The sequence below is a fragment of the Nocardiopsis sp. CNS-639 genome (genome assembly GCF_000381685.1).
Taxonomy (GTDB): domain Bacteria; phylum Actinomycetota; class Actinomycetes; order Streptosporangiales; family Streptosporangiaceae; genus Nocardiopsis; species Nocardiopsis dassonvillei.
Genome location: NZ_KB906881.1, coordinates 1 through 57,671, shown reverse-complemented (window position 1 = coordinate 57,671; position 57,671 = coordinate 1). Strand labels below are relative to the sequence as shown.

Genomic DNA, 57,671 nt, shown 5'->3' with positions numbered 1-57,671 from the left:
GCCCGCGCCCACGCCGGTGGCCGCGACGACGATGCCCGGACCGATCTGTTTCCACGTCGTCCTGCGTTGTTCGATGGCTACCATCGTGTCCTTCCCCCCTGGTGGGACCGGTCTGGTCCGTGGTGGGCACGACTGTAGGGCTTCGGACACAAGGTGCATACGGGCAGATAAGCGGCGGAGGTGATCCGTGGCGGAATCGATATGTTCCAGGTCACGTCCGGCGCGGTCAGCGGCGCAGGCCCACGACCGAGACGACGTAGAACAGGATCAGCCCGAGCCAGACCAGCGGCAGCGCGGCCGGGCTGCCCACGGTCGCGGTGATCGCGGAGACCGGGATGCTCACGCCCAGGCACACCAGGGAGAGTACGAAGCGCACGGTGTTGGAGGGCAGGCCCGCCTTGGCCGGTTCCGTGCGCGCCTGCGCGGCCATGTGGTGGCGCACGCGCGCCTCGACGGTGCCGTCGATGCGTTCGACCAGGGAGGCCGCCACGGCCTCGTCGTACTCGGGGCCGAGTTCACGGCTGGCGCGGAGCGCGGCGGCGATCTCGTCGCTGTGGCGCTGGGGGTGATCGGTCATGGCCACCATCGTCGCACCGGGGCGTCCGCGGCGTGCCGGGACGAGCGCGATACCGGGGACGAACCAGGGTTCGCCCTGAGGGTTTCGGACACGGCTCGGGGCCGCCCCCGTTTGGGGAGCGGCCCCGTGTCGCCTTTCGGTCCGGCCCCGCAGACTAGCTGGCGAAGTCCAGCAGCTGCTGGGCGCGGCTGGGGTGGCGCAGCTTGGACAGCGACTGCTTCTCCAGCTGGCGGATGCGCTCGCGGGTCAGCCCCAGGTGCTTGCCGATCTCGTCCAGGGTGCGCGGACGGCCGTCCATGAGACCGAAGCGCAGGGACATGATGGTGGCCTCGCGCGGCTCCAGGTCCGACAGCGCGTTGCGCAGCTGGTCGGCCATGAGCTGGCGGTCCACCACCTCGGAGGCCTCCGAGGCGTCCACGTCCTCGATCAGGTCGCCGATGCGGGTCTCGCCGTCCTCGCCGATCGTGGAGTCCAGGCTGATGGGCTGGCGGGTGACCCGCAGCAGCTCCTCGATCTGGGCCGGGGTCTTGTCCAGCTCCAGGCCCAGCTCCTCCGGCGTGGGCTCGCGGCCCAGCGCCTGGTGCATGTCGCGCTCCAGGCGGCTGACCTTGCTCAGCAGCTCCAGGACGTGCACGGGCAGGCGGATGGTGCGCGCGGAGTCGGCGAAACCGCGCTGGATGGCCTGGCGGATCCACCACATGGCGTAGGTGGAGAACTTGAAGCCCTTGGTGTAGTCGAACTTCTCCACGGCGCGGATCAGGCCGAGGTTGCCCTCCTGGACCACGTCGAGCAGCGACATGCCCCGGTCGCTGTACTTCTTGGCCACCGACACCACCAGGCGCAGGTTGGCCTCCAGCATGTGGGACTTGGCCTTGCGGCCGTCCTCGGCCACCCACTCCAGCTCCTCGACCTCGACCTCGGCCAGCGGGGCGGAGCCGTCCACCTCGCCGTGCAGGCCGAGCCGGTACTCGGCGTAGAGCCCGGCCTCGACCCGCTTGGCCAGGTCGACCTCCTGCTCCGCGGTGAGGAGCTGGCGTCGGCCGATGGCCTTGAGGTAGGTGTGGACCGAGTCGCCCATGGCGGGGGACTGGTCGTCGAGGTCGGCCTCGCCGGTCTCCGCGTCGGTGGTGGTCTGGGCGGGCTCGGCCTTCTTGACGCGCCGTGTGGAGCGGGTCTTCCTCCGAGGGGAGGGGCCCTTGCGCGGCGCGGTCTTGCCTTCGGCCCTGGGTGCCTCGTCGGTGTCGGGCACCGTGGCGATGAGAGTGTCTTCCAGCACGTCGTCCTCGGCGTCGGGATCGGCCACCGGTGCGGAGTCGTCGCCCCCGTTGGCGAGCCTGACCCCGTTCTCGGTGAGTTCACGCAGGATGGAACGGCCGTCGCCGGTGGAGACGGCGGCCGCGGTGAAAGCGGCACGCAGTTCGGAGAGGGACAGGTGCCCCTGGGCGCGTCCGCGGTCGAGCAGGTCGGTCAGGACCGCGTCGGCGGACGCGTCGTCGCTGCGAGCGGTGTCAGCGGGGACTCCGGCGGTGGGTGCCGGAGCGGCTGGGGCAGTGCTCGTCATCGGGGCACCTCCCTCCCTTCCAAGACGTGTGGCACGCGGCGGACGGTTCCCGCCGGCTGGACGCGCCAATATGTCCAACGTGTTGGGGAGTCAAATGTTCCCTGTCTCGATTGGATATCAGCCGAAGTGGCGTAGATCACTGCGACGGAAGTGGCCAAACGCTGTAGGGAGCGGGTAAAGGAGTGTGCCCGGAACCGCTGCGGGCGGGGAAGGGGGGCCGGTTGGGGGGAGAGCGCAGGGGCACGAACGTGTGGGCCGAGGGCTGTCACCAACTGCGGACCTCCTTGGGAGAGGGGCCGAGGGGCCGGATTACTCAGGTAGACGTCGGAAGGTCCGGGGAAGTTCCCCGCCTTTTGTCCGACACGTCCGTGACCGGCCGCTCCGCGCGGAGCGGCCGGACCGCCCGACCCCGGGCCGTCACTGCTGTTCGACGGGCACCGACGTGGTGGGGCGCGGCACCCGACGCGCCCCAGGGTCCCACGGGTGGAAGGCGCGCCGGTACACGCGACCGGACCACGGGGCGCTGGTGGCGGCGCCGGAGAGGGCGCGGGGGTCCGCGCCGGTGCGGCTCCCGCGGCCGGTGCCGCGGACCGCGCCGGGACGCCCGCCTCCGCGCGGACGGGCGTCGGCCGCGAACGCGAGGGTCCTCAGCGGCGGTGCCTTGCGTGGGCGCTCCCGCGCCTCAGCCGCGCGGGCCGCGCAGGGCCACCAGGTCGGGTTTGCCCGAGGCCAGCATCGGTAGGGAGGCGCGCACCTCCAGCTCGCGGGGAGCGGCGTAGGCGGGCAGGCGCTCACGCACCCACGAGCGCAGCTGCTCCAGGGAGGGCGGCGCGTCGGGGTCGGCGGGCACCACGACGGCGCTCACCCGCTCGCCCCACTCGGGGTCGGGTCGGCCCACCACCACCGAGTCGGCCACCGCGGGGTGCTCCAGCAGCCGGGCGTTGACCTGCCCCGGCACCACCTTGTGGCCGCCGGTGTTGACCACCTCGTCCACGCGTCCGAGCACGCTCAGGCGCCCGTCCCCGTCCAGACGGCCCAGGTCGTTGGTGCGCAGCCACCGCGTCCCGTCGGCGTCGGTGACCAGGGCGCCCGGATCGGCGCGGACCCCGGGCGCCAGGCGGTAGCCGCTCAGCAGCACCGGCCCCGACAGCAGGATCCGCCCGGCCCCGTCGGCCGAGGGGGACTCCACCCGCACCCGTACCCCGTCCAGCGCGACGCCGTCGTAGACGCACCCGCCGCAGGTTTCGCTCATGCCGTACGTGGTGACCACCCGGCCCCCGGCCCCGCGGGCCTCCCGCAGCAGGGCGGGGTCGGCGGCGGCGCCGCCGAGCAGGATGGTCCCGAACACCGACAGGTCGGTCCCGGCGGCCAGCAGGCGCCGCAGCTGGGTGGGCACCAGGGACACGTGCGGTCGCGATCCGCGCGCGAGCCCGACCACCGTCCGCACCGAGAAGGCCGCGTGTTCGATCCGGCCGCCCGTGGCCAGGGCGCGCATGATCACCTGGATGCCGGAGATGTGCCCGGCGGGCAGCACGCACAGCCACGCGTCTCCGGGGGCGGCCCCGATCCGCGCCACCGAGGCCCGCGCGGAGGAGCGCAGCGCGGCGGCGGACAGCTCCACGCCCTTGGGCGCGCCGGTGGAGCCCGAGGTGGTGATGACCAGGGCGGTGTCCCCGCCGGTCGGGCGGGCGCCGTCCAGCGAGGCGACCCCGCCCGGGGTGCGCAGGGAGGCCGGACGCATGGCGGCCAGGAGTTCGTCCACGCGCGCGTCGGGGGTCCCGTCGGGGATCGGCAGCAGGGCGGGGCCGTGCCCGTCCAGGGCCCGGGCCAACAGATCGCCCAGGCGCTCCGGCGCCAGTCCGCGCACCGCCTGGAGGGGGCGCCCCTCCAGGTCACGGGGGTGCGTTCCGCCTGCCTCGACCTGTCTCTCGCGTGCCACGACGGCAAGGGTACGCCCGTGTCCGGAGCACCCGCCCCGGGGGTCGGATCCGGTGCCGGGCGGCGGACACGGGCGCAAGGAGCACCGCCCTGCCCGCGCGTCCCGCTCGCCTGGCACAATGCGTAGGGTTGTCGCGTGGACGTGGTGACACGTCCGCGCCGTCCACAGTGTCCCCGTTGAGGAGAAGCAGTAGCCGTGAGCAGCGTGATCGACTGGCAGCGGTCGGGCGAGTATTCCGACATCATCTACGAGACCGCGGAGGGCATCGCCAAGATCACGATCAACCGCCCCGAGCGCCACAACGCCTTCCGGCCCCAGACGCTGTTCGAGCTCCAGGACGCCTTCAACCTCGCCCGCGACGACTCCTCGGTCGGCGTGATCATCTTCACCGGCGCCGGTGACCAGGCGTTCTGCTCCGGCGGCGACCAGAAGATCCGCGGCGAGGACGGCTACATGGGCGACGACGCCGTGGCCCGCCAGGGCATCGGCCGCCTCAACGTGCTCGACCTCCAGGTGCAGATCCGCCGCCTGCCCAAGCCCGTCATCGCCATGGTCGCCGGCTGGTCCATCGGCGGCGGCAACGTGCTCCAGGTCTGCTGCGACCTGACCATCGCCGCGGACAACGCCAAGTTCGGCCAGACCGGCCCCAAGGTCGGCTCCTTCGACGGCGGCTACGGCTCCTGGCTGCTCGCCGAGACCGTCGGTCTGAAGAAGGCCCGCGAGATCTGGTACCTGTGCCGCCAGTACAGCGCGCAGGAGGCCCTGGACATGGGCATGGTCAACACGGTCGTGCCGCTGGAGGACCTGGAGAAGGAGACCGTGGCCTGGGCCCGGGAGATGCTGGAGAAGTCCCCGCTGGCGCTGCGCATGCTCAAGGGCGCCATCAACGCCGTCAGCGACGGCGCGGCCGGGATGCAGCAGTTCGCCGGTGACGCCACGATGCTCTACTACATGAGCGAGGAGGCCCAGGAGGGCCGCGACGCCTTCAAGGAGAAGCGCAGCCCGGAGTTCGACAAGTTCCCGCGTCGTCCGTGACCGCTGCCGAACCCGACCCGGCGGGCACGCCCGCCGGGGGACGCGCCTTCGCGGTCGGCCTGCGCAACCGCTTCCGCGGCATCACCGTCCGCGAGGGCATGCTCGTGCGCGGGCCCGCCGGATGGGGGGAGTTCTCCCCCTTCGCCGAGTACGGCCCGCGCGAGTGCGCCCGCTGGTGGGCCGCATGTGAGGAGGCCGCCCACCACGGCTGGCCCGCGCCCGTCCGCGACCGCGTGCCGGTCAACGTGACCGTGCCCGCCGTGGACCCCGAGCGGGCCCACGCGATCGTCGCCGCGGGCGGCTGCGCCACCGCCAAGGTCAAGGTGGCCGAACGCGGTCAGGACCCCGCCGAGGACCTGGCCCGCGTCGAGGCGGTCCGCGACGCCCTGGGCCCCTCGGGGCTGGTGCGGGTGGACGCCAACGGCGCCTGGGACGTCGACACCGCCGTGCGGATGGTGCGCGAACTGGACCGCTTCGGCCTGGAGTACGTCGAGCAGCCGTGCGCCACCCTGGACGAGCTGGCCGCCGTGCGCCGCCGGGTGTCGGTCCCCGTGGCCGCCGACGAGTCCGTCCGCAGGGCCGAGGACCCGCTGCGGGTGCGCGCCGCCGGTGCCGCCGACATCGTGGTCCTCAAGGTGCAGCCGCTGGGCGGGGTGCGCGCCGCGCTGCGCGTGGCCGAGGCGTGCGGGCTGCCGGTGGTGGTCTCCAGCGCCGTGGAGACCTCGGTGGGCCTGGCGGCGGGGGTGGCCCTGGCCGCCGCGCTGCCGGAGCTGCCCCACGCGTGCGGCCTGGCCACCATGCAGATGCTGACCGCCGACGTCACCGCCGACCCCCTGCTGCCCGAGAACGGGTTCCTGCCCGTGCGCCCGGTGGCGGTGGACGAGGCGAGCCTGCGCGCGGTGGAGGTCGACCCCGCCGCCTGGCGGGCCCGCGCCGAGGCCGCGCGGTCGGCCGCCGACGAGGTCCCCGGCGCCGGATGACCGCGCCGTGACCGGCGTTGATGTTACGCCTGGGGCGCACGGTGACGGGGGGACCGGATGTCCGGTTGGCGTGTGTGGGGGGTAACAGCCGTGTTCGTCCTCCGCGGGCCCCGGGTGGGGGTTGACTGTAGGGGCCGGGTCCACATGGTGATACTGGGTACACCTTGAGACGATCGAGAGAGTTGATGAATCCGTCCACCGCCCTGGCGCGTGTCCTGGTCGACGAGCTGGCCCGCTGCGGCCTGGCCGAGGCCGTCGTCGCGCCGGGGTCGCGCTCGACGCCGCTCGCCCTGGCCCTGGTCGCCCACCCCGGAATCCGGGTGCACGTGCGCATCGACGAGCGCTCGGCCTCCTTCCTCGCCCTCGGCCTGGCCCGCGTCTCGCGCCGCCCGGTCGCGGTGGTGTGCACCTCCGGCACGGCCGCGGCCAACTTCCACCCGGCGGTGATGGAGGCGGACGAGAGCGGGGTGCCGCTGCTGGTGCTCACCGCCGACCGGCCCCCGGAACTGCGCGGGACCGGCGCCAACCAGACGGTGGACCAGATCGGCCTGTACGGCGGCGCGGTCCGCCTGTTCGCCGAGGTCGGCACCCCCGACCCGGTGCCCGGCATGGTCGCCTACTGGCGGTCGCTGGCCTGCCGCGCGTGGGGCTCGGCGCTGGGCGGACGCCCCGGCCCGGTCCACCTCAACGTGGCCTTCCGCGACCCGCTGACCCCCGACGCCGACACGGGCGCGTGGCCCGAGCCCCTGGAGGGGCGCGACGGCGGCCGGGCGTGGATCGGCCGCCCGGGGCCGCTGACCGAACCCGCGCCGTTCACCCTGCCCGACGTCGAGCGCGGTGTGATCGTGTGCGGCGACGGGGACTACGACCCGGTGCCGTTCCTGGCGCTGGCCGAGGCGACCGGGTGGCCCCTGCTGGCCGAACCGACCTCCAACGCCCGCCGGGCGGGCGCGCTGTCCACCTACCGGCACTTGCTGGCCTCGCCGCGCGTGGCCGCGCGGCCGGCTCCGGAGCTGGTGGTGAGCGCGGGCCGCCCCAACCTGTCCCGGCAGATCCTGGCCTACCTGCGCCGGGCCGAACGGCACGTGGTGGTCGGCGCGGGCGCGCTCGACGCCTTCTCCGACCCGGTGCGCACCGCCACCGACGTGGTGGCCGCGGTCGCGCCGCCCGCCGGTCTGGACCCCGGCTCCCCGCCGAGCACCGAGTGGTCGCGGACCTGGTCGGAGGCGGAGGCGGTGGCCCGCGCCGCCCTGGACGCGGTGCTGGACGAGGAGGAGGTGCTCAGCGAGCCGCGGCTGGCCCGCGACCTGGTCGCGCACATGTCCACCGGTTCGCTGCTGTTCGCCGGTTCGAGCATGCCCATCCGCGACCTGGACGCCACCATGCGGGCGCGCTGCGGCGTGCGCCTGGTGGGCAACCGGGGCGTCAGCGGGATCGACGGGTCGGTCTCCACGGCCATCGGCGCGGCACTGGCCCACCAGGCCGAAGGCGGGGGACACGCCTACGCGCTGCTGGGCGACCTGGCGATGCTGCACGACCAGAACGGGCTGCTGATCGGCCCGGGGGAGCCGCGCCCGGACCTGGCGATCGTCGTGGTCAACAACGACGGCGGCGGGATCTTCTCCGGTCTGGAGCAGGCCGGGCACCCCGACTTCGAGCGGGTGTTCGGCACCCCGCACGGGGCGTCGATGGAACGGGTGGCCGCGGTGGCCGACGTGCCCTACACCCGCCTGGAGTGGGCGACCGACCTGCCCAAGGCGCTGCTGGGCGAGGGGCCGCGCCTGATCGAGGTGTGCACGCACCGCGCGGGCAGCGCCGCGCTGCGCCGCCGGATCCAGGCCGCGGTCGACGCCGCGGTGGACGGGGCCCTCTGAGCGCACGCCCCTGACGGAAGCGGGCGGGGACCACCGCGCGGGCCGGGGCCGTCCACCGGGGCGCCGGGCGTCGCACCCGTCCCCTTTTCGACCCCTCGCCCGCCCCGGTGTCGGCATGCCCTAAAACCCCTTCGGCCGGCAACCGTTTGCCCGCCTCCGCCCCGCCCCGGTCCCGCGCCGCACCGCTGCGCCCGGCGCCGAATCACGGGAGGGCCGACAACTCCGGGGGCGGTTACGGGCGTGTCATGTGGATTCGGCGGGTACGGTGCGCCATGATCACGACCGGAACCCGACGATGCGTGGCCCTCCGGATTCCCAGCGTGACCTACCAGGGCATGCGCCGGAGTTGTAGGCGCGTTCATCTTGGTTTCACCTGCGCGTTTGGAATTTCGGCCAAGGTCGAGAGCGTCCGGGGGAGCACCCCGCCGGACCAGGAGAGAATCCGCGCGCCCCGGTCAGACCCCGCACCGACGGAGCGCGTGGGAGCAGCACGATCCCCAAGGAGAAGGTGTGCCCGAATCCGCGCCCCGCCGCCGCCAGCTGCCGTTGATCGGCCAGGTCGGTGGCGGTCGTTCCCGTGCGACATGCAGACTGCGCTGCGGCGACGCCTGTTTCCACCCGGCTCCCAACACCAGCGACAACCCCTACTTCGGGGACATCTTCGCCAAGGCGCTCTCCCGCCGCTCCGTCATCCAGGCCGGTGCCGTGAGCGCCGGAGCGGGCGCGCTCGGACTCGCCGCGCTCAGCCCGGCCTCGGCCGACCGCCGCGGCCCCGACCGCCCCCACCCCTCGCCGCGGCCCACCTTCACCAGCGTCCAGCCCAACAACGACGACAAGATCACCATCCCCCGGGGCTACGACCAGCACGTCATCATCCGCTGGGGCGAGCCGGTCCTGCCCGGCGCGCCCGAGTTCGACGTGTACGACCAGACCGCCGAGGCGCAGGCCCAGCAGTTCGGCTACAACTGCGACTACGTCGGCTTCCACCAGCTCGACGACGACCACGCCCTGCTGTGGGTCAACCACGAGTACACCAACGAGGAACTCATGTTCCCGGGGTACGCCGGCGGCAACGCGGCCACCGAGGAGCAGGTCCGCATCGCCATGGCCGCCCACGGCGGTTCCATCGTCGAGCTCCAGCGCGAGGGCCGCACCGGCAAGTGGGTGCTCTCCACGGGCGAGCGCTCCTTCAACCGCCGCATCACCGCCGACACCCCCATGCGCCTCACCGGCCCCGCCGCCGGGCACGACCTGCTCAAGACGGCGGAGGACCCCACCGGCACCCTGGTCAGGGGCATGCTCAACAACTGCGCGGGCGGCATGACCCCGTGGGGCACCTTCCTCACCGCCGAGGAGAACTTCAACCAGTACTTCGCCAACGGCTCCGGGTCCGCCGAGACCAGGCGCTACGGCGTCGGCACCGGTGCCACGGAGCGCCGCTGGGAGCGCTTCGAGGAGCGCTTCGACCTCTCCAAGCACCCCAACGAGATCAACCGCTTCGGCTACATCGTCGAGGTCGACCCGCTCGACCCCGGGTCCGAGCCGCTCAAGCGCACCATGCTCGGCCGCTTCAAGCACGAGGGCGCCACCACCCGCCTGGCCGACGACGGCCGCGTCGTGGCCTACATGGGCGACGACGAGCGCTTCGACTACATGTACAAGTTCGTCAGCGCCAAGAAGTACGTCGAGGGCTCCCGGCGCCACAACCTCTCCCTGCTGGACACCGGCACGCTGTACGTGGCACGCCTGTCCGGCAACAGCCCCGCCGAGGAGTTCGACGGCTCCGGCGCGCTGCCCGCGGACGGCGAGTTCGACGGTTCCGGCGAGTGGGTCGCGCTGTGCACCGACACCGAGAGCTTCGTCCCCGGCTTCAGCGTCGCCGAAGTGCTCATCCACACCCGTCTGGCCGCCGACGTCGTGGGCCCCACCAAGATGGACCGCCCCGAGGACTTCGAGCCCAGCCCGGTCACCGGCAAGGTCTACTGCGCGCTGACCAACAACTCCGCCCGCGAGCCCGGCCAGGCCGACGAGCCCAACCCGCGCGGCCCCAACCGGCACGGCCACGTCCTGGAGATCGTCGAGTCCGGCGACGACGCGGCCGCCACCTCCTTCGCCTGGAACGTGCCGCTGGTGTGCGGCGACCCCGAGGACGACGACACCTACTACGCGGGCTTCGACAAGTCCAAGGTCATGCCGATCTCCGCGCCGGACAACCTGACCTTCGACAAGGACGGCAACCTGTGGATCTCCACGGACGGCCAGCCCGGCGCCCTGGGGATCAACGACGGCCTGCACGTCATGCCGGTCGAGGGCCGCTTCCGCGGTGAGCTGAAGACCTTCGCCACCGTCCCGGTCGGCGCGGAGGCCTGCGGCCCCTTCGTCACCAAGGACAGCAAGACGGTGTTCCTGGCCCCCCAGCACCCCGGTGACGGCGGCAGCTTCGAGGCTCCCACCAGCACCTGGCCCGACGGCGAGTTCCCGCGCCCGTCCGTGGTGTGCATCTGGCACACCGCGGGCCGCGAGGTCGGCAGGTAGCCCGGCCGCCCTCCCGCCGGTAGGGACGACGACCACCGGCCCCGGCTTCCATCGTGGGGGCTGCCGGGGCCGGTTCCTCGTGTCCGGCCCCCGACCGGGCGCGCGGGCCTCAGAGAGTCTTCTCGAAGCAGAGCGAGGAGGGCTCGTCGGCGTAGGCGCCGAAACCGGGGATGGGCGTGTACCCCGAACGGGTGTAGAACCGCACCGCGTCGGGCTGGCGGTCGCCCGTCTCCAGGCACAGGCGCTTCCAGCCCCGCTCGCGGGCCCACTCCTCCAGGGCCGCCAGGACCAGCGCCGCCGCTCCCGAGCCGCGCCGGTCGGGCCGGACGTACATCCGCTTGACCTCGCCCGCCGCGTCGCCGAGCTCGCGCAGGCCGCCGCAGCCCACGGCCGCGCCCGAGGCGTCGCGGGCCACCACGAACACCGCGATGTCCCCGGCGGAGGGGGCCACCCCCGGCTCGGAGTCGGTGGTGCCGTACCGTTCGGCGATCTCCGCCCGCTGGCCGGCCCGCAGGGCGGCGGCGTCGGGATCGTCCCAGGAAACCTCGTGGACACGCATGGGCGCCACGCTAGCGGCGCCGTGTTTCGCGGCCGTGAAATCCCGCCCGGGCAGCGGCCTCCGTGCGCGGCGTCACCCGTACGGGCGCCGCCCGCGCGCGTACCGCGGAGCCCGGCCCGGAGCCCGCTCCCGCCCCGGCTCAGACGGGGTCGGTGAGGGCCTCGCGCATCACCCGGAACTTGGACTCGGTCTCGGCGAGCTCCGACTCCGGTTCGGACTGGGCGACGATGCCCCCTCCGGCGAAGAGCCGGGCGCGCGCGCCCTCCACGCGGGCGCAGCGCAGGGCGATGCCCCACTCGGAGTTGCCCGCGCCGTCCAGCCACCCGACCGGACCGGCGTAGCCGCCCCGGTCCATGCCCTCGGCCTTCGCGATCAGCCGCATGGCCGCCGCGGTGGGGGTGCCGCCCACGGCCGCCGTGGGGTGCAGGGCCGCGACCGCCTCCAGCGCCGAGACCCCGGGGGACAGGCGGGCGCGCACCGGCGTGGCCAGGTGCTGCACGTTGGCGAGCGCGAGCAGGCGGGGCCGGGCGGGCACGTCCAGTTCCTCGGTGAGCGGTTCCAGCGCGGTGCGCAGGGACTCCACGGCCATGCGGTGCTCGTCCACGTCCTTGGCCGAGGTCAGCAGCTCCTCGGCCAGGAGCCGGTCCGCGCCGGTGTCCTCGCCCCGGGGGCGGGTCCCGGCCAGCACCAGCGAGGAGAGCTGGTCTCCCTCGCGGCGCAGCAGCAGCTCGGGGGTGGCTCCGACCATGCCGTCCACCGAGAAGGTGAAACAACCGGGGAAGCGCAGCCGCAGCCGCTCCAGCAGGGTGCGCACGTCGATGGGGGCGTCGGCCTCGGCCAGGGCGTCGCGCGCCAGCACGGCCTTGTCGAGCTCTCCCGCGCGGATGCGCTCGACGGTACCGGCCACGGCGCCCATCCACTGCTCGCCGGTCAGCGACCCCGCGCTCCAGGAGAGCGGACCGACGGGCCGCGGCTCCGGCGTCGGGCCGAGCGGCTCGGCCGGGTGCGCCCCGGACGCTTCGGTGACGGTGGTCAACCAGGAGCGGCCGCCGCGCCGCCCGACCAGCACGCGCGGCACCACCAGGGCCGATCCCGCGGAGGAGGGGGAGAAGGCGAACGTGCCGAACGCGACCGGGCCGGTGCCGGGCACCCCCACCTCGTCGTGGACCTCGGCGCGCTCGGTGAGGGCGTCGACCCAGCGGGCCGCCTCGGTGAAGCGGGTGGTGTCGGTGGGCTCGGCCGATTCGGGCTCACCGTCCAGGTCCAGCCGCGCGGCCTGTCCCCAGCCCACGATGCCCTCGTCGCCGGTCAGCCAGGCCAGGGGGGAGTCCACGGGCAGGCGGTGCACCAGGCTGGCGGTGTCGTCGCGCAGGGCGACGGTGCGGACGGACAGGCGGGGCGGGCTCAGGAGGGCGTTCACGGTCCCCGAGTCTAGAACCTCGTCTGGGGCGGTGTGTCCGGTATCGGCCGTGGTGGCCGGGGTGCGCACGTGCTCCCTCCCGGGACAGGGCCGTCGTCGCGAACCGGCCCTCGCCGCCGTCCGGCGGGGATCACGCTCCGCCGCCGCACGCGCGGGCGCTCCGTCGCCCTGCCGGAACGGCCCTCCGGCACCGGGGATGCGAGGTTGTCCACAGATTGGCGCAATCGTGTCCGAAAATTGACTGTCTGGCCTACTCTGGTTCGCGGTGCGACGTCACGGTGACGGCGGTGCGCGACCCATCCCCTCAGAGGAGACCTGTTCCATGGATTCAGTGGCCCGTGCCGTGACCCCGACGCGCGCCGCGCTGCGGTGGGCCGCGACGGCCGCCGCGGCCACCGTCCTGCTGGCGGGGTGCACCGGCCGGGGCGCCGACGAGGAGCCACCGGCCGACGGCGCGTCCGGGGCGGCCGCCGCCCTCCGGTGCGGGGACGGCGGGGCGCAGCGGCAGATGCGCGGGGCCTGGCTGACCACGGTCCGCAACATCGACTGGCCCTCCGAGCCGGGCCTGTCCGCCGAGGAGCAGAAGGCCGAACTCGACGCCTACCTCGACGACGCCTCCGCCATGGGGCTCAACGCGGTCTTCCTGCACGTGCGGCCCACCGCCGACGCCGTCTACGAGTCGGACCTGGAGCCGTGGGCGCGCTACCTCACCGGCGAGCAGGGCGGCGATCCCGGCTACGACCCGCTGGAGTACGCGGTGGCCGGGGCGCACGAGCGCGGCCTGGAGCTGCACGCCTGGTTCAACCCCTACCGCGTGGGCTTCCAGGACCCCGACGTCGAGAACCTGGCCGAGGACCACCCGGCGAGGGAGAACCCCGAGTGGCTCGTCGACTACGGCGTCGAGGCCTACCTCGACCCCGGCAACCCCGAGGTCCGCGAGTGGGTGACCCGCGTGATCCTCGACGTGGTGGAGCGCTACGACGTCGACGGCGTGCACTTCGACGACTTCTTCTACCCCTACCCCAAGGAGGGCGAGGAGTTCGACGACGACGCCTCCTGGGAGGAACACGGCGACGGCTTCGAGGACCGCGAGGACTGGCGCCGTGACAACGTCAACCAGCTCATCGCCGGGGTCCACGAGGGCATCGAGGCCACCAAGCCCTGGGTGAGCTTCGGGATCTCCCCGTTCGGCATCTGGCGCAACGACTCCACCGACCCCAGCGGCTCGTCCAGCTCGGGCCTGCAGTCCTACGACGCCCAGCACGCCGACACCCGCGCCTGGATCCAGGAGGGCACGGTCGACTACGTCGCGCCTCAGCTGTACTGGGAGCGGGGCTTCGAGACCGCCGACTACGAGGTCCTGGCCGACTGGTGGGCCCAGGAGGTCGAGGGCACCGGCGTGGACCTGTACATCGGCCAGGCCGCCTACCGGGTGGGCGAGGACGGCTGGACCGGCGAGGACGCCCTCAGCACCCAGCTGGACTACTCCGGCGAGCTGCCCCAGGTGGACGGCGACGTCTACTTCTCCATCAAGAACCTGCGCGAGCAGGCCGCCGACGCCTACGCCGCGCTGGCCGACGAGCACTACGGCGCCCCCGCCCTGCCGCCGCTCTCCGACACGCCCGAGGGCCAGGAGCCGCTGGTCGGCACGGTCGGCGGCGTCACGGCCCGGGCCGCCGACGAGGGGGTCGACGTGGCGTGGGAGGCCGTGGACGGCGCCCGCTTCTACGCCGTCTACCGGCTGCCCGCCGACGCGGCCGCCGGATCCGAGGAGGAGCGCTGTGCCGCGGTCACCGCGGACAACCTCGTGGGCCTCACCGGGCGGACCGCGCTGAGCGACACCGCGCCGGTGGAGGACGGCGCCGGGTACGTGGTCACCGCGCTGGACGACTACCGCGCCCAGGGGCCGGTCAGCGAGGTCGCCGACGTGCGCGGCTGACCGGACACCGGGCGCGCGGGCTCCGGCCGGGGGAGGCGTCCCCGGGCCGGAGCCCGTTCCGTTCGCCGGGGCGTGGATCCCCGGTCCCTCTCCGGGGCGCCCGGTCCGGCTTCTTCCCGAGCGCGGTCCGGTGCCGCCCGCACGTCTGTCGCAAAATCCCAAGAGGAGGGCGAAAAAGTAAGCATCTGCTAGCGGAAAGCCCCTTTTGCCCCAGCAGATGCCGGATATAGGTTGGCCCCATGCCGACCTTCCACATCAGCGAGGCCGCCGACCTCCTCGGCGTCAGCGCCGACACCGTCCGGCGCTGGGTCGACTCCGGCCGCCTGTCCGCCACCCGCGACGCCTCCGGAAGGCGTCTGATCGAGGGCGCGGACCTGGCCGGGTTCATGAGCACGGGTGCCGGCGAGGACCCGGCCCGGCGCCTGTCCTCCGCCCGCAACCGCTTCCGCGGCCTGGTCACCGACGTCGTCCGCGACCGGGTGATGGCCAGCGTGGAGATCCAGGCCGGACCCCACCGGGTGGTCTCGCTGATGAGCCGCGAGGCCGCCGACGAGCTCGGCCTGGAGGTGGGCAGCGTCGCCACCGCGGTGGTCAAGTCCACCAACGTGGTCGTGGAGACCACCGGGGAACGCCATGCGTGAGCCCGCCACCCGCAGCCCCCGCTCCGGCGCTCCCCGGCTGGTCCGCGTCCTGGCCGCGGCAGCGCTCGTCCTGTGCGCCTGCTCGCCGGGGGAGGGGTCCGCCGACCGGCTCAACGTCTTCGCCGCGGCTTCCCTCACCGACGTCTTCACCGACCTCGCCGAGCAGTTCGAGGCCGAGCACCCCGGCACGGAGGTGGTCCTCAACCTCGCGGGCAGCGGCGACCTGGCCCTCCAGATCAACTCCGGCGCCCCCGCCGACGTCTTCGCCTCCGCCGACACCGTCACCATGGACCGGGTCGTCGAGGGCGAGGGGCTGCACCCCGACTGGGCCGCGGAGCACGGCGCACAGGGCGTCGTCTTCGCCGCCAACACCCTGCGCATCGCCGTGCCCCCGGACAACCCGGCCGGTGTCGGGGGACTGGCCGACCTCGCGGAGGAGGACACCGCCGTCGCCTTCTGCGCCGAGGAGGTCCCCTGCGGCGCGGCCACCGCCGCGGTCCTGGACGAGGCCGGGCTGGAGATCACCCCCGACACCTACGAGGAGGACGTGCGCGCGGTCCTGACCAAGGTCGAACTCGGTGAGGTCGACGCCGGACTCGTCTACGCCACCGACGTCGTCTCCGCGGGCGATCGGGTCGAGGGCATCGCGTTCGACGAGTCCGACGAGGTGGTCAACGACTATCCCATCGGGGTCGTCTCCACCACCTCCGACGCCGAGCTCGCCGCCGCCTGGGTGGAACTGGTGCGCTCCCCCGGGGGCCAGGAGGTCCTGCGGGCCGCCGGGTTCGAGGTGCCATGACGCCCGACCGCGCCCCCGCTGCCCCCGCCGAGCCCTCCGCCGCGGCGCCGCGCCGCCGTCCGCCGCGGGGACGGCGCTTCGGCCGACCGCCCTGGATCCTGGTGCTGCCCGCGCTCCTGGGCGTGGCCTTCCTCGTGCTGCCCATGGCGGGCCTGCTGGTCAGCGCGCCCTGGTCCACCATGGGCGGCCGCCTGACCGAGCCCGAGGTGCTGGCGGCCCTGTGGCTGTCCCTGTCCACCGCCACCGCCGCCACGGCCGTGTCCCTGCTCCTCGGGGTGCCGCTGGCCTGGCTGCTGGCCCGCACCGACTTCCCCGGACGCCGCCTGGTGCGCGCCCTGGTCACCGTCCCGCTGGTGATGCCGCCCGTGGTCGGCGGCGTGGCGCTGCTGCTGGTCCTGGGGCGCAACGGGATCGTGGGCCGCCACCTGGACGCCTGGTTCGGGATCACCCTGCCCTTCACCCCCGCCGCCGTGGTCCTGGCCCAGGTGTTCGTCGCCATGCCGTTCCTGGTGATCAGCGTGGAGGGCGCGCTGCGCGGCGCGGACCGCCGCTACGAGGAGGCCGCCGCCACCCTGGGCGCCGGTCGGGCGGCCGTCTTCGCCCGCGTCACCCTGCCCATGGTGCTGCCGGGCATCGCCGCGGGAGCGGTCCTGTGCTGGTCGCGGGCCCTGGGCGAGTTCGGCGCCACCATCACCTTCGCCGGGAACTTCCCGGGCACCACGCAGACCATGCCGCTGGCCGTGTACGTGGCCATGCAGCGCGACCCCGAGGCCGCCATCGTGCTCAGCCTGATCCTGCTGGCGGTCTGCCTGGCCGTCCTGGCCACCCTGCGCGAGAGGTGGACGAACGCCTGATGGCCCCGAACCACCACCCTGACGAGACCACACCCGACCCCGAATCCGGCCCCGCACCAGCGCCCGAACGCACGGCCCCGACTCCGGCCGCACCCGCCTCCGGGCCCGAACGCACGTCCGCACCAGCGTCCGCGTCCGCGTCCTCGGCCGCGTCCACGCCCGTACCCGCGCTGGAGGCGGACCTGCGCCTGAGCCGGGGCGCCTTCACCCTGGAGGCCTCACTGACGGTGCGCCCGGGGGAGATCCTCGCCCTGCTGGGGCCCAACGGCGCGGGCAAGTCCTCGGCGCTGCGCGCCCTGGCCGGACTGGTGCCCCTCACCGGCGGGCGCGTCCTCGTGGACGGGCGCGACCAGACCAGGACACCCGTGGAGCACCGCCCCATCGGCATGGTCTTCCAGGACTACCTGCTCTTCCCGCACATGAGCGCCCTGGACAACGTGGCCTTCGGCCCCCGCCACCAGGGCCTGTCGCGGGCGGCGGCCCGCGAGCGCGCCGCCGAACTGCTCGCCCACATGGACCTGTCCGCGTACGCGCGCGTGCGGCCGCGCCGCCTCTCCGGCGGCCAGGCCCAGCGCGTGGCGCTGGCCCGCGCCCTGGCCGTGCGCCCGCGCCTGCTGCTGCTCGACGAGCCCATGGCCGCCCTGGACGCCAGCACCCGCATCGACGTGCGCGCCCGGCTGCGCCACCTGCTGGAGGAGTTCGACGGGGCCACGGTGCTGGTCACCCACGACCCGCTCGACGCCATGGTGCTCGCCGACCGGGTGGCGGTGATCGAGGAGGGCCGGGTCGTCCAGCAGGGCGAGCCCGCCGAGGTGGCGCGGCGCCCCCGCACCGCCTACGTCGCGCGGCTGGTGGGACTCAACCTCTTCCGGGGCACGGCCGAGGGCACCACCGTCACCCTGGACGGCGACGGTCCCGGCGGGCCCGTCCGGGTGGAGGCGCACGAGGCGCACCGGGGACCGGCCCTGGTGGCCTTCCCGCCGCGCGCCGTGGCCCTGTACCCGCACCGTCCGCACGGCAGTCCGCGCAACGTGTGGCGGCTGACGGTGGAGGGGATCGAGCGGTTCGGCGACCAGGTGAGGGTGCACCTGGCGGGGAACCCCTCCCTGGCCGCCGACATCAGCCCGGCGGCCCTGGCAGAGCTGGGACTGGCCCGGGGGGACGCGGTGTGGGCGGGGGTCAAGGCCGCCGAGGTCGAGTGCTATCCGGGTTGACCCCCGGGGGGTCCGGCCCGCGGGACCGCGTCGGCGCGGAGCGCGCTCGGGCCCGCGGCGGCGGGTCGCACCCCGCGGAGGAAACCGATTTTTCTACCCAGAATCGGGCATAGAAACCCACATCGGAAAACCTGTGCACACCTGGATATCTCAGGTATACCCGGGGGAGACTGTAAGTCTGGCGACGACTGTCCTTCCCCCCGTGGCCGAGGAGGGTTCCATGTCCCTGAGAGAGCACGAGAGAAGAATCCTCGCGGAGATCGAGCGGCAGCTCAGCGAGGAGGAACCGGACCTGGCCGGACGGCTGGAGTCCTTCGGGTCGGGGGATCCCGACGCCCCGGCCGACCCCGGCCTGGGCGGCTGGAAACCGTGGGTGGCGTGCGGCCTGATCGCCGCGGTCACCGCGGGCCTGCTCGTGATGCTGTTCGTGCTCACCCCGAGCACGCCGCAGCCCTCCGCGCCCGCGGTGCCCACCGAGACCTCGCAGACCACCGGGGACCCGGTGCCCGATCCGGATCCGGAGCCCGCGCCGGAGGGACCCGAGACCGTCGGAACCTCCTGACCGGAGCCCCGCTCCGCGGCCGCGCGGCCTCTCCCGGGACACGTGACGGGCGGTGTGCACCCGCCGCACACCGCCCGTCACGTGCCCTGGACCGCGCGCGTGCGGCTCAGGCTCCGTGGCCGAGGACGACGGTCCAGTAGGGGCCGCCGTCGCCCTTCACCACGCCCACGCCGATGTGCTCGGCCTCGCAGTCGGCGAGCACCTGGTTGTGGCCGTGGCGCGTCCAGGCCTCCACCGCCTCCTCGGCCGTTTCGAAGCCGTTGGCCACGATCTCGCCCGAAGGGTGCGCGTAGCCCAGGCCGCGGGCCCGGTCCCTGGCCGACGAGCTGCCGCCGAAGAAGCCGCCGCCGGGGAACCCGCTGTCGCCCGCCTGGTCCTGGCTGTGCTCCCGCGCGGCCTGGGTGAGCAGTTCGTGGGTGTTCAGCTTCCCGCACCCGTACCCGGGCCTCTTGTCGTTGACCAGCCGCACGACCTCGGCCTCGGCCTCGGTCCAGGGGTCGGCCGGTTCCTCCTGGGACCAGGGCGGGGGCCAGCCGCCGCCGGATCCCGTCCCCTGGACCGCGGACGGGGTCCCGCCGCCGGCGAACACGTCGCCGGGGTCGGCCGCGCCGGTCACGCCCGCGCAGCACACGGCCGCCGCGGCCATCCCCGCGAGGGCACGGCCTCGAAGCAGGTTTCGCATGTCTTTCCACCTCCCGTGCGCGGGGGAGCGTGTACCGCGCCGTGCCCGCGCACACCAGGGGCGGACAGCCGTGAAGGCCGTCCGCCCGCAACCTCGCGGGAACTCAGTTCGCCTTGCTGGTGGTCCTGTCCACCGTGGCTCCGTACATGGAGGCGGTGTAGGTCACGTACTCGTAGTAGACCTTGCCGTCGTCGCCGACGCGGCTGTGGACCACAGTCATGGTGGCGCCCTCGGCGCTGGCGCTGCCGAAGTCCTTCTCGAAGACCGCGTCGGCCATCGCGACCGAGGGCGCACCCAGCGCCAGGCCGAAGGCCACACCGGTCAGGGACAGCACTCGTCGTAGTCGGACCATCGTCCTTCCCCTCCTCGGGTTGGGTCGGGTCACGCCCGCCGGGCGCGGCGGCCGACACGGCCGCCGCGCCCGACGGAAACGGGATGCCTAGTTCGCACCGCTCACGATGCTGTGGGAGGCGGCGCCGTCGTGGCCCGCCCAGGTGGCGCTCTTCTTGTAGAAGGAGCCGCCGTTGTCCCAGTGGTCGTGGCCCCTGTCGCCCTTGCCGCCCTTGTGGCCGTGGCCGTGGCCGTTGCTGTCACCGTCGAAGGCGACAGCGGTCACGCTGTGGCTCGCAGCGCCATCGATACCGGCGGCGCTGGACTCACCCGAGAAGAAGCTGTCCGCCATGGCGGTGGCCGGAGCGCCGAAGGCCAGGGCCGGAACGGCGACGGAGGCGAAGGCGATCCGAGTGAGAGTCTTGCGGTTCATCCTGTGTCCTTTCGAGGCGGACCGACGATCTGTCGGTCCGGTGGCACCGATCCCCCCAGCTCGACCCTCGGGAGAACCGTTCTCCTGGCGCCATCCGTAGATCTGCCCCGGGTCCCCGATCGCTAACTCTTAGTAGTTACTAAATAACTTAAAGTAATACTTGGTTGTTTTGGGTCGGATTTTTCCTGCTTGAGGCGGGCCCATGCCCGCGGCCGGGGAGAAGATGCCGACCGACCCCGGAAGAGACCGGGACGGGGCCGCGGCACGCTGCGGAACCAGGGGCATCGTAGACGCCGGGAACCGGCGCCGACAGCGGCCACGCCGTCGCGGGCGCGCGCGGCGGGGACCGCTTCCGGGCAGGTCAGCGCGGTCCGTACCCGCTCGCGGGCCGCGACCCCGTACCTTCCCGGGGGAGCACCGCGTGGCGCACGGGCGCCCCTCACGCCGACGGCGCGCACCGGCGGTGCCGGTGCGCGCCGTCGCGGCGGATCCTGCCTCAGAGGCCGTTGGTGAAGCTGGCGGCCAGGGGACCGGCCACGGACGAGCCGCCGCCACCGCCCTCGACCACCACGGCGAAGGCCACGTCGCCCTTGAAGCCGACCATCCAGGCGTGGCTGGGCAGCTCCCCGTCCTCGTCGGCGTCCTCGGCGGTGCCGAACTCGGCCGTACCCGACTTGGCGTACACCTCGCCCTGGAAGGGCACGTCCTCGGCGGTGCCCTCGGTGACGACCGCGCGCATCATCGTCCGCAGCGCCTCGGCCTGGGCGATCGCGCGGGGCTCGGGCAGGCCCTCCGGGGCGGGCTCGGTCACCAGGACCGGGTGGCGCCAGGAACCGTCGGCGACCGCGGCGGGCACCGTGGACATGTGCAGCGGCGAGGTGAGGATCTGGCCCTGGCCGATGCTCTGGGCGCCCAGCATGGTGGCGCTGTCCACCGGCGGGAAGGACGGTTCGAGCGTGGGCACGCCGATGTCCAGCGGTGCGTTCATGCCGAACTGCTCGGCGCTGGCCTGGAGCGTGTCCGAGCTGAGCCGGTCGCCGACCTGCTCCACCAGAGCGGTGTTGCAGGAGGTCGCGAACGCCTCGGTCACCGTCTGGGCGCCGTACTCGGCGTCGCCCGCGTTGACGAACGGCCACCCGCCCAGGTCGTACTCCTTGGGGCAGTTCATCGCGGCGTCCATGCCCATCCCGTTGTCCAGCAGCGAGCTGTAGGTGATGATCTTGAACGACGACCCGGGCGGGTACTGGCCCTCGAAGGCCCGGTTGAAACCGCCGGGCACGTTCGCCGCGGCCAGGATCTCGCCGGTGGAGGGGCGCACCGCCACCAGACCCGCCGGGTCGGCCGAGTCGATGACGGCGTTGGAGGCCGCGTTCTGGACGGCCATGTCGATGCTGGTGACCACGTCCTCGCCGTCGGCGCCGTCCAGGGTGGCCACCGTGTTCTCCTCGGTGGCCTCCAGGGAGTCGGGGTCCTCGGCGGCGGCCGCGTCGACCATGAGGATGGTCGTGGCGGCCTCACCGGCCAGACGCTCCTCGTAGGTGCGCTGGAGGCCGCTGACGCCCACGGTGTCGCCGACGCTGTAGGCCGGGCCCAGACGCTCGACGTCCTCCGCGGTGGCCTCGCCCAGGGAGCCCGCGATCATCTGGAGCGAACCGGAGACGGTGCCGTCCAGGGCGGTGCCGTCGGCGGCCAGGACGCTGCCGCGCTCGCCCCACACGGCGGTGCGGGCCAGGACCTGGCCCTCTCCCAGGCCGGGGTAGGCGACCTCGGGGGAGAACTCCACCCACCACTCGCCGTCCTCGCGGACCAGCGGCAGCTCGCCCTCCCAGCCCCAGTCGTCGGCGTTGGTCAGCGACACGGTGACCTCGTAGGGCGCGCTGCCGGTGCCGCCGTCGGCGGTCACCGTGCCGACCTCCACCGCGATGGAGTCGACGCCCAGCCCGGAGTCGATGCCGCCGAGCACCGCGGCGGCGTCGCCGCCCCGGGTGACCGCGGCCAGGCGCTCGTAGTCCTGCGCCTCCCAGGCGGCCTCGTACTCGGCGGCGGCCTCCTCGGGTTCGGGCATCGTCAGGACGTACCAGGACGCGCCGCCGCCGACGAGCAGCAGCACCACGACGGCGGAGAGCACGCCGATGAGCAGTCCGCGCCGCGACTTGCGCGGCGGGGGACCGGGGTCGTAGCCGTCGTCCCCGTGGCGGTCGGGGGCGTCCGGCCCGCCCGGGCCGCCGCCGCTGTAGAGGTACTCGAAGCCGTCCTGGGAGCCCTGGCCGGGGCCGGTCTCCCCGCGGCCGCCGTGGTCCGGCGCGGGATAGGGCGCGTCGCCCGGGTAGGGGGTGTCGCCGTGGTGGACGGGCTGACCCGGGTAGGGGTCGTCGTCCCAGGTGTCGGTGCGGCCGTGCGGGTGACCGTGTCCGGCGGCGGGCTCGCGCACGCCGTGCCGGGAGGCCGGGGCCTCCTGCCAGGAGTCGTGGGCCTCGTCCTGCCAGGCGTCGTGCTCCTCGTCGCCTCGGGGCCGGGACCCGTCCCAGTCGCCGGAGGGGCCCTGCGCGGAGGGATAGGGGGTGTTCCAGTCCTGGGCGCCGCCCCGGTCGGGGCCGCGCGGGGGCTCGTCCCACGAGGAGGGCTCCTGCGGGCGCCCCGCGTTGCCGTGGGCGCCGGAGCCCTCGTGCCGGGAGGGCTCCCAGGCCTGCGCGGACGGGGCGCCCCATCCGTCGTCGGTGGTTCCTCCACGCGGGGGCTCGTCCCACGAGGCGGGGGAGTCCCAGGACCCGGCGGACCGCTGCGGGAGGTCGGGCTGCGGGGGAGGAACCGGCGCGGACGGGGCCGCGGGTTCCTCGGGCGGAGGCCCCTGGGTGCGCTGGGGGATGCGGTAGGGGTTGGCGGGGCGCGGGGGGTGCGCCGGGGGCTCGTGCGATGCTTCGGGCGGCCCGGAGGAATCCGGCTGCCGGGGGGACCGTTCGTCCACGCCTGACCGTCCTTCACTGGGTTGGCTGGAGAGACCACGATGCCCCGCTCCCACCTCGGTGGGAGCGGGGCACGAGAGTGAGGGTCGGCATGGCGGTCGCCTCTCGGCGCGGGGCACAACGGGGCTCCTGGCCGTACGGTCACCCACCCGGAGGCGGGGCCGGACGCGGTATTCCGCGAAGGCAATTGTTGAGGCCCGGGGGACACTTGCTACCACACCGACCAACAGTGACTCTAACCCATCGGGCCGGGCCGTTGTTCCGCCACCGCGAGAAGCGGCGCATGCGCAATCTCACGGTACTCGCGGACCGGGGGAGGGAATGCGGTGGCCGGTCCCGCAGAGGGGCGCGGGACCGGCCGGGAAGCCCGCGAACCGAAGGTCACCCCTGGCGCGCGATGCTGGTCTGCTCGTCACGGGAGAGGAGCTTGAGGCGCTTGCGACCGCGCTCGGCGCCCAGCTCCTCCTCGCGGGCCTCGATCCGCTGCCAGCCCTCCCACGTGGTGTAGTGGACGCCGCGGGCCTCCAGCAGGGCGCGGAAGGCGACCGGGTCGGGCTCGGAGGCGGGGGTGAGGGCCTCGCGGTCGGCCACCAGGTTGGTGACCGTCTCCAGGGCGTCGCCCTTGGTGTGGCCGATGAGGCCCACGGGACCGCGCTTGATCCAGCCGGTGGCGTAGACGCCGTCCATCGGCTTCTCGTCCAGGTCCAGGACCCGGCCCTCGGCGTTGGGGACGACGCCGCGCTCCTCGTCGAAGGGCAGGTCGGCCAGGGGCGAGCCCAGGTAGCCGATGGCGCGGTAGACGGCCTGGACCTCGTGGTCGACGTACTCGCCGGTCCCCCGGACGCCGCCGTCGCCGGTCAGCTCCATGCGCTCGGTCCGCAAACCCGTGACGCGGTCCTCGCCGAGCACGGCCACCGGGCTGTGCAGGAAGTGCAGGTGCAGGCGGCGCTCGGCGCCGCGCGGGTCGCGGATCGCCCAGTTCTGCAGGACCTTGACGTTGGTCTTGACCTGGTTGGAGTCCTCGCAGGCCTGGAGGCTCCCCTCGTCCATGTCGAAGTCCTCGGGGTAGACGATGACCTCGACGCCGGGCTGCTTGTCCAGCTCGCGCAGCTCCATGGGGGTGGCCTTGCACTGGGCGATGCCGCGGCGGGCGAAGACGTGCACGTCGGTGATCTGCTTGGCGCGCAGCCCCTCGTACACGTTGTCGGTGATGTCGGTCTCCAGCAGGTCCTCGGCGCTCTTGGCGAGGATGCGGGCGACGTCGACGGCGACGTTGCCCGCGCCGATCACGGCGACGCTGGTGCCCTCCACGTGCCAGGACGGCGACACGTCGGGGTGGGAGTCGTACCAGAAGACGAAGTCGGCGGCGCCGTGGCTGCCGGGCAGGTCGATGCCCGGGATGTCCAGCGGCCGGTCGCGGTCGCTGCCCGTGGCGAAGATGACCGCGTCGTAGTGGTGGCGCAGGTCCTCCAGCTTGAGATCCACGCCGTACTCGACGTTGCCGTAGAAGGTGATCTCCGGCTTGTCCAGGATCTTGTGCAGCGCCCCCTGGATCTGCTTGATGCGGGGGTGGTCCGGGGCGACGCCGTAGCGGACCAGGCCGTAGGGGGAGGGCAGCTTGTCGAGGATGTCGATGCTGACGGACGTGCCGCACGCGGACAGGGTCTCGTCCTTGGTGAGCAGGTCCGCGGCGTAAATCCCCGCGGGGCCCGCACCCACGATTCCCACTCGCAGTGGTCGCGTCATCGCACAGCTCCAAGTCTTCGCGCCAGAGTCGGACGCCATCAAAAGGTAAGGCTTGCCTAATCTATCCGGTGCCGGCACCGGGAAAACCTACTATAAAGGTAGAGAATTCCGCTCCCCGTCCCGGGCCCGCATCGCGGACCCCGGAGGTCCCGCGGGCCGTCGGCCCGGGCGGAACCCGGTAGGACCAGGTCGGGAGGCTGTCGCCGGCGCCCTGGAAGGTCCCTCAACAAGAGGTCAACGCCCCGTCACCGGTTCCCCAGTTCCGAACGGGCTGTGAAGAAAGTCACCGCCCGCCGGAGCGGTCCCGCGTCCCGGGGGGCCGCGCCGGGGGGAGGGGGAGTCCGACTCCCCCGAAAACCGACCCTACGCGCCCGAGGGGCGTCCCCGCTCCAGTTCGGCCTTGACCGAGGCGGCGAACCGGGGCACCTGCTCCTGCCCGGACAGCTTGGCGATGGCGGCCATGATGGCGTCGGTGGCCTCGCGGCGCGGGCGCGCCCTGTCCGCCTGGCCCTCCCAGGGCGACAGGTCCACCGGTTCGCCGAAGCGCACGCCCACCCGGTTCAGGGAGGGCACCCTGCGGCCGGGGGGCAGGATCCGCTCGGTGCCCGCCAGGGCCACCGGCACCACCGGGGCGCCCGTGGTCAGCGCCAGCCAGGCCAGCCCCGTCTGCCCGCGGTAGAGGCGGCCGTCGGGGGAGCGCGTCCCCTCGGGGAAGATCCCGAAGACCTCGCCGCGCTCCAGCACCCCGAGGCTGTTGTCCATGGCCTCCTGGGCGCTCTGGCCCGGGCGCCGGTCCACCGAGAGCTGGCCGATGGCCCGCAGCGCGCGGGTGAACAGCCGCCGGGGCAGGGTCCCCTCGTCGAAGAGCTCCTGCTTGGCGATGAAGCGCACCGGCCGGGGGCAGGCCACCCCGATGAAGAGCGGGTCGATCAGCGCCAGGTGGTTGACGGCCAGGATCACCGGACCGCGACGGGGGACGTGGTGCGCGCCCTCCACGCGCTGGGGCCACACGACACGGGTGGCGGGCGCGATGACGGTCTTGGCCGCTCCGTACAGGGTCACTCGGTCGCCTCTTCTCGGGGTGGGGTGGGGTGGTCCGCGCGGGGGTGACGGACGTGCGGAGGGCTCCCGTGTCCGTGTCTCCCGAGCTTATCGGGGCCGCGGAGCGGAGGGCGTGGCCGGAGGGCGTGATCGCGGCCGGGCGCGGGTGCCGTGGCGCCGGTCACACGCGCTAGGCTATGGTCTAGACCTCTGGTGCAGGTCAGGGGTCCTTTCCCCGGACGCGCGAGCGAGGAAGAACAGCCATGCCGAAACTGGTCGACGTCAGCCACCAGATCACCGACGGGATGACCACCTCTCCGGGCCTGCCGGAACCCGCCGTCGAGGAGAGCACCGCCGTCGCGGGCTCCGTCCCCGGCCACGCCACCAGCAGCGGCCGCGTCACGATGGTCGGCGCCACCGGCACCTACGTGGAGACGCCCGCCCACCGCTACCGGGACGGCGCGGACCTGGCCGACCTGGACCTGGCCCGCGTGGCCGATCTGCCCGGCGTGGTCGTCTCCGTCGGCTCCGCCCGGATCGGCCCGGAGGCCTTCTCCGGCCTGGACGTGCGCGGACGCGCCGTGCTGGTGCGCACCGGCTGGGACCGGCACTGGCGCACCGAGTCCTACGGCCACCCCGAACACCCCTACCTGACCGAGGCGGCGGCCAAGGCGCTCGTGGACGGCGGCGCCACCCTGGTGGGCATCGACGCGGTCGGCGTGGACGACCCCTCTCCCGCCGCCGAGGGCGCCCGCCCGGCGCTGGCCGTCCTGCTCGCCGCCGGCGTCCCCGTCGTCTCCCACCTGTGCCTGCTCGACCAGCTCCCCGAGGAGGGCTTCACCTTCTTCGCGGTGCCCGCCAAGATCCGCGGAATGGCCGCCTTCCCCGTGCGCGCCTTCGCCCTCGTGGACTGACCGGCCGCGCCCCCGGAGGCCGGGGGCGGGCGCGGGGCGGGCTCACAGGTCGGCGTCCAGGTCCTTCTGAGCCCGGCGGTGCTCGCGCTGGGCCCGCCGCTCGGCCTCCTGGCGCGCCGCGCGCTCGTCCTGGGCGACCGCGCTGGTCATCGCGTTGGACAGCGCCCGCAGCTCCATGTTGATCCTGGGGTAGGCGGGCAGCCGGGGGATCGCGCCCATGCGGGGCGTACGGCGCTCCCTCATCGAGGAGATGAGTTCGCCGAAGGCCAGGTCCACCCGTTGCAGGGTGATGACGCCCGCCGACTCGGGCCGGTCCCGGGCCAGCGCGGACAGGGCCAGGTAGCCGGTGCGCTGGGTGGCCACCACCACCGGCCACAGCGGCAGGGTGGAGGCCGCGCGCGGCGCGTCCCCGATCGCGCTGTCGTAGACCCCGCGCAGGTTGACCAGGGCCGCGCGCATGTCCCTGCGCAGCCGGTAGCGCCGTTCGGGGCCGATCTCCACGTCCTGGTCCAGGACCGCCATGATGCACTCGCGCGAGGTCTCCAGCACGCTCGTGATGGCCTGGGGCAGGCGGGTCGCCGACGCCCTGCGCCACAGCAGCAGCGAGCCCAGCAGGCCGAACACCGAGCCCACGACGGTGTCGATGATGCGCGACCCGGCCAGGTCGGTGATGGGGTCGGGCGCGGCGGTTCCGGCCAGCAGCAGCGCCATCGGCGTCACCAGGACCGAGGCGTAGAAGAAGTTGCGGCCCACCACCAGCTGTGTGAGCCCCTGGAAGAGCCCGGCGAGCACGATGACCACGGCCAGCGGCGGGTGCGTCGCGATCAGCGCGGCGCCGATGAACACGCCCACGAGGGTGCCCAGGGACCGCTGGAGGGCCCGGTTCATGGTCAGGACCACGCTGCCCGCCTGGAGGACGGCGGTCGCGGTCAGGCCCACCCAGTAGTAGTGGTCCAGGCCCAGCAGGAGGCTGAACGCGCCCGCCGCGGTCACCGTGATCCACATGCGCAGCGCGGTGGGGCGCACCAGCGAGTCCGAGCCCAGGCTGGAGCGCAGCGCGTCCCACAGCGCCGGATAGCGCTCGTCGTGCAGGGTCGCGGCGTGCTCGTCGTCATCGTGGGAGGAACGGCGCGCGGCCTGCGCGGCCCGGGCCAGCTGGCCGTAGAGCCGGGCCTCCAGGGAGCGGGGCCGCAGGCCCCGGCGTAGTTCGTCGAGCTCGTCGGGGTCGGGGCCCAGGGAGGGGTCGGCCACGGCCGGGGCCATGCGCTCGGCGAAGTCGGCGGCCTTCTCGGGCAGGGTCGTGGGGCGCGCCATGCACACCTGGGTGGTGGCCAGGTGCACGTCGGAGACCCACCGCAGCAGGGAGCGCAGCCGGGCGGCCTCGGGGCTGGTGCGGTAGCCGCGGGTCTGGGCCAGCAGGACGATCCGCCAGGCCTCGGCCACCGCCACCGAGGCCTCGTGCTGGGCGTGGTCCAGGTCGGGCGTGCCCACGGCGCGCAGCAGGGAGGCGAGCTGGCGGTAGGCCCCGGCCACGGCGCGGTACTCGGGGTGGCGGGCGCGCACGGGCGCGCCCGACATCGACACCGACCAGCCGATGGCCGCGCCGAGGGCGGCCACCAGGGCGTGCAGGGGGACGTCGGCCAGGCCGCCGGGGGCGATGGTGGAGATCGCGCCGACCAGGACGAAGAACAGGGGGCCCGGCCTGTCCACCCTCCAGGCGGCGCACAGCCAGGTGGCGATCCCGGCGGTCAGGCCGATGGAGAACACGGGCGCCCAGGAGGCCAGGGCCGAGGCCAGGGAGCCGAGGGTGACGCTGGCGACGAAGCCCAGGCCGACCAGGGCCAGGGCCGCCGACCGGTAGGCGTAGGGCGTCTTCTTCTCGTACAGGACGGTCATGGAGCCCAGGGCGGCCAGGGTGCCGACCTCCGAGCCGAACAGCCACGTGGCCAGGGCGAAGGAGAGCGACATGGACACGGCGGCCTTGACCGCCGTGGTCCACGCCCAGGCGCCGGACTGGAGCCCGAACAGCGCCCGCAGGTCGACCCTGGGGTGGGGTCGCTCGGCCACCTCGACGCGTTCGGCTCCGTGTCCTTCGCCGGGGGAACCACCCACGTTCATCGGTCCGGTGTCTCCAGTGGTTCCCAGATCTCGCACGTTTCCCATCCTAGACCGGGACGAACCGGCACTTAGGTGACTTACTGAACATCCGTAGGGGCGCGGGCCGTGGACAGGGGCCGGGCCGTTCGGAGCGCGGACCGCTACGTGGCGGTGCGCTCCGCGTCCTGTCCGGCCGGGGGCGCCCCGGCCCTCTCCGCGCGCTGTTCGGCCAGCTCGGCGCGGGCCACGGCCCGATCGCGCGCCTCCTCGGCCAGGGCCAGGCGCGCGGCGGCGGCCTCCCGCGACTCGGCCAGGGTGATCTCGGCGTTGCGGCGCTGGGCGTCCAGGTCGGCCGCCAGGCGCTCGCGGTCGGCGCGGAGCCGCTCCAGCTCGGCGGTGAGGCGTTCGCGCTCGTCGGCGGCGGCCGCGCGGTCCGACTCCAGGCGCTCGCGGGTCCGCTCCAGTTCGGCGTCGAAGCGGTCCCGTTCGGCGGCCAGGGTCCGGGCGGCCTCGCCCGCGCGCTCCTCGGCGGTCTCGGCGCGGGCTCGGGCGCTCTCGGCCGCCAGGACGGCCTCGTCGCGCCGACGGGCGTGCTCGGCGGTCTCGGCGCGCAGCCCCTCGGCCTCGGCGCGGGCGTGCTGGAGCCGCCGGGCGGCCTCGGCCCGCTCGTGCTCCAGCTCCTCGCGGGCGCGGGCGGCCTGTTCGGCGATGCGGCGTTCGGCGGCGGCCAGCCCGGCGTTGGCCTCGGCGACGGCGGCGTCGCGTTCGGTCCGGGCCCCGTCGGCGAGGGCGCGCTGCCGGTCGCGCTCGGCCTCGGCGGCGTCCCGGGCGGACAGGGCCTCCTCGGCGATGCGCTCGGCCTCCTGGGTGGCGGAGACGGCGGAGGCGGCGGCGTCCTCGGCCACGCGCCGGGCGCTCTCGGCCTCGCGGCGGCGGTTCTCCGCCTCCAGACGGGCGGCGTCGGCCTCTGCGGCGTGCCGGGCTCCCGCGAGGCGGGCGGCCTCCACCTGGGCCTCGGCCGCGGCCGGGTCGGTCATGGTGGAGAAGGCCTCGGTGGCCGCCTGGAGGGTGGCGGTGAGCTGCTCGCTCTGGACGGCGAAGCGGGTGAGCAGGTCGTCGGCGCGCAGGCGGGCGGAGGTGACCGGTTCGGTGCTGAAAGCGGGGGAGGAGCCGGCGGTGTGGGGGGAGGGCGCGGCGGAGTCGGCGGCGGAGGGCTCCTGCGCGGCGCGGGCCAGCTCCTCCTGGCGTTCGGCCTCCTGGGTCTGGCGCTGGCGTTCCTTCCAGGCGCGCCAGCGGGTGTGCTCGGGGAGGTCGCAGTACTGCGGCGGACGGCCGGGCGAGGAGGCACGGGGCACGGGCCGGTCACAGCCGGGGAAGTTGCAGGTGTTGGAGTCGGAGGCCACGGGGTGAGCGTAGCGGTTCGCCCCCGCGCGGCGCGGAGGTGTGTCGGGCACGGTGACCGGGCACCCGCGCACCCGCGCTCCGCCGGGGGTGGACGGCCGCCGGTGGTTCCGCGCCGGCCCCCTCGGGCGGACCGCCGACCGCGGCCCGTGGGCGCGGGCCGACGCGAAAGCCCCCTTCCCGGCCCCGGAGGCCGGAAAGGGGGCTCGGGCTCCCGCGGGCGCTAGTCGTGGGCGCCGAAGGCGTCCACGCGGCAGACCATCGTGGTCACGAAGGGGCGGAAGCCCTCCTCCTCCAGGAAGCGGATGTCCTCGGAGGCCGTGGCCAGCGCGGAGAACTCGATGTCGCGCACGCCCATGCCCGCGAGCTGGCGGCGCACCTCCTCCAGCAGTTTGGAGGCCACACCGCTTCCGGTGTACTCGGGGTCGATGGCGAAGGTCTGCACCACCGCGCCCCGCGCGCCGCGGTCCCAGCTGCCCTGGGCGTTCTCGCGGATGGTGACCATCGCGTACCCGGCCAGGTCGCCGTTGCTCTCGGCGAGGATCGCCAGGGTCTCGGGGTCGGAGAGCCAGGCCGTGTACTGGGCGCGGCGGCGCCGCCAGGACTCGTCCAGGCTCACGGGGCCGATGATGTCCGCCAGGTGCGGGGCCGTCAGGGTGTGCTGCTGGTGGAGGGCGCCCCACAGGTCCGCGAGTTCCTCCACCTCGTGGGCTCCCAGGTAGCGGAAGCTGAGCACACCGACGTCGGACTGTCGAGGTTTGGTCATCAGCGAATTTTGCATCTTTTTCTCACCCGTTCCACCAGCATTGGGTGCTGATCCCCCCGGGTCTCACCCGTGGTTGAGCTGTGGCACCGACTGTACGTGTCCGTATCGACCGCAACGTGCCCGACACGGAGAAAGAGGCGTCAGAGATTGCTGCAAGAGAAGAAGCTCTGTTTTTTCTTTGAGTGTGGAGCCCGATGGCGATGTGCATGGAATCACGCCCCTAACCTGCGCAACGCGTACGAAACCACCCTGAAATCTGTACGTGCTGCCATAAGTTGGAGGCCATGATCGACGTTCGGCGGCTACAGCTCCTCCAGGCACTCGACCACCACCACACGGTGGCGGCGACCGCGGAGGCGCTCAACGTCACCCCGTCGGCGGTCTCCCAGCAGCTCGCCGCCCTGGCCAAGGAGGCCGGGGTCCCCCTCGTCGAACGCAACGGCCGCCGTTTCCTGCTCACCGGCGCGGCCCGGGTCCTGCTCAAGCGCGCGCACGTCATCTTCGCGGAGATGGAGCGCGCCAGCGCCGACCTGGCCGAGTACGCAGAGGGCGACCGCGGCGTCGTCCGGATCGGCGCCTTCTCCACCGGGATCAGCGACCTCATCGCCCCGGCCCTGGCGCGCCTGCGCACCAGCCACCCGGACTGGTCCTTCGAGGTCGTCCAGGCCGAGCCCGAGCACAGCGCCGAGATGGTGCGCTCGGGCCGCCTGGACATGGCCCTGACCATGTCCACCGGCCACCTGCCCGCCAGCGGCGACCCGGACTTTCGCGTCGACCCGGTCATGGTCGAGCTGTTCGACGCGATCCTGCCCTACCAGCACCCGCTGGCCGCGCGCACCAGCCTCCACCTGGCCGAGGACCTCGCCGACGAGGACTGGATCCTGTCCGCGCCCGGCACCGCCTGGCACGAGTGCGTCTCCGGCGCCGCCCACCAGGTGGGCTTCCAGCCCCGCGTGGTGCACACCGTGGACGACTTCAGCGCCGTGTTCTCCCTGGTGCAGGCGGGGCTGGGCATCGCCCTGATGCCGCGCCTGGCCTGGACCGGGCTGAGCACGCCGCGGATCGTGGTGCGGGGCGTGCGCGAGAGCGCGCGCCGGCACATCGTCGCCCTCTCCCGCGCGGGCGCCTCGCCCGAACCCCTGCTCACCGCCATGCGCGAGGCCGCCAGCAAGGTCCCCGTGCCGTCGGTGGGGCCCTTCGCCATCGCGGGCTGAGGTTCCGCCCCGCCCGGCCGCCCGTCCGGACGCCGCGCTCCGTCCCGGCTCGCCGGGACCCCGCCCTACCCGGCCAGCACGCCCGCGGCCGACTCGCGCAGGTACTCCGCCACCAGGCGGATGGGCTTCCACGCCCATCCGCCGGTGCGGCCCGCCAGGTGGACGCGGCGGACCCCGCCGAGTTCGCCCAGGGGCGCGTGGGCCACCCCGCGCCGGGTCACCGCCGACAACCGCGGCACCACGCCCACCCCCAGACCCTCCGCCGCCAGCTGCTCGAACAGCTCCAGGTTGTCGATGCGGTGGACGACGCGCGGCGTGAACCCGGCCTCGGCGCACATGCGCTGCACCAGCGCCTCCTCGTCGCGCCGGTAGGGGCTGACGATCCACGCCGCCTCCGCCAGTTCCCGCAGCCGCCGCCGGGTCAGGGTGCGGCTGTCGGCGCCCTCCGAGGGCTGGGCGAGCAGCAGGTCCTCACTCCCGATCGGGTGCACCGTCAGCGTCCCCGGAAAATCCCGGGGAAGCAGACTGTACTGGTACACCACCCCCAGGTCCGCCCGCCCGTCCTGGAGCAGCTCCAGCGCGTGCTCGGACTCGTGCTCGGTCAGGTGGACGTCGATCCCGGGGTGGTCGCGCCGCAGACGGCGCAGCGCGGGCAGCACCAGGGGCGCCGCCGTGGTGTACATCACCAGGTCGACGCGGCCGACCGGCTCGCCCTCGCCGTCGAACTCCGCCCGCGCCGCCTCCACCCGCGCCAGGATGCCCACCGCGTGCTCGGCCAGCCGCCGCCCGGCCGGGGTCAGACGCACCCGCCGCCCGTCGGGCGCGATCAGCGGCACGCCCGCCTCCCGCTCCAGGACGGCGAAGTGCTTGGAGACCGCCGACGTGCTCATGCCCGTGACCTCGGACACGGCGGCCATCGTGCCCAGCCGTTCCAGTTCGACCAGCAGGCGCAACCGGGTGAAGTCCATCCACAGAAGCTACCCGACCGTCCACCGGAACTACACGATCCATCAACCAATGGTCCGTGGACAGAAACGAACCACGTCGGTGCAATGGTCGGGTGATCCGCTCTCTCACTCCCTCGCTCCGCCGTGCCCGCTTCGGGGTCCCGGCGCCCCTCATGCTGCTCATCGGCATGTTCACCCTGCACACCGGCAGCGCGCTGGCCGTCACGGCCTTCGCCCAGGCCAGCCCCGCCACCGTCACCTGGCTCCGGCTGAGCTGGGCCGCGCTCCTGCTGCTGGCCCTGGGCGGCCGCTCCCTGTGGCGGGCGGTGCGCGCGGCGTCGCGGCGCGAACTGGGCGCCGTGGTGATCCTGGGCACAGCGAGCGCGGGGATGATGCTGTTCTACTCCGAGGCCACGGCGCGGATCGAACTCGGCACCGCCACCTCCATCGAGTTCCTCGGCACCCTCGTGGTGGCCGTGGCCGCCATGCGCCGCCGCCGCGAACTCGTGTGGATCCTCGCCGCGGTCGCGGGCGTGCTCTGCCTGACCCGCCCCTGGCAGGGCGAACTCGACCTGGTCGGGGTCGGCTTCGCCCTGGCCGGCGCGGTCTGCGTGGTGGGCTACATCGTGCTGACCCAGCGGGTGGGCGCCGGGTTCGGCGCCGTGCACGGTCTGGCCCTGACCATGACCGTGGGCGCGGTGGTCAGCGCGCCGCTGGGCGCCCCCGGCCTGGTCGCCGCCCCCGACCCGGACCTGGTGCTGTTCACCCTGCTCATCGCGCTGCTGTTCCCGATGGTGCCGTTCCTGCTGGAGATGGTGGCCCTCCAACGGATGAGCCGCACCGCCTACAGCACCTTCTCCAGCCTGGAACCGGCGGTCGCCCTGGTGATGGGCCTGGTGGTCATCGGTCAGGCGCCCGTCCTGATCCAGGTCGTCGGCATGGTCCTGGTGGTGGTCGCGGGCGCCGGCGCGGCCCGGGGCGACGGCTCCCGCCGCCCCGCCGTGCCCGATCTGGCCGCGGCCACCGCCGCCGACCCGCACCGGCCCGAGGGGCAGGCCCTGACGGAGGAGGCCGAAGCGGTGTCGGGCCGGGCGGTCTGAGGGAGCGGGGTCACTCGGCCTCGGGGGCGCGGACGTGGGCTCCCGAGGCGATCTCGCGCAGTGCACGGACGTGCTGGTCGAAGGCGGCCCGCCCCTCACCGGTCAGGGACAGGGAGGTGCGGGTGCGCCGCCCCACCGCGGCCTTGTGCACCTTCACGTAGCCCGCGTTCTCCAACACCGTGACCTGCTTGGACAGCACCGAGTCGGAGACCTCGACGGTGTCGCGCACGAAACGGAACTCCGCGCGGTCCACGGCGGCCAGCGCCGCCACGACCGAGAAGCGCACGGGGGAGTGGATCACCTCGTCCAGCCTGCCGCGGGGGTGCTCCATCAGGCGCTCCTGCTCCGGCGCAGGGACACGTGGGCCGCCACCAGCGGCGGCGCCGCGCAGGCCAGGGCCGCGGGCACCCACCAGGCGGGCTCCCCGGGGAAGGCGTACATGCCGACGAAGAGGGAGACCGCGTACAGCACGCCCCACACGCCCATCGTCCACAGGTGCAGGGACGCGTATCCCCGCGGCTGCACCGGCTGGCGCACGGCGAACACCGTCATCACGGCCATGGCCGCCCCGAACCCGGCGGTGGAGGCCGCGATCGCCCACGGGGAGGGGAACAGGCCCACCACCAGCACCAGGGCCAGCGTCGCGACGCCGAACACCGCGCCGTAGACCGCGTACCACCCGCCCCGCGAGCGCGTCCGCGTCCCCACCGTCTCCGCCCGCTCCAGCGCGTCCAGCGCCTCGTTCCTGCGCATGTCGTTCTCCGTTCGCTCAACCTGTTGTCAGCATGGCACTCACTTTCCAACTTGGCAAGTGATTGACTCTCTGGAAGGCAAGACTGGGACGCACGCGCAAGCCCCATCCCACAAGCGACATCCGTCACCCGCGCCACTTCGCCGCACCGGTACGGAGCGTCTCCGGAATGCACTAGCTTGGTGCGAACCATGGCCGCGAAATCTGATCTCGAACTCCTCCGCGCCTACGAACCGGTGCTCATGTGCACCAAGGGGGAGCTCTTCTTCCCCACCGACGTGGACGCCTACGTACGCAACTGCAGCCTGTGGATCGAGGAGCCGGGCGGCGGCGAACGCCGCCTCGTCCCGGCCGGGGAACTCACCCTCGACCGCCTCGGTCGGGCCGAGGAGGAGTGGCCCGGACGCCACAAGCACCTGCGCTTCGTCCAGGAGGAGACCCTGCGCGAGGAGGCCCGCCGCTACAAGGGCGTGGCCCGCACCGTCATCCCCAAGAGCGGCCGTCTGGCCGCCGTCGGAGTCCTGGGCCGGGTCCTGGACATCCTGATGAAGCTCTCCCTGCTCATCCGCGGGGCCGTCCCCGGCGGCCTCACCTTCGCCGCGGTGACCCGCTACCGCGAGCGCGTCGACAACGGCGGCGTCACCTACTACGGCCGCGTCACCCGCGAGGGCGGCTACACCATCCTCCAGTACTGGTTCTTCTACGCGATGAACGACTGGCGGACCATCTACGGCGGCGTCAACGACCACGAGGCCGACTGGGAGCGCGTCACCGTCTACGTCGTGGACAACCCCGACGGCACCACCCGCCCCGTCTGGGTGGGAGCCTCCTCGCACGAGTACCACGGCGACGACCTGCGCCGCTGCTGGGACGACCCCGACCTGCACCGGGACGGCTACCACCCCATCGTCTACGTCGGCGCGGGGTCGCACTCCCACCAGATGCTCCCCGGGGACTACCTCATCCAGGTCGACCCCTCCTTCCTGCGCGGCCCCATGCGCGCCTGGCGGTGGATCACCCACCGCATCTTCCGCGCCGACAGCGTCCTGAACCGGCACGGCATCGGCGTCCCCTTCGTCGACTACGCCCGCGGCGACGGCATGCGCCTGGGCCCCGGCGGCGACCGCGAGTGGTCGCCCGTCCTCATCGACGACGACACCCCCTGGCTGACGGGGTACCGCGGCCTGTGGGGACGCGACACCGGCGACTTCTTCGACGGCGAGCGCGCCCCCAGCGGCCCGCGCTACGAGCGCGACGGCACCATCCGCCGCTCCTGGGCCGACCCGCTGGCGTGGGTGGGCCTACAGAAGGTCGCCCCCACCGAAACCGCCGCCCGCGCCGAGCTGCGCGCCCACGTGCGCGCCCTGGACGAGCGGCTGCGGACCCTGGACGCCGACGTCATCAGCCGCCGCGACCGCCTGCGCCAGCTCCACTCGGCCCGCATCGTCCTGGAGCGCGAGGCCCACTCACGGCCCCGCGCCCGCGAGTACGCCGAGCGCATCGCCGCCCTGGAGATGGAACTGGGCGAGGTCTACGAGACCCGCGTGCTGACCGCCGACGAGCGCGACACCCACCTGCGCGCCCTGGCCGCGGACACCCCCCTGGTGCCCTCGCCCACCGGGCACCTCAAGGCCCCGCACCTGCCCTACTCCTCGGGGACGCAGCGCTCCACCCGCTTCCTGCACCTGTGGGTGGCCCTGAGCACCCCGCTCCTGCTGATCTCGCTCGCGCTGCCCATGTTCGTCCTGAACGGGCAGTACACCTTCTACGCGATGATCGGCGTGGTCGTGGTCTTCGCCGCGGTCGACTCCGTGGCCCGCCGCAAGTTCGTCCAGTACCTCATCGGGCTGGCGGTCATCGCGGTGGTCGTCGGACTCGTCGTGGGGGTCGTGGCCGCGTTCGTGGTCAACTGGCGCATCGCCATCACCGTCCCCGTCGCGGTGATCGTGGTGCTGCTGCTCGTGGTCAACGTCCGCGAACTCCTGCGCCGCTGATCCGCTCCGCCCCGCGCTGGCGCCCACCGCCCGCGCGGGGCAGCATGGGACCCATGAGCGACGCGCTGTTCGACCGCCCGCCCGCGCAGGTGGCGCCCGGCGCCGTGCACGTGCCCGGCTGGCTGGACCCCGAGGAACAGGCCGACCTGGTCCGGGGCTGCCGCGACTGGGCGCGCGGGCCCGCCGGGATGCGCCGCCACACCATGCCGCGCGGCGGGGTGATGAGCGTGCGCATGGTCAGTCTGGGCTGGCACTGGTCACCGGGGCCCAACCCCCACGCCGAACGGCGGGGCCCCGGGCCCTCCCGGCACCGGCAGGCCTACTCCTACGCCCGGTTCCTGCCCGACGGCACACCCGTCCAGCCCTTCCCCGACCTGCTCGGCGACCTGGCCGCCCGGGCCGTGGAGGCCGCCTACGGCGCCCCTCCCGGCCCGGACGCCGACCCCTACGACGTCGCCCTGGTCAACTTCTACGACGCCGACGCGCGCATGGGCATGCACCAGGACCGCGACGAGCTCTCCGGCGAACCCGTGGTCTCCCTCAGCCTCGGCGACACCTGCGTGTTCCGCTTCGGCAACACCGAGACCCGCAACCGCCCCCACACCGACGTCGAACTGCGCAGCGGGGACCTGTTCGTCTTCGGCGGCCCCTCCCGCATGGCCTACCACGGCGTCCCCCGCACCCGGCCCGGCACCGCTCCGCCCGCCCTGGGACTGGACGGGCGGCTCAACATCACGGTCCGCGCCTCGGGGCTGCGCGGCTGAGGGACTCCGTCCGGGACCCGGCGCCGCCGCGCCCTCCCCGGTGGAGGACGGCCCCGGCCGGACTGCCCCGCCCCGTTCGGGGCAGTCCCTCCTGAGAGCGCTCGCCCGCCGGTCCGGTGCCGACAGGGCGGCGCGCAGTCCGACCACGCACGGGAGGGGAAGACCACGTTTGACTTCCTCTCCTACCTGAAGGCAGGAGATTCCGGAACCGCCTACCGGTGGTTCGAGGCCAAAGCCTCGTCACGGGTCGCCCCGTGGCCTTCCTGTTTCGTCGCCGGTCGCCCCGTCCGGGAGGACTCCCGTTGAGGTCTCACACCAGCTCCGCAGGCAACAACCGCCAGCCCGGCGGCTTCGAGATTGAGCGCCGCGTTCACATCTCGGTCATGGGCCACCCCGCACCGGGGGCACGTCCACTCCCGTACACGCAGCGGCAACGACGCATGGAGGTACCCGCACCCGGGGGTCGAGCACGCCTTGGAGGAGGGGAAGAACCGGTCCACCACGACCAGATCGCGTCCGTACCAGGCGCACTTGTACTCCAGCATGCTGCGCAGCTCACGCCAGGCCACATCCGAGATCGCCCGGGACAGCCTCCTGTTCTTGACCATGTTGGCCACGGCCAGGTCCTCGATCACGACCGCTTGGTTCTCGCGGACGAGTCGAGAGGAGAGCTTGTGCAGGAAGTCCCGGCGCCGGTCGGTGATGCGGGCGTGCACCCGCGCCACCTTGCGCCGCGCCTTGTCCCGGTTGGCCGAACCCGGTTGTTTACGCGACAGGGCACGCTGCGCCCGAGCCAGCCTGGCGCGGTCGCGTTGTTCGTGGCGGGGATTGGCCACCTTCTCCCCCGTCGACAGGGCCATCAGCGATGTCACACCCATGTCCACGCCGACCGCGTCGCGGATGGCCGGAGCCGATGTGATGGTGTCCTCGCACAGCAACGAGACGAACCAGCGCCCGGCCGCGTCACGGGACACCGTGACCGTGGAGGGGCGTGCTCCTTCGGGCAGGGGGCGCGACCACACGATGTCCAGGGGGTCGGCCATCTTGGCCAGGGTCAGGTGCCCGTCGCGGTAGCGGAACGCGGACCGGGTGTACTCCGCCGAGGCCCGCGACGTCTTCTTGGACTTGAACCGCGGGTACCGCGCACGCTTGTCGAAGAAGTTGCGAAAGGCGGTGTGCAGGTGACGCAGCGTCTGCTGGAGCGGAACGGAAGAGACCTCGGCGAGGAAGGACAACTCCTCGCTCCTCTTCCAGGCGGTCAGCATCACCGAGGTCTGGGAGTAACCCACCCGCTCCTGGCGCTGGTGCCAGGCGGCGGTGCGTTCGGCCAGGGCGCGGTTGTAGACCAGGCGCACGCACCCGAACGTGCGCGACAGCTCAGCCGCCTGCGCACCGGTCGGGTAGAAGCGGTATCGATAGGCCCGCTTCACGCTCTTGCTGGTCATGGCACACACCGTAGCGACCGCCCTGTGGTCGCGTGAGGCGAATCCGACAGAAAGCGACAGGAAGGAGGGGGCGTGTCCTCCCCGCCTTGAAGGACGGGGTGTCCACGCCCAACAAACAGATGAGCGACTCCGCGCCGGAACGCATCATGGACCTGGGCCGCAGGAGGGCCGCGCTGCCCGAGCGCGGCTCGCCCGGCCCGGTCCGCGCGGTCCTCTACCGCGACGGGCGCCGCGAGCGCGAGACCGACACCGTCGCCGAGGCCCGCGGCGCCGCCGAGCGCGATCCGGGCCTCATGGCCTGGATCAGCATGACCGCCCCCGCCCGCGACCAGCTCACCGAGGTCGCCCGCCTCTTCGGCCTGCCCTCCCTGGCCCTGGAGGACGCCATCGTCGCCCACCAGCGCCCCAAGGCCGAGGTCTACCGGGGCGTGCTCTTCCTCGTGCTGCGCCCGGCCCGCTACGACACCGTGCGCGAGTCGGTCGAGGTCGACGAGATCCACCTCTTCGCGGGACGGGACTTCGTGGTCACCATCGGCCACACCGAACAGGTGGACTTCGAGAGCGTCCGCGACTTCCTGGAGGCCGAGCCCCGCCTCCTGGCACACGGCACCCTGGCCGTGGTCCACGCCGTCCTGGACCTGGTCGTGGACGGCTACGCGCCCGTCGTCTCCGAACTCCAGGACGACATCGACGAGGTGGAGAACCAGGTCTTCGGCGGCGACTCCCGTGCCTCCCGGCGCACCTACCGCCTCGCCCGCGAGGTCATCCTGCTCTCCCGCGCCGTCGAACCCCTCGGAACCGTCCTGGACAGGCTCATGGGGCCGCTGGCCCACGACCCCGAACGCCCCGGTCCACCGGACCCGCGGCCGTTCGCCGACGCCCTCGTCGAACCGGAGGGGACCCGACCCCCGACGCGCCGCCAGGGCTTCGCCTCCGCGGACCCCTTCCGCATCCCCGCCGAACGGCGCGGCGAGCTGCACCACCGCCTGCGCGACGTCGCCGACCACGTCGCCGCCGTGCGCGAGCGCGTGGACGGCTTCCGCCAGTTGTTGCAGAACATCATGTCGGTCAACAGCGCCCTCATCGACCAGGCGCAGAACGAGGCGATGAAGAAGGTCTCCTCCTGGGGCGGCATCCTGGTCGTGCCCACCCTCATCTCCTCCGTCTACGGCATGAACATCTCCCCGGGCGGCGACTACCACTGGGCGTTCAGCTGGCCGCTGTCCCTGGCCCTCATGGCGCTGACGAGCCTGAGCCTCTACGTTGTCTTCCGTCGCAACGGTTGGCTCTGAGAGTCTGTTGACGGAGGTGGGGATGACGGGGGACGGATCCGCCGAGCGCGAGGTGCTGCGGCTCATGACCGGGCCGTGGGTGGCCCGGGCGGTGGCCACCGCGGTCGAACTGGGCGTGCTCGACCGCCTCGCCGGGGGTGCCGCCGACGCAGCGGCCCTGGCCGCCGAACTGGACCTGCGCCCCGACCGGCTGGGACGCCTGCTGCGCCTGCTCGCGGCCGTGGGGGTCGTGGAGCACCGCGACGGGCGCTACCGGCCCACGGAGGTCGGGGCCGCCCTGCACCGGGACCACCCCTCGGGCATGGCCGACCTGGCGCTGCTCTACGACAGCGACATGTTCACCGCCGCGTGGGCGCGCCTGGGCGAGAGCGTGCGCACCGGCGGCACCGCCTTCGAGGCCGCCCACGGCACCGACGTGTTCGCCCACCTGGAACGCCACCCCGGCGACGCGGCGCGCTACACGGCCGGGATGGCCGCGAGCGGCCGCTTCTCCACCGCCGTCCCCGACGTCCACGACTTCACCGGCGCCCGCACGGTGGTCGACCTCGGGGGAGGGGACGGAGAGCTGCTGGCCACCGTCCTGGCCCGGGCCCCGCACACCCGCGGGGTGCTCGTGGAGCGCCCGCCCGCGCTGGCCGCCGCCCGCGCCCGCCTCGGCGCGTACGTCGAGGCGGGGCGGTGCGAGCTGGTGGAGGGCGACTTCCTCCGGGCCGTGCCCCGGGACGCCGACGTCTACCTGCTCAGCCGGGTCCTGCACAACTGGTCCGACGAGGACGTCCGCGCCGTGCTGCGTAACTGCCGCGAGGCGATGGCCCCCGACGGGCTGGTGCTGATCGCCGAACGCGTCCTGCCCGACGACGGCGCCCCCTGGCTCACGGCCGTCCTGGACGCGCACATGATGGTGATGACCACCGGGGCCGAGCGCACCGAGCGCGAGTACGAGGCGCTGCTGCGTTCGGCCGGGATGACCACCCGGGGGATCCGCGACCTGCCGCTGGAGATGCGCCTGCTCGTGGCCGGACCGGTGGACGGAGACGCCTGACCCGCACCGCCCCTCACATGCGCCAGGGCAGGTGGAGCCACGGGCTCTGCGGGTCCTTGGCCAGCACCGCGTGCGCCCGCACCGAGTCGGTGTAGTACGGGCCGAACGCGCCCTCGTCGAAGGCCATCGCCCGTCCCAGCACGAACCCGGCGGACATCTCCTGCCACGACCCGTGGTAGCGCATGGACTGCGCGCCCGCACGCAGGATGTGCGCGTGCGCCGCGCGCTCGTCGGCGTACCCGGCGTTGACACCCCACCGCGCGAGGTTGACCGCACGTCCGAAGTCGTAGGCGCGCACCGTGCGCACCGGCGTGCCCGGGGGCAGCACCCCGTCCCGCACCATGCGCTCCTCGTACTCCCAGACCTGCGCGGCCGCCGTCACGAGCTCCTCGTACAGGCCGGGGGCGGCGTTCCGCTCCTGGCACCAGCGCACGATCAGGTCCGGCCAGACGCCCGCGTCGAAGGGCCACCCGGGGGCCTGCGCCATGGCCCGGGAGCGCAGGTCCAGCACGATCGACAGCGCCGTCGCGGAGTACGCGTCGTCGGTCAGGCGGCGCAGCGCCCGGTCCCAGCTCGCGTGGTCGGTGACGCCCCAGGAGTCGCGGAGCTTGTCCCGCTCGTCCTGGGCGTCGCAGCACGAGCACGAGGAGTGCACCGCGTTCCACACCCCGCCGTTGGCCGTGGGCATGTGCGCGCCGGAGGCCAGCGCGTGCGCCATCGGGCCCTGGAAGAACCCCTGCGGGTCGCTGCGGAGCCTGGTCCGCGCGGAGAACAGTCCCATGTCCCCTCGTGTCCTCTACTTCTCTCCGGTGTCGAGTAGGCGGTCGATCCGTCCCGCCTCGTGCCTGGCCGTGACGGCGTGCTCCTCCGAGGCCAGCAGCGACTCGCGCCACTTCTCGGCGGTCTCGGCGACCTGGACGTCCAGCCGCCGCACGGTCGCCTCGGCGGTGTCGCGGGCCTCGGCGCGCCTGGAGTGGTCGATCACCAGCGCGACCCCGGCGCCCGCCGCGGCGGCCACGCACAGGAACCAGACCAGGCCGCTGCCCGAGGTCAGCCCCAGCAGCGCCAGCAGAGCCGCCATGGCGAGGAGGCCCCAGGCGTAGGTCCGGGCGGGGCCGGTGTCGCGCCAGCGCTCGCGCAGCTGGGTGCGGGCGCGCTCCAGCTCCCGGGGTTCGGCGCCGTGGGAGGAGACCGTCACCCGCACGCCCTGCGCCTGGAGGGTCGTGGAGTCCTCCACCGGCGCGGCGGCCTCGCGCACCAGCTCCTCGGCGCGCTCGGCCACGGCCGAGCGCTGCAGGGCAAGGGCGAAGGTGCGGCGGTGGGGCGGCGCGTCCTGGCGGACCAGGTCGTCGCCGAGCAGGGAGGCGACGGTGCCCACGGGGTCGGTCCACCGCCGCGGCGCCGCGCCCTCGCCGCTGCTCTCGATGACCGCGCGCAGTTCGCGGGCGCGGGCCAGCAGCGGGGCCTCCTCGGGGCTGCCCTCCTCCACCAGCAGGCGCAGGGTCTCGTTGAGGAACGCCGCGCTGACCTCGTCGGGGGCGAGCGCGGCGGAGGCGTCCTGCCCGTCGAGCGCGACGACGCGGGCGACGCCCTCGCGCAGCGCGGTGATCCGCCGCGCGGCCTCGGCGCGCCCGGCCAGACCGCCGGTCCGCTTCCCCCGGGAGGCCGGGGCGCCGGGCTTCCCCGCGCCGGAGGCCGGGGAGCCGGAGGCGTCCGCCGCCAGGGCGGACAGGCCCGCGGAGGCCGGGACGCTGACCTGGGCCTCGGACCAGGCGCGCAGCGTGGACAGCAGCAGGTGCTGTCGGGCGTCGTCGCCGAAGGAGCCGTCGGCGGTGAGTAGCCACAGGGCGCGCTGGCCCCGGGTCACCTCCTCGGCGGGGGAGGGCAGGTGCGGGAGCAGGTCGGCGGTCGCGGCGGTGTCCATGGCGCGTGCGTGGCCCGCGCTGGTCAGGGCGGTGGCCAGCGCCGCGAAGTGGCCCGCGCGCTCCGCGTCGCGCCGGGCGGCCTCGTCGAAGCGGACGCGGGCGGCGTCGGTGTCGCCCTCCAGCAGCGCGTGCAGGCCGAGGGCGGCCGGGACCAGCCAGTAGCCGGGGACGTCCTCCAGGTCCAGGAGGGCCGGGGGCGCGCCGTCCAGCATCTGGAGGGTGCGGTGGCGGGCCAGCGCGGCTCCGTCGAACATCGCCAGGACGGCTCGCACGTCGCTGAGTTCGATGAAGGCGTCCAGGGAGGCCGAGACGCGGTCCAGCCTCTGTTCGAGGGTGCCCCGGACGCGGGACAGCTCCGAGCGCATGCTGCGGCGTTCGACGGCCATCTGGTAGTGGGCCGAGCCCAGACTCTCCTCCAGTTCCCGGATCTTCCGGTTCTGGGAGTAGTCGATCCAGTCGCTCATGGGGTCCTTTCTCGCGCGGGGCGGGCGGGGCCGACGGGGGAAGGGGGCGCGCGTGCAGTGCGACGATACGGGAGGCCGTCCGGTCCGCGTGACGCCGCCGTGCCGTCGGCCGGATCGGGGCGGGCGGAGGCGGTGGGAGGAGGCCGCGCACCGGTGTTTCGCGTGCTCAGGGTGTTTGTTCGACTACTTAAGGATGATTGGTGTCGGAGGTCACCTTCGATACGATTGGGAGCGCTCCCGCGAAAGGAACACCATGGAAGACCCCACTCTGCCCGCCAGCCTCCTCTTCGGCACCGCCACCGCCGCCTACCAGATCGAGGGCGGCGTCCACGAGGGCGGACGGGGCCCCTCCATCTGGGACACCTACTGCCGCACGCCGGGGCGCGTCGCCCGCGGCGAGAGCGGCGACGTCGCCTGCGACCACTACCACCGCTACGGCGAGGACGTCGCCCTGCTCGCCGACCTGGGCGTCGACCTGTACCGCTTCTCCGTGGCCTGGCCGCGCGTCCAGCCCACGGGCAAGGGCCGCCCCAACCCGGAGGGGCTGGCCTTCTACGACCGCCTGGTGGACACCATCCTCGGCGCCGGGATCGAACCCGCCCTGACCCTCTACCACTGGGACCTGCCCCAGGCGCTGGAGGACGAGGGCGGCTGGCGGGTCCGCGACACCGCCTACCGCTTCGCCGAGTACTCCCGCATCGTCGCCGACCGCCTCGGCGACCGCGTCAACCGGTGGATCACCCTCAACGAGCCCTTCTGCTCGGCCTTCGTCGGCCACGCCGTCGGCCGCCACGCGCCCGGAACCCGGGAGGGCACGCCCGCCCTGGCCGCCGCCCACCACCTGCTGCTCGCCCACGGCATGGCCACCGGCGAACTGCGCGCGGCCGCCGCCGGGGAGGTCGGCATCACCCTCAACCCGGACCACTTCCTGCCCGCCACCGACTCCGAGGCCGACCGCGCCGCCGTGGAGCGGGCCCGCACCCTGCACAACCGCGTGTGGTTCGACCCCATCTTCGCCGGGGCCTACCCCGACAACGAGGACGAGGTCTGGGAGGGTATGGCCGACGGCTCCTACCGCGCCGACGGTGACCTGCGCATCATCGGCCAGCCGCTGGACTTCCTGGGCGTCAACTTCTACCGGCCCATCATGCTGCGCGACGCCCCCCACAGCGAGGCCGACCCGGCCGCGCGCACCGCCGTGGACATCCGCACCGAGCAGGTGCGCATCGAGGGCGTGCGGCACACCACCATGGACTGGCCGGTGGTCCCGGCCACCTTCGCCGACCTGCTCATCGACCTGGACCGGCGCTACCCGAACCTGCCGCCCATCTTCATCACCGAGAACGGCTCGGCCGAGGACGACCAGCCCGACGAGACCGGCCGGGTCCGCGACACGGGCCGCGTCGAGTACCTGCGCGACCACCTGGGCGCCCTGGCCACGGCCATCGACGCGGGGGTGGACGTGCGCGGCTACTTCGTGTGGTCGCTGCTGGACAACTTCGAGTGGGCCTACGGCTACGACCGCCGCTTCGGGCTGGTCCGCGTCGACTACGACCGCCTGGAGCGCCACCCCAAGGACAGCTACCACTGGTACCGCGACTTCCTGACCTCGCACCGCGCCCGCAGGGTCCAGGAGCTCGCCACCCAGTGGGAGGGTTAACCGCCCTCCGGCTCCTCCGCGCGGGGAGGGGGCCCGCCGCGCCGGGCGGGCCCGCCCCCGCCGCCCGACCCGCCCGCACGGGGCGGCACCGCGTGTGACCACGTGTCCGACCTCCCCAACGCCGTGTTGGAGAAAGCCTCCCCGGTGCGGCAAGCTGGGGGAGGTTCGGTCGACGAGGGCTGTGGGGACAGATGGCGGAGCACGGGTCGGGCACGGCGGCGCGGAGGGAGGCGGGGCAGAGCACGAGCGGCAGCCCGCGCGCCGCGCAGCGCATGCTCCAGTTGCAGAACAGCCTGGTCGAGCTGCTGCGCGCCAAACCCTTCAGCCAGATCACCTACAAGGAGATCACCGAGGGCGTGGACATCGACCGCTCCACGGTCTACCGGTACTACAACCACAAGAACCAGGTGCTCCAGGCCGCCGTGGACGTGCGGCTGACCGCGTTCGCCTCCCGGCTCGACCTCACCTTCGGCCGCATGGAGACCATCGACGGCTACATGGGCCGCGTCGTGGACGCCTGGACGGGACTGTGGCTGGAGTCGGGCGGGCTGCTCGCCGCCGCCTCTGGCCTGGGCTCCGAACCCGGGCCGCAGCGCGACTGGTGGCGCGAGCGCACCGAACCGTGGGTGGAGGCCGTGCGCGAGGCGCTGGAGATCGCCCGCTTCGTGGAGGAGCTGCCCGAGGACGGCCGCCCCGCACGCCCGCTCGCCGAGATGGTGGTGGGCCTGTGCCTGTCCACGTTCAACAACGAGCTGACCGCGGCGCACACCGAGGAGCACCGCGCGATGGTCCGGGACCTGCTCCTGGACGCGGTGCTGCGCACCATGGGCCGCACCGAGGCCGCCCGCTAGCGCCGGGCCCGGGCCGGGCGGGGCCGGTCCCGGCCTCAGGCGTGCTGGCGGGCGATGGCGCCGAACGCCCCCACGACCGCGCCGAGCGCGAACATCGACGCCTCGTCCTCGTCCATGTGGACCAGGCCCGCGGGCACGAGCACGCGGTAGGGCTTGGCCTCGCCCGGCAGGATCTCCAGGCCGTCGATGATCCCCTGTCCCTCCAGCATCAGAAGGGCTTCCTCGACCCTTCCGGTACGGTCACCGCGGGACCAGATCGACATAGGTCACACCTCACTACGGCCGGGGCCGGGCAGTCCACTGTTCCCAGGACCGGGAAACCCCGGCCCTGTCGCGCTTCGGTAGTCGGCTCCGGTCTGCGCGGGGAAGTCCAGACCAGTGATACCACCGGGCGGCCCGGGGTATTCCGGCGCCCGCGCACATGCCTGCTGGCCGGAACCGGCCACCGCCGCGCGGCGGCGGATCCCCCGGGCCGCGGGCGGCGCCGCGGCGGCCGGGCCGACCGGGCGCGCGACCGGGCCGGCCCCGGGGCCCCGGCGGCTCAGCGGGCGAGCACGGTCATCTCCTCCCCGCGCACGTCCACGGCGACGAGTCCGACCTCGCGTCCTCCAGCGAGACCTTCACCTGCTGTCACGCACCAACTCGTCAGCGGGCCCGGGGCCGGTGCCTCAGCCCCGGGCGAGGGCGCGCAGTTCCTCCAGGCTCTCGGCACGGGACTCGGGGGCGTCGGCGTCCACCCGTCCTCCCTGGGGGTCGTCGACCCTCCCGGCACAGGACCGGAGCGCCTCCAGCGCTGTCAGCCCCTCACCGCGCAGGCGCACGTGCTCCATCGTCCACCAGCCGCGGGCGGCGTTGCCCGCCGCGTCGGGGGGCAGGAGGGGTTGGAAGTCACCGGCCTCCTCGGTCTCGGAGGCCCACAGGTACCCGATGAGGACGCCGTCCCGGTGCACGGGCAGGTACAGCACGGGGCCCGCGGTGGTCGGGGCGTAGGAGCGGCCGACCAGAACCGGGGCCAGCGCCTCGTCGCTCCACCGGTCGAACACCTCCTGCCCCGTACCCGGCGCACGGGGAGGGCCCCCGGCGCCGTCGGCCCCGCGGGACGGTTCGGAGTCCGTCCCGCCCCGGTCCGTGCGGTACCCGTCCTCGGGTGGGCTCCCACCGTCCATGGCCGTCCTCACTTCCTTTCGTCTCCATCAGTCACCGCGGTGTCGGGGGCCCTGCCCGGGTCAGGGGGAGGGATTGCGGGCAGGCGGTCGGCGTGCTCGGGCACGCTCCCCGGTGGGACCGCCCCGGCCCGGTCGTCCTGAGGGGCCCCGGTCCAGCGTGCCAGCGCGCCGAGGGCGTCCAACCCCTGGGCCCGGGCCAGGATCAGGCGGCGCACCCAGGCGCCCTTGGCGTTCAGCCCCGCCGGACCGGGCACGGGCAGGAACCCCGCGGCGGCCCCGTCCCGCGAAGCCCAGAGGCGGCCCAGCACGCTCCCGTCCCCCCGCAGCACCGGGACGTGCAGTACCGGCCCGTCGGTGTCGGCGGCGAACCTGGGCTCGGCACCCGCGAAGTCCGGGCGGAACCCGTCCCGCGCGGCCCGCTCCTCGTCGGTCATCCCTCCTCCTCCGTCACGGTCGCGGTGTGAACGGCAGCACGGTGACCCGCAGGGTCCACTGCCCGGTGTCGGGGTCCTGGAGCGCGTCGTCGACCCTGAAGCGCGTTCCGCGCGGCAGGAGGAGTTCCCGCTCGGACCGGTGCACGCTGTCGCCCCCGATCCACAGGGCCGGGTGCCCCGCGGGCACGGCCAGGTGGAACTGGTAGGCGGCGGCCTGGTTCACCGTCTCGACGCCCAGCGACCCCGAGAGGAAGCCCCGTTCGACGAACTCCGTGCCGATCAGGTCCGTGGGATCGTGGAAGGGCCGCCCCGGCGGGGCCATGAAGCCCACGCCGAACACCGAGCGCCGTACCTCGACCGTTTCCGGAACCGGCTCCATCGCCCGGTCCAGCATGTCCATCCCGTCGCGCAGGAGGCCCCAGGTCTCCTCCGCGTTCTCCTTGGACGGGATGTGCCCGCCGAACCACTTCTCGACCCACGCGCCGAAGAACCGGTGCTCGCTGAGCCGAAGGACCTCGGACTCGGGGCTGGCGTGCCGGGAGAAGTCGTTGTAGAACTGCGCGTTCTTCGTGTAGGCCCGGGCGGAGTTCTGCTGCTCCGCGGTCAGGGACGGGAACCGGCCGCCGAGGACGAGCTTCCCGTACCCCGCGCCGTCGCCGTCGGTGGCGAACCGGCGCACGCCGTCGGGGCCGACGTGTCCGGGGCGGTCGTCGGGCAGGTCCGGCCGGGCGGGACCCCCCTCGGAGGCCGCGGCATCGGTTCCGGCGGCGTCCAGCCCCAGGAGCGCGGTCAGGAAGGTTTCGGTGCTGTCGCCGGGTTCTGCCGCTGCGGGGCCGGTCACAGTGGTGTGCGTGCTGGTCTGCACGCTGAACACCTGGAGGTCCGAGGTGTCCCCCGCCTGCTGTTCCGGGGCCGGAACCGTCTCCGGCCGCTGCGGGACCACCACCTCGGCCTCGATGTGGAACCCCGGCAGTCCGAACGATCCGCCCCAGCCCGCGCGGGTGATCCGGTAGGTGGTGCCCCGGGCGAGGATGAGTTCGCGCTCCTCCGGGTAGTCGCTCCTCTCACCGACCCACAGGCCGCGGCTGCCCGCGGGCACGGTCAGGTGGACGACATGCCGGGATTCGGCCTTGTGGTGCCCGGCCAGCCGGTTGCCCAGCGACACGGACATGAAACCGGGCTCGGTCTGGACGGTGCCCACCAGGGAGTAGGGGTCCATGTCCCGGAACCCGTCGAGGAACGCGACGTCGGACAGGCCGCGGACCGTTTCGACCGTCTCGGGCAGGGGGCGGTCGACGGCCTGGTCGAGGCGGTCCCGGAACGCGGTCACCTCGGCCGCGGTGGGGAACACGCCCCCGTTGGACCGCGCCACGGTACCGGCCCCGCCCGCGTTCGCGTACCAGCCCGCCAGTTCCGCCTCCGGGTCCGGCGCGTCGAGGATGTACCCGACGAAGCCCGCGGTGTGTCCGGGGACCAGGTCCCCCGCCAGGAGTTCGCGAAGGCGTTCGACGGTGGGCCAGGACAGGCCGTTCAGTTCGTACAGGCTCCAGCCGCGGGCCGCCATCGGGTCCGTGCCGACCTGGACGCGGGTCGACTCCCGCACCCTGTCCAGGGAGTCCTGGACCCGTTCGGCCGGGAGGTTGTCGCGGACGACCGCGTTGAGCCACCCGTCGGCCGTGTACCCGCGCACGTCCTCGCGCTGCCGTTCGTGGAGGGTGTCGAAGGCGTGCGGGTTGTTCGCCGGATCGTGGAGCCAGCGGCCGTAGGCGTCGGTCTCCTCCACGGAGCGGAACCGCCGCACGCCCCGGTCGTCGACGTACCCCCTGCCGTCGTCGGCGGGAACGGTGTCGACCGGGAGCCCGGTCCCGGTGACGGAGGTGTCCGCGGAGGCGTCGGTGTGGGCCGTGTGTTCCTCCTCCCCGCCGGAAGCGGCCGTGTCCTTCCCGGTCCCGCCGGTCGTGGGAGGGGCGTCCTCCACGGTCGGCGGCCGGGCCCCGGACGCGGTGCCGGCCCGCTTCGGAAGGATGGCCTCGGCGGACAGCAGCAGGCCGTGGGCGGTCCTCTCCGCGCCGGTGACCCGATAGGACATCCCCCGGGGCAGGACGATCTCGTGGTTCGACGGCCGCGGACCCTCCGCCCCCAGCCAGAGCCCGTGCGCGCCCGCGGGCAGGGTCAGCCGGACGGTCGCCGCGGGGTGTCCCGGGCCCACCGGTTCCGGGTTCACGGAGACCGTGGTGTACCCCGGACTGCTCTGGACCGTGCCCACGAGACCGGAGGGATCCCCCTCGTCGTACCCCTCCGGGAACCGGAGGCCGCGGGTGTGGGGCAGGACCCACGTCGCCTCGACCGCCTCGGGGAGCGGGCGCCCCAACGCCTCGTCGTAGGTTTCGAGCAGTTCCCGCACGCCCTCGGCTGAGGGGTAGGTCCCCCCGTTGGCCGCGGCCAGCGCCCCGGCCGTACCGCTCCTGCGGTACAGCTCGGCCAGCCGCTCCTCGGGGCGCCCCAGCGTGAGGACCGACCACAGGAAGTGCGTCCGGGGGGTCCCCTCCTCAGCGGCGTCCACGATCTCCCGCAGCCGCTCCGGGGTGGGCCAGGTGAGTCCGTTGGCCTCGTAGAGCTCCCAGCCGCTGCGGCCGTGGGGGTCCACGACCGAGGGCCGCTCGATACGGCTCATCGAACGCAACCGGTCGAGTTGCGTCCGCATGTCGCCCGGGGGCACCAGCGCCAGGTCCGCGAGCCACGGGGTGTCCGAGAACGCGGCGACGACGCGGCGCGCCTCCGCGGGGAGGGTGTCCGGCACCGGCATACCGCGCTCCGCGCGCGCGGCCCGGTGCGCGTACCAGTCGGCCTCAGCGGGCGTTCGGAACCGCCGGACACCGGACGCGTCCACCCGTCCGTCCGAGAGCGGGTCCGCGAAGGCCCCCGGACCCAGGACCACCTCCGCGGAGAGCACGGTCACGACCCCGCCCGTGTTCGGGTCGAACGCGTCCCGGACACCGGTGATCCGGTAGGTGGAACCGCGGGCGAGGGTGAGCTCGCGCTGCCCGGGATCGTGGCTGCGGGAGCCGATCCAGAGGCCGTGCGCTCCCTCGGGGACGTTGAGCCGCAGGAGGTAGCGGAAGGGGTCGGAGTCGGTCTTGAAGGGCTGGTCGCCCAGGGTGGTGGACATGTACCCGGGCTCGGTGTGGACCGTGCCTTCGAGGTCGTTGGCGGCGTACCCGCCCACCGCGTGCAGCAGGTGGTCGATGGAGTGCATGCCACGGGAGACGACCAGGCCTTCGGGCAGGGGGCGGTCGACGGCGTCGTCGAGGAGGCGGAAGAGTTCCAGGACGCGGTCCACGTCGGGATAGGTCCCGCCGTTGTGGCGGGCGATGACCCCGGCGTACCCGGCGTTGTGGAACCAGTGGCGCAGCTCCGCGGCGGGGTCGCGTGCGGTGAGGACGTAGTCGACGAGTCCGGCGGTGCGCGGGGGGAGGTCCTCCGGGTTCGCCCGGATCTCGCGCAGCCGGTCGAGGGTGGGCCAGGTGAGTCCGTTGGCCTCGTACAGGTCCCAGCCGTGGGCGGTCGCCACGGTGGCCTCACGACCGGCCTCGTGCCGGGCCCCGGTCCGCACCAGTCCCAGCTGGCTCGCCACACCGGCCGGGGACAGGGGCCGTATCCGGGCCAGCCGGGTGATCCAGGCGGACCTGGTGTAGGCGTCGACCACCCTCCGCCGGTCGTCGGGCAGGGTGTCGAAGGCGTGGGGGTTGTTGGCCGGGTCGTGGAGCCATCGGTCGTAGGCGTTCAGTTCGTCCAGGGAGCGGAAGCGCCGGTATCCGTCGTCGCCGACGTGTCCGCGGCCGTCGCCCGCCGGAAGGCGCGTCCCCTCGTCGACGACCGTGGAGGCGTCCGAGTCGTCGTCCCGGTCCTCCGCGGACGGCTCCCGCGCCGACATGTCCGCGGGGACCGGCTCGGCGTCGATCTCCATCCCGTCGGCGGTGATCCGGAGGTCGGTGACGCGGTAGGCGAAGTCCCGGGGCAGGACCAGCGCGTACCGGTCGCCCGCCGAACCCCGGTCACCGACCCACAGGCCCCGGGCGTCTTCGGGGAGGACCATGCGGACGACCGCCACGGTGTCGCGCGGTGCGGTGGTGAAGGGCGAGTCGCCCAGGGAGACGGTGGTGTATCCCCGCTCGCGCTGGACCCTGCCCACCACGGCGGTCAGGTCGTCCCAGTCGTATCCGTCGAGTTCGGCGAGGTCCCGGTCGACGTCCAACGCGAAGGACACCGCGATCGGGCCGGACAGGGGCCGGTCCACGGCCGCGTCCATGTCCCGGATGAGCTCCAGGGCCCTGTCCCCGGTGGGGTAGACACCGCCGTTGGCCCGGGCGATCTCCCCCGCGTCGTCCGCGTTCCGGTACCAGTGCTCCAGCCGCTTCTTCGGGTCGGAGGACCCGAAGACGTCCGCCGCGATCGCCGCGAACGCCGGGGAGCGGACTCCCCCGGCGTACAGTTCCCGCACCCGGTCGAGCGAGGGCCACGACAGGCCGTTCGCCTCGTAGAGCACCCACCCGTTGGGGCGGTCGGGGTCGGCGGCCTTCTCCAGGCTGGTCCTGCTCCACCGGTCGAGCCGGTCCTGGACCAACGCCGGGTCGGAGGCCGCGAGCCGGGAGAGGTCGCTGAGCCAGGGGTTCGCGGTGTGCGCGCCGATGAGGGCGCGCAGCTCCGGCGGGAGGGCGCCGTAGGTGTGCGGGGCGCCGTCCAGGTCGTCCATCCGCTCCGCGTAGGCGTCCAGTTCCTCCCGGGTGCGGAACCCGCGGGCCTCCCCGCCGCTCGTCTCGGGGGCCGCGACCGCGGTGTCGCCGTCGTCCGTGCGGTCGAGCGGGGCCGAGGCCGTCGGCGCGTCGTCGTCGGAGTCGTAGCGGTCCAGGAGGGGGCGGTCGTCGTAGGCGTCGTCGTCGGAGTCGTAGCGGTCCAGGAGCGGCCGGTCGTCGTACGCGTCGTCGGCGCTCTCGTGCCCGGAGTCCTCCAGTCCGAGGAGCGCGGCCAGCCCGGCCTCCTCGTCCGCGCCGAGGCCGGGTTCATCGGCATCGGTGACGGTGGCGTCCGTGTCGGTCGCCGCGGTGAACACGTGCAGGTCGGCGGACTCCTCGACCCGCGGCGGAGCCGGGTCGGTACCCGGCCGCGGCGGCACGATCACCTCGGCCTCGATGTACAGGCCCTCCAGTCCGCGGGAGCCTCCCCAACCCGCTCGGGTGATCCGGTAGGTCGTACCCGGGGGGAGGATCAGCTCGCGCTCTCCGGGGTACCTGCTCTCCGAACCGATCCAGAGGCCTCGGGAACCGCGGGGGAGGACCAGGTGCACCGCGTGCGCGTACCTGGCCGTGACCCCGGCGAGCTCGTTCCCCAGCGACGTGGACATGAACCCGCGCTCGGTGTGGACCGTGCCCACGAGGGAGTAGGGGTCCTTGCCGTCGAAGCCTTCGAGGTGGTCCAGTTCCTCCAGACCGCGGATCACCTCGATCCCCTCGGGCAGGGGCCTGTCGATGGCCTCCGTCAGGGTCCGCAGGTGTTCGAGCGCGCGTTCGGGGGTCGGGAACGCGTCGCCGCTCGACCTGGCGATCTCCCCGGCCTCACCGGCGTGCACGTACCAGTGGTCGAGTTCCTCCTGCGGGTCCTGCGCGTCCAGGATGTACCGGACGAAGCCCTCGGCCCTCTCCGGAACGCGCCCCTGCGCCAGGAGTTCGCGCAGCCGGTCCAGGGTCGGCCACGCGAGGCCGTTCATCTCGTACAGTTCCCAGCCGCGCGAGCCCATGGGGTTGGTCTCGAACGCCGTGACGGTGTCCTGGCGCATCAGGTCCAGCACGATCGCCACCTGACCCGCGTTCATGGACTCCCGGGCCACGGTGTTGAGCCAGCCCTCGATGGTGTAGCCGATGACCCGGTCCCGGTGCTCGGGGGCCAGGGCCCTGAAGGCGTGCGGGTTGTTGGCCGGGTCGTGGAGCCACAGGTCGTAGGCGTCGAGCTCCTCCTCGGTGCGGAACCTGCGGATCCCGTTCCCGTCGACGTACCCCCGTCCGTCGCCGGGCCCGTGCCCGGTACGGAGCGCGTCCGTCCCGTCGGCGGCGTCGTTCGTCCCGTCGGCCGCGGCCTCGGCGGCGGGCGGCGCACTCACCGCCGCGGGAACGGGGGTGCCGTCCGCCACCGCGGGTGCGGGGGTGCCGCCCGTCGGCGCGTGCACCCGCGCGGTGATCACGGGGCGGTCGCCGGACGTGTCCACGGAGTCGATCCGGAACGCGGTCCCCGGCGGGAGGACGACCTCCTGGTTCTGGGGGCGGGGACCCGCGTCGCCCAGCCAGAGTCCGTGCGCCCCAGGCGGCAGGACGAGGCGGACGACCGCGGCCGTCCCTCCGCCCGGACCGGTCGGCCGCGGGTTGAGCGCGACCGCGGTGTACCCCCGGGTGGTCTGCTCGGTCCCGGCCAGCGCGGAGGGGTCGCGCGGGTCGAATCCGCGCAGCTGCTCCCGCGCCGCCGCGTGGTCCAGGTGCCAGGTGCTCTCGACCGCCTCGGGCAGCGGACGGCGGACGGCGTCCTCATAGGAGGCCAGCATGTCCAGCAGCCTCTCGGGCGAGGGGTAGACGCCCCCGTTCGCGCGGGCCAGGACCCCGGCGGCTCCGGCCGTGTTGTACAGCCCGCCGAGCCTGCGTGCCGCCTCCTGGGGGCCGTGCCTGAGGATGTCGGTGATGAACCGCGCCCGCGCGGGGTTGCGCCCCTGCTCCACGGGCAGGAGCTGGAGCAGCCGGTCGGGGGAGGGCCAGGTGAGGCCGTTCGCCTCGTACAGCTCCCACCCGAGGACCCGCTGCCGGTCCGCCGGGGTGGATGCCTGGGTGACACGGCTCGCCGCGCGCAGGGACTCCAACAGTTCCCGCGCGCCGTCCGGGCCGGTCCGGGCGAGGTCGAATCCTCCCGCGAGCGCGCTGAGGGCGCGGGCGAGGTCGTGCCGCGCCCGGGGGAGCGCGTTGACGGCGTACGGGTTGTGCGCCGGGTCGTGGAGGCGGTGGCCGTACCAGTGGGCCTCCTCCGGGCTCCAGAACCTGCGGACGCCGTCCTCGCCGGTGCGCCCCTCCGAGAAGAGGTCGGGCACCGCCCGCGGCAGGGTGACCACGGTCGCGGTGAGCACTGTCTGCGGGCCGCCGGATTCGGGGTCGATCCTGTCCTGGACGCCGGTGATGCGGTACGTGGTGCCGCGGCCGAGGGTGAGCTCCATCTGCTCCGGGTCGTGGCTGCGCGTACCGATCCAGAGGCCGCGGCTCCCCTGGGGCACGTCCAGGCGCAGCAGGAAGGGGAATCCGTCCGAGTCCGTCTTGAACGGGGAGTCGCCCAGGGTGGTGGACATGTAGCCGGGTTCGGTGTGGACGGTGCCCACCAGCAGTCGGGGGTCCGTGCCCCCGGTCGTGCGCAGGAGGTGGTCGATCGACTGCATGCCGCGGGACACGGCCATGCCCTCGGGCAGCGGGCGGTCCACCGCGCTGTCCAGGAGGCGGAACAGCCGCCGGGTCGCGGCGGCGTCGGGGTAGACGCCTCCGTTGAGCCGGGCGATGACCCCCGCGTAACCGGCGTTGTGGAACCAGTGGTCGAGTTCGGCACGGGGGTCGGGGGCGTCGAGGACGTACCGGATGAGCCCCCGGGTCCGCGGGGGCAACGGCCGCGGGGAGGCCGCGATCTGGCGCAGCCGTTCCACGGACGGCCAGACCAGGCCGTTGGCCTCGTACAGGTCCCAGCCGTGGGCCGTCTGCGCCGTGTCGGGGTCGGCCGCCTCGGCCCGGGACTGGGAGCGCCACTCCATCAGCTGTCGCGCGACGGTCTGGGGCAGGAAGGGCCGGATGCGGGCGACACGGGTGATCCAGGCCGACCTGGTGTAGGCGTCGACCATCCCTTGCTGGTCGGGGGTGAGGGTGTCGAAGGCGTGGGGGTTGTTCGCCGGGTCCTGGAGCCACCGGTCCTGCCCGTCGATCTCCCCGGACGAGTCGAAACGGCGGATGCCGTCCTCGTCGGGGGTGCCCCTGCCGTCGGAGTCCTCGTCGTCCGAGGCGTCCGACTCCGCGTCCGAGGAGTCCTCGGCGTCCGATTCCGGTTCCGTGCCGTCGTCGGTCTCGTCGCCCCCGCGGTCCGCGTGGTCGTGGACCGCGGCGGGCCCCGCCGGTGCCGCGGCCACCGGTCGCGGCTCCGCGGGCAGGGCCACGGCGGTGATCTCCACGACCCCGTCCGACTCCGTGACGCCGGTGACGCGGTAGCCGGTGCCGCGGGGGAGGAGGAGCGTGTACGGGTCGGAGGCGTCCGCCCGGTCGCCGATCCACAGGCCGTGCCCGCCCTCGGGCACGGTCAGGCGGACCAGGGCCGTGCCGTCGCCGTCACCGCCGGTCGCCGGTGAGCGGTCCAGGGATGTGCGCAGGTACCCCGCCTCCCGCTGCTCGGTGCCGACCAGTGAGGAGGGGTCGCCCTCGACGTACCCGACGAGTCCCTGGAGGCCTTCGTCCCCGCTCAGCGCGAAGGTCACCTCCACGGGGCCGGGAAGCGGGCGGTCGGTCGCGGCGTCCAGGGTGCGCAGGGTGTCCAGGACCTCGTCGGCCGTCGGGTAGGCGCCGCCGGCGGCCTTGGCCAGGGCTCCGGCGTCGTCCGCGTTGTCGTACCAGTGGCGCAGCCGTCGGCCGGGGTCGGGCGCCCTGAAGATGTCGTTGACGAGCCGGTCGAAGGTGCGGGTGGACCCGCCGTCGGAGTGGATCTCCCGGATCTCGGTGAGCGTCGGCCACCGGTTCCCGTTCTTCTCGTAGAGCGGCCAGCCGTTGAGGTCGTCACCGCTCGCGTTGTCGCCCGCGTCGTACGTCAGGTCCTCCAGCCTGTTCTGGACGGAGTCGGCGTCCAGCGAGGGGATCCATGTGAGGGACGACAGCCAGCCGCTTGCCGCCTGCGCGACGACGGCCTCGCGCTGCTCCCGGGGCAGCGCGTCGAAGGTGTGCGGGTTGGTGCCCGGATCGTCGAGCTCCGCGGCGCGGGCGGCCGGATCCTCCAGCCCCAGGAGGTCGGCCATCCCGTCCTCGCGCTCGCGCGTCCACCCGGGTTCGGGGAGGCGTCCGCCCTCCTCGGCCGGGTCCTCGTCGGCCGTCTCCATCAGGAACACGGTGGTCTCGTCGCTCGTGTTCGGCTCGGGCGCGGACCGGGTCGGAACCGGCCGCGGGGACGGCGCGGCCCCGGGGTCGGAGGACTCCTCCCCGGTCACCGGTCCGCTCCGGCCGGGCGGGGTCTGCGTGTTCAGGGCGCTGTGGAAGGTGTCCAGGAGCGAGTCCGCCGCGGGGTCCGCCCCCGGCTCCCGCTCCGCCGGGTCGCTGGGGGGTGTGCCGGTCGCGGGGCCGGGCGCCTCCGACCGGGCTGACTCCGTGTCGTCGGGGCCGGTCAGTCCCAGGCCGCGGGCCAGGGAGTCGAGGTCGGCGCCGCTCGTTCCGGTGCCCTCCCCGTCGGGGTCCCGCACCTCTCCGGCGATGTCGGTCACGGCGATGGCGACGGGGTTGTTGGAGCCGAACGGGCCGGAGAACCCCGGCATGTTCATGCGCATGTCCAGCCTCGCGCGCGCGACGGAGCCCGCAGGGGTCAGGTCGGCGATGGACCGCGCCCGGTCCAGGGCGGCCGCCCGCGCGGCGGCGTCGCCGCGGGAGGAGGCCGCGTCGCCGAGCGCGATACCGACGGCGATGTTCGCGGCCACGTTGACGGTACGGGACAGGCTCTC

At 73.9% G+C, this 57,671-nt stretch carries 44 protein-coding genes (1 of these 44 running past the window's edge); 19 read left to right on the top strand and 25 right to left on the bottom strand.

The window, feature by feature from the left end; genetic code table 11:
• The 4 genes from G011_RS0126760 to G011_RS0126745 all read right to left on the bottom strand — a co-directional run.
• Positions 1-84 carry the 5' end (the start) of an Nramp family divalent metal transporter gene (locus G011_RS0126760; RefSeq protein ID WP_019611152.1) on the bottom strand. Its footprint begins 1,164 nt before the window's first position, so 84 of the gene's 1,248 nt are visible here — the first part of the coding sequence; its start codon is at positions 82-84; the stop codon falls past the left edge of the window.
• Positions 85-226: 142 nt separating this feature from the next.
• Complete coding sequence (locus tag G011_RS0126755; RefSeq protein WP_019611151.1) at positions 227-586, bottom strand: hypothetical protein; 360 nt, start codon at positions 584-586, stop codon at positions 227-229.
• Positions 587-731: 145 nt separating this feature from the next.
• Entirely contained in the window at positions 732-2,138 is a 1,407-nt protein-coding gene (locus tag G011_RS0126750; RefSeq protein WP_019611150.1) for a sigma-70 family RNA polymerase sigma factor, read from the bottom strand.
• Between the two features lie 682 nt (positions 2,139-2,820).
• Positions 2,821-4,077, bottom strand: a complete 1,257-nt coding sequence (locus G011_RS0126745) for an AMP-binding protein (RefSeq protein ID WP_019611149.1) — start codon at positions 4,075-4,077, stop codon at positions 2,821-2,823.
• Positions 4,078-4,272: 195 nt separating this feature from the next.
• On the opposite strand from G011_RS0126745, the gene menB reads away from it, so the two are divergent.
• From menB to G011_RS0126725, 4 genes are all read left to right on the top strand, one after another.
• A complete protein-coding gene (menB, locus tag G011_RS0126740; RefSeq protein ID WP_019611148.1) occupies positions 4,273-5,112 on the top strand; it encodes a 1,4-dihydroxy-2-naphthoyl-CoA synthase in 840 nt (279 codons plus the stop codon).
• A complete protein-coding gene (locus tag G011_RS0126735) occupies positions 5,109-6,092 on the top strand; it encodes an o-succinylbenzoate synthase (RefSeq protein WP_019611147.1) in 984 nt (327 codons plus the stop codon). The genes menB and G011_RS0126735 overlap by 4 nt, the downstream gene beginning before the upstream one ends.
• 185 nt (positions 6,093-6,277) lie before the next feature.
• Positions 6,278-7,966 (top strand): 2-succinyl-5-enolpyruvyl-6-hydroxy-3-cyclohexene-1-carboxylic-acid synthase, encoded by a 1,689-nt coding sequence (menD, locus tag G011_RS0126730; protein WP_019611146.1) that lies wholly within the window; start codon positions 6,278-6,280, stop codon positions 7,964-7,966.
• A gap of 510 nt (positions 7,967-8,476) precedes the next feature.
• Positions 8,477-10,501: a PhoX family phosphatase gene (locus G011_RS0126725; protein ID WP_019611145.1), complete on the top strand. Its 2,025-nt coding sequence runs from the start codon at positions 8,477-8,479 to the stop codon at positions 10,499-10,501.
• 109 nt (positions 10,502-10,610) lie between these two features.
• Here the strand turns inward: G011_RS0126725 and G011_RS0126720 are convergent, their stop codons facing one another.
• Together G011_RS0126720 and G011_RS0126715 are read right to left on the bottom strand one after the other, a co-directional pair.
• Complete coding sequence (locus G011_RS0126720) at positions 10,611-11,060, bottom strand: GNAT family N-acetyltransferase (protein WP_019611144.1); 450 nt, start codon at positions 11,058-11,060, stop codon at positions 10,611-10,613.
• Positions 11,061-11,199: 139 nt separating this feature from the next.
• Positions 11,200-12,480, bottom strand: a complete 1,281-nt coding sequence (locus tag G011_RS0126715; RefSeq protein ID WP_019611143.1) for an isochorismate synthase MenF — start codon at positions 12,478-12,480, stop codon at positions 11,200-11,202.
• Between the two features lie 322 nt (positions 12,481-12,802).
• Between G011_RS0126715 and G011_RS0126710 the strand changes: the two genes are divergently transcribed.
• The 6 genes from G011_RS0126710 to G011_RS0126685 all read left to right on the top strand — a co-directional run bounded on the left by G011_RS0126710 (position 12,803) and on the right by G011_RS0126685 (position 18,489).
• Positions 12,803-14,419, top strand: coding sequence for a glycoside hydrolase family 10 protein (locus G011_RS0126710; RefSeq protein ID WP_026338693.1), 1,617 nt, complete (start codon positions 12,803-12,805; stop codon positions 14,417-14,419).
• Between the two features lie 239 nt (positions 14,420-14,658).
• A complete protein-coding gene (locus G011_RS0126705) occupies positions 14,659-15,060 on the top strand; it encodes a molybdopterin-binding protein (RefSeq protein WP_019611141.1) in 402 nt (133 codons plus the stop codon).
• Complete coding sequence (gene modA, locus G011_RS0126700; RefSeq protein WP_019611140.1) at positions 15,053-15,859, top strand: molybdate ABC transporter substrate-binding protein; 807 nt, start codon at positions 15,053-15,055, stop codon at positions 15,857-15,859. Before G011_RS0126705 ends, modA begins: the two co-directional genes overlap by 8 nt.
• Complete coding sequence (locus tag G011_RS0126695) at positions 15,856-16,713, top strand: ABC transporter permease (RefSeq protein WP_019611139.1); 858 nt, start codon at positions 15,856-15,858, stop codon at positions 16,711-16,713. The genes modA and G011_RS0126695 overlap by 4 nt, the downstream gene beginning before the upstream one ends.
• Positions 16,713-17,927 (top strand): ABC transporter ATP-binding protein, encoded by a 1,215-nt coding sequence (locus G011_RS0126690; RefSeq protein WP_019611138.1) that lies wholly within the window; start codon positions 16,713-16,715, stop codon positions 17,925-17,927. The genes G011_RS0126695 and G011_RS0126690 overlap by 1 nt, the downstream gene beginning before the upstream one ends.
• Positions 17,928-18,147: 220 nt before the next feature.
• Complete coding sequence (locus tag G011_RS0126685; RefSeq protein ID WP_036553166.1) at positions 18,148-18,489, top strand: DUF3040 domain-containing protein; 342 nt, start codon at positions 18,148-18,150, stop codon at positions 18,487-18,489.
• 106 nt (positions 18,490-18,595) lie between these two features.
• Here the strand turns inward: G011_RS0126685 and G011_RS0126680 are convergent, their stop codons facing one another.
• The 6 genes from G011_RS0126680 to G011_RS0126655 all read right to left on the bottom strand — a co-directional run bounded on the left by G011_RS0126680 (position 18,596) and on the right by G011_RS0126655 (position 25,705).
• Positions 18,596-19,171 (bottom strand): CAP domain-containing protein, encoded by a 576-nt coding sequence (locus tag G011_RS0126680; RefSeq protein ID WP_155979846.1) that lies wholly within the window; start codon positions 19,169-19,171, stop codon positions 18,596-18,598.
• Between the two features lie 103 nt (positions 19,172-19,274).
• On the bottom strand, positions 19,275-19,523 hold the full coding sequence (locus G011_RS0126675) for a hypothetical protein (protein WP_026338692.1): 249 nt from the start codon (positions 19,521-19,523) through the stop codon (positions 19,275-19,277).
• Positions 19,524-19,610: 87 nt separating this feature from the next.
• The gene (locus G011_RS0126670) at positions 19,611-19,934 is read right to left on the bottom strand and encodes a hypothetical protein (protein ID WP_019611134.1); all 324 of its coding nucleotides are present in this window, start codon (positions 19,932-19,934) and stop codon (positions 19,611-19,613) included.
• A 496-nt stretch (positions 19,935-20,430) separates the two neighbouring features.
• On the bottom strand, positions 20,431-22,899 hold the full coding sequence (locus G011_RS0126665) for a penicillin-binding transpeptidase domain-containing protein (protein WP_019611133.1): 2,469 nt from the start codon (positions 22,897-22,899) through the stop codon (positions 20,431-20,433).
• A 379-nt stretch (positions 22,900-23,278) separates the two neighbouring features.
• On the bottom strand, positions 23,279-24,625 hold the full coding sequence (locus G011_RS0126660; protein WP_019611132.1) for an FAD-dependent oxidoreductase: 1,347 nt from the start codon (positions 24,623-24,625) through the stop codon (positions 23,279-23,281).
• Positions 24,626-25,006: 381 nt separating this feature from the next.
• Positions 25,007-25,705, bottom strand: a complete 699-nt coding sequence (locus G011_RS0126655; RefSeq protein ID WP_013153576.1) for a 1-acyl-sn-glycerol-3-phosphate acyltransferase — start codon at positions 25,703-25,705, stop codon at positions 25,007-25,009.
• Positions 25,706-25,947: 242 nt separating this feature from the next.
• Here G011_RS0126655 and G011_RS0126650 point away from each other — a divergent pair, with 242 nt between their 5' ends.
• Positions 25,948-26,598 (top strand): cyclase family protein, encoded by a 651-nt coding sequence (locus tag G011_RS0126650; protein WP_019611131.1) that lies wholly within the window; start codon positions 25,948-25,950, stop codon positions 26,596-26,598.
• Positions 26,599-26,640: 42 nt separating this feature from the next.
• Here the strand turns inward: G011_RS0126650 and G011_RS0126645 are convergent, their stop codons facing one another.
• The 3 genes from G011_RS0126645 to G011_RS0126635 all read right to left on the bottom strand — a co-directional run bounded on the left by G011_RS0126645 (position 26,641) and on the right by G011_RS0126635 (position 30,862).
• Positions 26,641-28,716 carry an FUSC family protein gene (locus tag G011_RS0126645; RefSeq protein ID WP_019611130.1) on the bottom strand — a complete coding sequence of 692 codons (2,076 nt, stop codon included), beginning with the start codon at positions 28,714-28,716 and terminating at the stop codon, positions 26,641-26,643.
• Between the two features lie 140 nt (positions 28,717-28,856).
• Complete coding sequence (locus G011_RS0126640) at positions 28,857-30,098, bottom strand: hypothetical protein (protein ID WP_036553163.1); 1,242 nt, start codon at positions 30,096-30,098, stop codon at positions 28,857-28,859.
• Positions 30,099-30,319: 221 nt separating this feature from the next.
• The gene (locus G011_RS0126635) at positions 30,320-30,862 is read right to left on the bottom strand and encodes a GNAT family N-acetyltransferase (RefSeq protein ID WP_019611128.1); all 543 of its coding nucleotides are present in this window, start codon (positions 30,860-30,862) and stop codon (positions 30,320-30,322) included.
• 284 nt (positions 30,863-31,146) lie between these two features.
• Here G011_RS0126635 and G011_RS0126630 point away from each other — a divergent pair, with 284 nt between their 5' ends.
• Positions 31,147-32,076: a LysR family transcriptional regulator gene (locus tag G011_RS0126630; protein WP_026338691.1), complete on the top strand. Its 930-nt coding sequence runs from the start codon at positions 31,147-31,149 to the stop codon at positions 32,074-32,076.
• Between the two features lie 65 nt (positions 32,077-32,141).
• On the opposite strand, the gene G011_RS0126625 is transcribed toward G011_RS0126630, so the two are convergent.
• Positions 32,142-33,044, bottom strand: coding sequence for a LysR family transcriptional regulator (locus tag G011_RS0126625; protein ID WP_013153570.1), 903 nt, complete (start codon positions 33,042-33,044; stop codon positions 32,142-32,144).
• 92 nt (positions 33,045-33,136) lie between these two features.
• Here G011_RS0126625 and G011_RS0126620 point away from each other — a divergent pair, with 92 nt between their 5' ends.
• Positions 33,137-34,123 (top strand): DMT family transporter, encoded by a 987-nt coding sequence (locus tag G011_RS0126620; protein ID WP_019611126.1) that lies wholly within the window; start codon positions 33,137-33,139, stop codon positions 34,121-34,123.
• A 10-nt stretch (positions 34,124-34,133) separates the two neighbouring features.
• Here G011_RS0126620 and G011_RS0126615 read toward each other — a convergent pair whose 3' ends face one another.
• Entirely contained in the window at positions 34,134-34,454 is a 321-nt protein-coding gene (locus G011_RS0126615; RefSeq protein ID WP_019611125.1) for a transcriptional regulator, read from the bottom strand.
• Complete coding sequence (locus tag G011_RS0126610) at positions 34,454-34,876, bottom strand: hypothetical protein (protein ID WP_019611124.1); 423 nt, start codon at positions 34,874-34,876, stop codon at positions 34,454-34,456. Before G011_RS0126610 ends, G011_RS0126615 begins: the two co-directional genes overlap by 1 nt.
• A 189-nt stretch (positions 34,877-35,065) precedes the next feature.
• On the opposite strand from G011_RS0126610, the gene G011_RS0126605 reads away from it, so the two are divergent.
• Entirely contained in the window at positions 35,066-36,868 is a 1,803-nt protein-coding gene (locus tag G011_RS0126605) for a hypothetical protein (protein ID WP_019611123.1), read from the top strand.
• Positions 36,869-36,921: 53 nt separating this feature from the next.
• A complete protein-coding gene (locus G011_RS0126600) occupies positions 36,922-37,632 on the top strand; it encodes an alpha-ketoglutarate-dependent dioxygenase AlkB (protein WP_019611122.1) in 711 nt (236 codons plus the stop codon).
• 212 nt (positions 37,633-37,844) lie between these two features.
• On the opposite strand, the gene G011_RS0126595 is transcribed toward G011_RS0126600, so the two are convergent.
• Positions 37,845-39,077 (bottom strand): RNA-guided endonuclease TnpB family protein, encoded by a 1,233-nt coding sequence (locus G011_RS0126595; protein WP_019611121.1) that lies wholly within the window; start codon positions 39,075-39,077, stop codon positions 37,845-37,847.
• 119 nt (positions 39,078-39,196) lie between these two features.
• Here G011_RS0126595 and G011_RS0126590 point away from each other — a divergent pair, with 119 nt between their 5' ends.
• Positions 39,197-40,369: a magnesium and cobalt transport protein CorA gene (locus G011_RS0126590; RefSeq protein WP_026338690.1), complete on the top strand. Its 1,173-nt coding sequence runs from the start codon at positions 39,197-39,199 to the stop codon at positions 40,367-40,369.
• Between the two features lie 22 nt (positions 40,370-40,391).
• The gene (locus G011_RS0126585; RefSeq protein WP_019611119.1) at positions 40,392-41,411 is read left to right on the top strand and encodes a methyltransferase; all 1,020 of its coding nucleotides are present in this window, start codon (positions 40,392-40,394) and stop codon (positions 41,409-41,411) included.
• A 13-nt stretch (positions 41,412-41,424) separates the two neighbouring features.
• Here the strand turns inward: G011_RS0126585 and G011_RS0126580 are convergent, their stop codons facing one another.
• Entirely contained in the window at positions 41,425-42,192 is a 768-nt protein-coding gene (locus G011_RS0126580) for a DUF1266 domain-containing protein (RefSeq protein WP_019611118.1), read from the bottom strand.
• A 15-nt stretch (positions 42,193-42,207) separates the two neighbouring features.
• Positions 42,208-43,800, bottom strand: a complete 1,593-nt coding sequence (locus G011_RS0126575; protein WP_019611117.1) for a hypothetical protein — start codon at positions 43,798-43,800, stop codon at positions 42,208-42,210.
• A gap of 253 nt (positions 43,801-44,053) precedes the next feature.
• On the opposite strand from G011_RS0126575, the gene G011_RS0126570 reads away from it, so the two are divergent.
• Positions 44,054-45,460: a GH1 family beta-glucosidase gene (locus G011_RS0126570; protein WP_013153560.1), complete on the top strand. Its 1,407-nt coding sequence runs from the start codon at positions 44,054-44,056 to the stop codon at positions 45,458-45,460.
• Between the two features lie 272 nt (positions 45,461-45,732).
• Positions 45,733-46,311 carry a TetR/AcrR family transcriptional regulator gene (locus tag G011_RS0126565; protein WP_026338689.1) on the top strand — a complete coding sequence of 193 codons (579 nt, stop codon included), beginning with the start codon at positions 45,733-45,735 and terminating at the stop codon, positions 46,309-46,311.
• 35 nt (positions 46,312-46,346) lie between these two features.
• On the opposite strand, the gene G011_RS30325 is transcribed toward G011_RS0126565, so the two are convergent.
• The 4 genes from G011_RS30325 to G011_RS30320 all read right to left on the bottom strand — a co-directional run bounded on the left by G011_RS30325 (position 46,347) and on the right by G011_RS30320 (position 57,647).
• Positions 46,347-46,574 carry a hypothetical protein gene (locus G011_RS30325; RefSeq protein WP_019611115.1) on the bottom strand — a complete coding sequence of 76 codons (228 nt, stop codon included), beginning with the start codon at positions 46,572-46,574 and terminating at the stop codon, positions 46,347-46,349.
• Between the two features lie 405 nt (positions 46,575-46,979).
• Positions 46,980-47,477: a hypothetical protein gene (locus tag G011_RS0126555; protein ID WP_019611114.1), complete on the bottom strand. Its 498-nt coding sequence runs from the start codon at positions 47,475-47,477 to the stop codon at positions 46,980-46,982.
• A gap of 8 nt (positions 47,478-47,485) precedes the next feature.
• Complete coding sequence (locus G011_RS0126550; protein ID WP_019611113.1) at positions 47,486-47,911, bottom strand: hypothetical protein; 426 nt, start codon at positions 47,909-47,911, stop codon at positions 47,486-47,488.
• A gap of 13 nt (positions 47,912-47,924) precedes the next feature.
• Positions 47,925-57,647, bottom strand: coding sequence for an ADP-ribosyltransferase (locus tag G011_RS30320; protein ID WP_231391599.1), 9,723 nt, complete (start codon positions 57,645-57,647; stop codon positions 47,925-47,927).
• Between the last annotated feature and the right edge of the window lie 24 nt (positions 57,648-57,671).

Coding starts and splice junctions, on each gene's coding strand:
- G011_RS0126755 (WP_019611151.1), bottom strand. CDS start 586: ATGGTGGCCATGACCGATCACCCCCAGCGCCACAGCGACGAGATCGCC.
- G011_RS0126750 (WP_019611150.1), bottom strand. CDS start 2,138: ATGACGAGCACTGCCCCAGCCGCTCCGGCACCCACCGCCGGAGTCCCC.
- menD (WP_019611146.1), top strand. CDS start 6,278: ATGAATCCGTCCACCGCCCTGGCGCGTGTCCTGGTCGACGAGCTGGCC.
- G011_RS0126720 (WP_019611144.1), bottom strand. CDS start 11,060: ATGCGTGTCCACGAGGTTTCCTGGGACGATCCCGACGCCGCCGCCCTG.
- G011_RS0126710 (WP_026338693.1), top strand. CDS start 12,803: ATGGATTCAGTGGCCCGTGCCGTGACCCCGACGCGCGCCGCGCTGCGG.
- G011_RS0126705 (WP_019611141.1), top strand. CDS start 14,659: ATGCCGACCTTCCACATCAGCGAGGCCGCCGACCTCCTCGGCGTCAGC.
- modA (WP_019611140.1), top strand. CDS start 15,053: ATGCGTGAGCCCGCCACCCGCAGCCCCCGCTCCGGCGCTCCCCGGCTG.
- G011_RS0126695 (WP_019611139.1), top strand. CDS start 15,856: ATGACGCCCGACCGCGCCCCCGCTGCCCCCGCCGAGCCCTCCGCCGCG.
- G011_RS0126690 (WP_019611138.1), top strand. CDS start 16,713: ATGGCCCCGAACCACCACCCTGACGAGACCACACCCGACCCCGAATCC.
- G011_RS0126685 (WP_036553166.1), top strand. CDS start 18,148: ATGTCCCTGAGAGAGCACGAGAGAAGAATCCTCGCGGAGATCGAGCGG.
- G011_RS0126680 (WP_155979846.1), bottom strand. CDS start 19,171: ATGCGAAACCTGCTTCGAGGCCGTGCCCTCGCGGGGATGGCCGCGGCG.
- G011_RS0126675 (WP_026338692.1), bottom strand. CDS start 19,523: ATGGTCCGACTACGACGAGTGCTGTCCCTGACCGGTGTGGCCTTCGGC.
- G011_RS0126670 (WP_019611134.1), bottom strand. CDS start 19,934: ATGAACCGCAAGACTCTCACTCGGATCGCCTTCGCCTCCGTCGCCGTT.
- G011_RS0126650 (WP_019611131.1), top strand. CDS start 25,948: ATGCCGAAACTGGTCGACGTCAGCCACCAGATCACCGACGGGATGACC.
- G011_RS0126645 (WP_019611130.1), bottom strand. CDS start 28,716: ATGAACGTGGGTGGTTCCCCCGGCGAAGGACACGGAGCCGAACGCGTC.
- G011_RS0126635 (WP_019611128.1), bottom strand. CDS start 30,862: ATGACCAAACCTCGACAGTCCGACGTCGGTGTGCTCAGCTTCCGCTAC.
- G011_RS0126630 (WP_026338691.1), top strand. CDS start 31,147: ATGATCGACGTTCGGCGGCTACAGCTCCTCCAGGCACTCGACCACCAC.
- G011_RS0126625 (WP_013153570.1), bottom strand. CDS start 33,044: ATGGACTTCACCCGGTTGCGCCTGCTGGTCGAACTGGAACGGCTGGGC.
- G011_RS0126615 (WP_019611125.1), bottom strand. CDS start 34,454: ATGGAGCACCCCCGCGGCAGGCTGGACGAGGTGATCCACTCCCCCGTG.
- G011_RS0126610 (WP_019611124.1), bottom strand. CDS start 34,876: ATGCGCAGGAACGAGGCGCTGGACGCGCTGGAGCGGGCGGAGACGGTG.
- G011_RS0126605 (WP_019611123.1), top strand. CDS start 35,066: ATGGCCGCGAAATCTGATCTCGAACTCCTCCGCGCCTACGAACCGGTG.
- G011_RS0126600 (WP_019611122.1), top strand. CDS start 36,922: ATGAGCGACGCGCTGTTCGACCGCCCGCCCGCGCAGGTGGCGCCCGGC.
- G011_RS0126595 (WP_019611121.1), bottom strand. CDS start 39,077: ATGACCAGCAAGAGCGTGAAGCGGGCCTATCGATACCGCTTCTACCCG.
- G011_RS0126590 (WP_026338690.1), top strand. CDS start 39,197: ATGAGCGACTCCGCGCCGGAACGCATCATGGACCTGGGCCGCAGGAGG.
- G011_RS0126585 (WP_019611119.1), top strand. CDS start 40,392: ATGACGGGGGACGGATCCGCCGAGCGCGAGGTGCTGCGGCTCATGACC.
- G011_RS0126580 (WP_019611118.1), bottom strand. CDS start 42,192: ATGGGACTGTTCTCCGCGCGGACCAGGCTCCGCAGCGACCCGCAGGGG.
- G011_RS0126575 (WP_019611117.1), bottom strand. CDS start 43,800: ATGAGCGACTGGATCGACTACTCCCAGAACCGGAAGATCCGGGAACTG.
- G011_RS0126570 (WP_013153560.1), top strand. CDS start 44,054: ATGGAAGACCCCACTCTGCCCGCCAGCCTCCTCTTCGGCACCGCCACC.
- G011_RS0126565 (WP_026338689.1), top strand. CDS start 45,733: ATGCTCCAGTTGCAGAACAGCCTGGTCGAGCTGCTGCGCGCCAAACCC.
- G011_RS30325 (WP_019611115.1), bottom strand. CDS start 46,574: ATGTCGATCTGGTCCCGCGGTGACCGTACCGGAAGGGTCGAGGAAGCC.
- G011_RS0126555 (WP_019611114.1), bottom strand. CDS start 47,477: ATGGACGGTGGGAGCCCACCCGAGGACGGGTACCGCACGGACCGGGGC.
- G011_RS0126550 (WP_019611113.1), bottom strand. CDS start 47,911: ATGACCGACGAGGAGCGGGCCGCGCGGGACGGGTTCCGCCCGGACTTC.